This is a genomic window from Fructilactobacillus sp. X7R9C1 (genome assembly GCF_059901005.1).
In genome coordinates this window covers 1-57671 of sequence record NZ_JBWXVG010000006.1, presented here as the reverse complement: position 1 = coordinate 57671, position 57671 = coordinate 1, and the positions used below count along the sequence as shown (strand labels likewise).

The window sequence follows — 57671 nt, the reverse complement described above, 5'->3', positions numbered from 1 at the left end:
GAAAATGGGACTCACGTGAAGTGAATCCCTTTTTTTAATAAAAAAGAACCGAAGCAATTACTCCGGTTCTTCCCTGGCTTATTAATCTCTTATTCTATTTTTCAACTTGATTGTTGGTCGTAACTTGACCATCAATCATTTCACCGTCATCTTTTAACTGTAAGAAGTTATTCTTGAAATCAAGTTTTAGACCTGGTCCGAAGAAAGTCATATCATTCTTGCTGGTTAAAACGTCAGCACCTTGATTGTTTTCAAGTTTAACATCATAGTCTGATGGTGCTTTTGAAACACCAACAACTTGAAAGGCATCTCCAACGGTGCAGGCACCACCAGCACCTTCAGAGAAGTTATTTGATCCGTCATTTGCGGCCAACAGGTATGCGTTAGCACCTGCTAATCTTTTCTTCATGTAGGCCATTGCGTCATCAGTAATTGTTAGTTTCATATTTATAACCTCCTATAAGTGATTCAGAAATGAACCTCTTCAAATCTTCACTATTTATGATAGCAGGAATTCACCATAACGCAAGTAAAATGTACACAACTTAATTTTAAAGGGTCAATCAGTTCTTTCCCCTTTATATTAGTCTCTTAATGGGTTATTATAGTGTCAGAAACAAGTCCAATCCGCTTAACAGGATTAGAAATGTAGAGGTGTATATTATATGGTTATGTATAAAGATCTTGAAGGCAAGACGGCCGTAATCACTGGAGGAGACTCAGGGATTGGTGCTGCCATTGCTGAACGTTTGGGTCAAGAACACATGAACGTGGTTATTAACTACCACAAAAACGAAGATGCAGCTAACCAAGTTGTTGAAATCGTTGAAAAAAACGGTGGCCACGCCGTTACTAAGCAAGGCGACATTGGCGATGATGCTGGTGCTGAATCATTAGTACAAGCCGCCGTTGATTCCTTTGGTGATTTGGACGTTTGGTTCAACAACGCTGGGATGGAAAAGAAGACCCCTACAAACGAAGTTACCCTTGAAGAATGGGAAGCAGTCGTTAACGTTGATTTGACTGGTACTTTCTTGGGTACTAAAGCTGCTTTAAACTACTTCTTAAAGCACAACAAGAAGGGTAGTATCGTTCAAACTTCATCAGTTCACCAACAAATTCCATGGCCGACATTTGCAAGTTACGCTGCAAGTAAGGGTGGCGTTAAATTATTCACCGAAACTGCCGCAATGGAATTTGCTCAACAAAACATTCGAATTAACTCGATTTGTCCTGGTGCCATTAACACCCCAATCAACGCCAAGAAGTTTGCTAATCCTAAGACTTACGAATCAACTGTTAACATGGTTCCAATGCACCGGATTGGTAAACCTTCCGAAGTTGCAGCTGCTGCCGTTTGGTTAGCTTCTGACCAAGCTAGCTACGTTACTGGAATCTCACTTTACGTTGATGGTGGAATGACATTATACCCATCATTTCAAAATGGTAACGGTTAAAATTACCAACCAAAAAGACTACGAATTCAAATTCGTAGTCTTTTTTTGGTCTAAAATACCTTTAAAATTCTTTTGATTAACTCATTAATTCCGTGCCATCCAAACAAGACGCATGCGACAACTAATCCAACTCCTTCAAAAAAGAGGACCAATCGTTCTCTTTGATCCAGGATAAAATATGCAGCAATTACCCCGATTACAAGTAAACACGCAACTGTTAGTCTGATTTTGGCTTTGATTGGTCCTCATCTCCTCAGAATTCCTGTTTTAATTTTACCAATCATTTCACTAAATTCAACTACTTAAAATACTGCTGAGAAAAGTTGACGACTTTTTGCGTATACGTATCTGGATCCTGACTCCGACCTTCAATATGTCCAGCACCCTTAATGATCCAGATTTGTTTTGGACCAGCATCGTTCTTGTAGTTCTCATAGGCATTTTTAACGGGGACAAACTTGTCAACGTCACCGTGAATGATAAACAACGGAATCTGGTTGTGCTTCAGGGTCTTCTTTGTGTTCCCATCATTCATGTTATACTTCGCAAACATTCGTACATAGAGATTAACGGTCGGAACCAGTGGAAAACTCGGAATGTTAAATAGCCGCTTCAATTGGCCACCCAACTCCCCTTCGACACTGGCATAACCACTGTCTTCAATCGCAAACTTCACGTTACTTGGCATTTTTGGTAAAGAGTACATGACGGCCGAAGCTCCCATACTCGTGCCAAACAGACCTAATTCACCGTCGGGGTGGTTATAATTGAGCACTCGAGCCCACTTTTCTAGGTTAGTAGCGTCTTTGACACCGTAACCAATGTACTTACCACCACTGCCGCCAAACGACTGGTTATCCGGTGCAAGAACATTATAACCGGCATCATGAAAGATTTTTATAAAGGATTCCATCTCTTCACTATTACTACCGTACCCGTGAACGACAATCATCGTCTTGTTGGTTGGTTTTTCCGATGGGACGTATCTAGCAACTAGATTGGTCCCATCACTCGCCTTTTCGTGTAGAACCTGTGCGTGATTATCACTAAACCACTCGGTATCGGGCGTCCCAGCATTTTCGTTGTACAAGCTGGCTAGTCCCGTCTTCCCAAAGGCAAAGTTAAACAGGAGATAGCCAACCGCCAAATCAAGGATGATTGCGAAAATGACAAAGAAGAAAGCCGTCACTCCAGTCCATTTCAGTATTCTTTTCATTGGCCTTGCTCCTTTCTAATTGATTTTCACTTTTAAAAATGATTTTAATAAGTCTATGTACTATCTTAGTGGAGGTCAGACACAATGACACAAAAAAGGTTTAGTTTAGTGAAAAATTAATGAAAATAAAATACACCTATGAAAATTAATAAGTGTATTTGTGCTTGTATAAGGATAAAATTATTAATTAGTTAATATGTTTATTTATTAGAATTGCTATCTGAACCTTGCTGGCTCGAATCCTGCTTCTCAGAATCTGGGGTAACGTCCTTCCAATCACCCTTAGCTCCATCATCGTTAATCAAGTTCGTCTTAAGCGTACTAATGTTAGTAAATACCTGCCACATGATAATGGCCATTACAATGTGTGAAATCCATCCCACAATTGGAATGACTGCGATTATTGACAAGACAATCCCAACGATAAATCTTGGTTTGATGTTATTCATCTCAGCCTTAACTTTACCATCACTGAGTGAGCTCACCATCTGCGAACTGATGATGAAACAAGTAATGTAGAGACCTAATAGCACCAGTAGTGGAACCCAAAGCATGCTAACAATGATGATCCCGCCAAGAATTGGGAACAACAAAACCGTTTCAATAATTGAAATTACTAGGGTTAGAACATACAAGAAGTCTAACTTTTGAACAATATCTGATTTCTTCATAAATTCCTCCAATTAAATCTTTTCTATATTATTATTTTACCCTAAAATCGAATTCATTTGGGGAAATTAATCGTGATACAATTGGTGTAATTGCTTAATGGAGATGAACAACTTGCCGAAACGCACACACCACATTGATTTTTCAGACATTCGATACGTTCTCTTTGCAACCATTATTGGAACGTTGACGGGTGCCGTAATTGCGTCCTTTCGTTACCTAATCCAGGTCGCTTTAAAGTGGTCGCTTACAATTTATCATGGACTTGACCACAATCTCAATCTTCTGTGGTTGGTAATTCCCACTTTCTTACTCATCTCAATCGTGACCGGTCTTATCATGAAGGGCGATCCTGACGTTAAAGGCTCCGGGATTCCACAGGTTGAAGCTCAACTTGCGGGCAACATTGAAACTAATTGGGTCTCTGTCTTATGGCGGAAATTTGTCACTGGTGTCCTAACCGTTGGAACCGGAATTTTCGTTGGACGAGAAGGACCCTCCGTTCAGTTAGGTGGTGCCATTGGTCAAGGAATTGCCCAGGGATTTAAAGAAGACGGTTCTGAGCGGCGATTGATGATTGCGACCGGAGCAGCCTCTGGACTGTCGGCCACCTTTAGTGCACCACTGGCGGGGACGTTCTTCGTCATGGAGGGCGTTTATCGCAATTTCTCCCCTGCCGTCTGGCTTTCGTCACTCACGGGGTCAATCTGTGCAAACTTTGTTTCCTTAAAAGTTTTCGGCTTAAAACCCATTCTGCCCATTTTCTACAGTCACATTTTTCAACTGCAGAACTACTGGCAACTGATTATCCTAGGTATTATTCTGGGTGTCCTAGGCTACGTCTATAACCTAGGTCTACTGGACCTGCCAAAGTGGTTCGCTAAGATTAAAATTATTCCATGGTACTTTATGTGTGCGATTCCGATTTTACTAGTTATTCCCGTTGGAATGTTCTTTCCGACCACCATCGGAAGTGGTAGTCGGGTCATCATGACCGTTGCTACCCACAACGTGCCCTTAACCGCCATCTTTGTCTTCTTAATCGTCCGGTTTGTCTTCGGATTAATTACGTATGGTGCTGGAATTCCAGGTGGCTTCTTCATGCCAGTCTTAGCCGTTGGATCACTGATTGGTGCCGCTTACGGTGGCTTTATGTCACAGACTGGACTACTTGGTTCCGGGTACGTCAATAACTTGCTGATTTTCGGGATGGCCGGATACTTTGCGGCCGTTAGTAAGGCGCCTTTCACCTCCATCATGTTAATCACCGAACTGGTCGGTAACACCAAGAACTTCATGGCGTTAGCGCTCGTGGTCCTTATCTCGTACGTCGTGGTCGACATGCTGGGTGGCCAACCAATCTATCAAGCCTTAGCGGAACGATTGACAGCCATTAAGACGTATTTCAACGCTGACAGCAAGACGGACAAGATTCAGGTCCCGGTCTACGAATTCAGTTCAATTGAAAACAAATTAGTCAAAAACATCCACTGGCCGAACCACTCCATTCTAATCACGATTAGTCGGGGTAATCTCCACATCATCCCCAATGGAAACACCCAGATTAAAGCCGGTGACACGCTGATCGTTCTCGCTCATCGAGACAACATCGGACCAGTTAAGAAGCAGCTGGTGAAAATGGCGATGGAAATTGACGAATAAAAAGACATGCATTACATAAATATGTAATGCATGTCTTTTATTACTTAGTTTTAACTTCTTCAGGTTCAATAGCTTTTAAATCAGTTGTATCAATTTCTTTTAACACAAGACGTCCCTCAAGAATCATTTTATGAAGTATATTTCGTCCCTTTTGAGTTCCTGTTGATTCACCATAAGTGTTTATAAGTTTATATACTTCTTCAAAATAATTAGATTTAATTTCATCTTCTTTACGTTCATCATAAATTGAATAACAAAATACTAATTTAATTGAACTATTATAAATATCATAATGATCAAAAATTGTTTGAAAATATGAATAATCAGCAGGAGCTAATGAATGCCCATAAAAATAAATATTTTCAGGATCATCTGGCAAAATCGGTTCTTTATTATTCGTAGATCTAGTCATGATCCGATATGTTTTACTGAATTTATAAAAATCGTCGTCATTTCTTATTAAGTTAGCATCAACTCCAATAATCGGTTGTGATGTATCTCCATGGATATTATCCACCGTTGAATCTTCAGAAAATGGATTTGTATAATTAAAATCTAAAATATTAAATTTTCTATTATGTGAAATATTTTTCTCTATTCTTTTTAATAAACTTATTGCTTTCTGTTTATATGGCTCATTTTCGATAGATTCAATATATTTTCCTAAATTTTTTTCAAATTGATTTAATTGATCAAAAATAAAGTCTATAAATTTCTTATCTGAATAAGAATCAATTTGATAATTAAAAGTCATTACTATAATAAACAACATTACCAAAGATTTATCTTTATAACTACTGCTTAATTCTGAAACTAGCTTTTGATCTTTCTTTTCATACTTTTCTTTATCAAATGCAAATCCGTATGACATTGAATCATATAAATTATCTTTCAAAACTTTCAAATGCTGCATCACTAAAATTAAATAATTACAATTGCTATTGTTATTGATAAGATTATATAAATTCGTTTCCACATCAGACCAATTATTATTTAATATCTCATTAGTTAAAAAATATACATCAAAAAGTGATATTTTACTATTTTTTATTTTATTTTCACCAAGTAATGGATAATCTGCATAAGGAATTACTTTTTTATTGGCATATAAACCGTAAATAAATTGAATCATAGGAACATCTAAAAACTTATTATGGTGCGACTTATTTTTCTCTGTTAGAATTGTACTTTTTAAATTATTAACATAATCCTCAGTACTAATTTTTTCTCCTTCCTCTTTTTCAATTAAAGTTTGTTTCTCAATCCAATTAAAATAATCATTAAAACTACTCTTCAACCCACAAGCTAAATCAAATCCATTCCCAATAATTAATAAATCCTTTGGTTTATCTCCATACATTACTATACTTTCACTCCTATCATAATGTGATCATTATAACTTAATTTCATTTAAAACTATAATTTGATTTAGAATATAATAACCAAAACACAAGCGTTGAAAACGATTACATAACCTGCTAACCTTAAATTAAGAGTTGTAACTACAAGGTATATTTATGAAAGTTGGTGCACACATGGAAAAGAACGTTTTAGGAATCGACCTCGGCACGGGATCGGTCAAAGTCACTGCTGTCAACAAGCTTGGTGACATTGTGGGACAAGAATCAACGGAGTATCCGAATCCGCATCCCAAACCAGGTTGGAGTGAACAAAATCCCAATGACTGGGTGAATGGTACGATTGCGGCCATCAGAAAACTAGTCAATGATGACAATGTTGATCCAGAGTCCATTAGTGGAGCTAGTTTCTCAGGTCAAATGCATGGACTAGTCTTGTTGGACAAAGATAATCAGGTCATAAGACCAGCTATCTTGTGGAACGACACTAGAACCACTAAACAACGCAAAGAGATTGAGGATAAACTGGGCAAACGATTCGTTGAAATCACCGGTAATCAACCACTGGAGGGTTTTACCATTACAAAACTCCTTTGGGTCAAAGAAAACGAACCGGAGAACTGGGCGAAAGTAAAAACCTTCCTCCTACCAAAGGACTACCTGCGCTTCAAGATGACTGATAACATCGCGGTCGACTTCTCTGACGCCACCGGAACCACCCTCTTAGACATTCACGATAACAAGTGGAGCCTTGAAATCTGTAAGGCCTTAGGTATTCCCGAGAAAATCCTCCCGCCACTAATTCAGTCCATTGACTACGCTGGAAACGTCATTCCCGACTTCGCCGATCAAGCCGATATGTCAACCATTACCAAGGTCTATGGTGGAGCCGCCGACAACTCCGCTGGCGCGGTTGGAGCGGGCATCATGTCACCCAATAACGCGCTAGTCAGTGTCGGAACCTCGGGCGTAGTCCTACATCACGAGGTCGATCTCTCAACCGACTATGGTGGCCGCCTGCAAATGGAAGACCATTCCATTCCTGATACCTACTATTCAATGGGTGTCACGCTGGCCGCGGGTGATTCATTAACATGGTACAAGAACACTTTCGTCAAGGACGAAGACTTTACCGAGATGACTAATGAAGCCGGTAAATCTCCGATTGGAGCCAACGGTCTCTTATTCACTCCGTACATTGCTGGGGAACGAATGCCTCACGCTGATTCGCAAATTCGCGGGAGCTTCATTGGAATTGACCGCACCCAGGTCCGACGCGACTTCACTAGAGCCGTGATGGAAGGGATCACCTTTAGTCTCAATGATATCCTTACCATTTACGCCGAAATGGGTGCGACCATTGATCACGTGACCTCAATTGGTGGCGGCGCTAAAAGTTCCGTCTGGACCCAAATGCAGGCGGACATCTTCGACAAACCCGTCATCACCCTCGCAAACGAACAGGGACCTGGCATTGGAGCGGCCATGATTGCGGCTGTCGGACTTGGTTGGTTCACCGGCTTTCCCGCCTGTGCCGATCAGTTCATCAAGTTCGGTAAGACCTACGAACCAATTGCCGCTAACGCTGATAAATACGCTAAGATTTTTAAAATCTATCAACAAATTTATCCCCAAACGAAAAAAATTAGTCATGAATTACAGGATTTACGTTAATTCAAACCCCAAAATAAAAGGAGGTAGCCTAGGCTGCGTCCTTTTTACTAGTGAAACGAGTTTTAATTAATCCGATCAGAGCCGGAAGTAACGTAATCAAGATAATTGATAAAATCACGGCCGAAAAGTGTTCCTTAACGAACGGAATGTTGCCAAAGAAGTATCCGCCACCACAACATAGTGCGACCCATGCCACACATGCGGTAATGTCATACTTCACGAACTTTTGGTAACTGTAGTCACTGCTGGCAGCGACGAACGGAACAAACGTCCGCACAATCGGCATAAACCGACCAAGTAGGATGGCCCATGAACCATACTTATCAAAGAACTGATGAGCTTTCTCAAAATCCTTGGGCTTAATGAACCGGCTCAAATGCCTATTGTCAGTAATGGCTAGGCCAACTTTTCTTCCCAAGAAGAAATCCAGTGAGTCCCCCAAGGCGGACGCCAGAAAGAACAAAATTACAAAAATCCAGATGTTTAAATCATTGGTGCTAGCAGCGGCCAAGGCTGCGGCCGCAAACAAAAGTGAATCACCCGGCAGAAATGGCATGATCACGGCGCCGGTTTCGATGAAGATAACCGCAAACAGGATCAGATAGGTCCAATTGCCAAACATGTTGACGAGTGTGACTAGGTGGTGGTCAATGTGAAGCACAAAATCGACTAAAAAACTCATATAATTAATCCCCACTTAAATTTAGTTATTTTATAATTTTACCAAAATGCCGCTAGTAAGGATAGCCACGGAGCACCCATCAGCTTCTATTTAAACTAAAATTAATGAATATCAAAAAGACGACTGAACTATCTGAAAGTTCAATCATCTTTTAATTTTTCCAAATTTAATTACAATTTCGGTTGAATCAGTAAGATGACCCCGATGACTGCTACTACCAAGATGGCAATCGCAAAGTAGCGTTCGTACTTACCAAAGATTGGTTGACCAGGTGCGTACTGTTTTCTCGCGTACATAAACAGTGGGATTCCCAAAGCGTAGATCACGAAGGCAATCGTCAGGTATTCCAGTCCGGCGGCGTAGCCCATGAAGATGGTTCCTAAAATTGCAAGCGCTGAAACCAAATAGGCACTCTTTCTAGAAACGGATAGCTTGTGCCCTTCAGGATTGAAAGTTTTCTCATTGCGACTAATCTTGAACAGGTACATCATCGAAATCAGGTACGGTGGCACCGTCATCGTTCCCACGATCGTCAGCGTGAAATTGAAGGCGCGACCAGCAAAATGGGTAAAGATAATGATTAATTGAATAACGATAACCGTCATGAACAACGAGTGAATCGGAACGTTGTTCTTGCCCATCTTTCTAAAGAACTTCGGGAAGGTCCCATCCATAGAGGCTGCTCGTGGCATCTCGGAAAGTACCAAGACCCACGTCAACCAACTGGATAAGACGGCCACAATGACACCAAAGGTGATGATTAAGCGTCCCAGTGGTCCCAAAACAATCTGCATCAAGGCCCCAGTTGACGGACTTTGCAGGTTCGCTAATTGACCGTAACTGCGTAAGCCTAGTGGCAAAATTGACACCAGCGCGTACAGTACCAAACAAATCAAGAAACCGTATTTAGTGGCCTGCCGCACGTCCTTTTGACTCTTAGCGTTACTTGACAGAACCACGGCTCCTTCAACCCCAGAAAAGACCCACATTGTGGTCATCATGGCATTTCGGACTTGGGAAAACAAACTCCCCATGGCCTTGTCATTAACCTTTGGTAACGTCTGAGACGCAAACATGTTAGTGGAAAAAGCGTGCCAGTTGAAGACCACAATCATCGTAATAATGAAGATGGCCACAATCGTCAGCATGCAGATCGTCCCAAAGATATCGACGTGGCTGGTAACCCGGATTCCCTTTAAAATTAGGTAGGTCATCAGCCATAACACGATGGTGCCACCAATAATTGAGATCCAGTTATTGCCACCGGTAAACGTTCCAGGCCAGAAGGCATTTAACGTTGACATCAGTAAGACCGAGTACGCAGCGACGGCGAATGACTGACAGATCCAGTACCCCCAACTTACAAAGAAGGCGGTAAAGTTGCCAAAGCCAGCGTGGGCATAATGATACAAACCAGTGGTGTACTGCGGTCGAACCTCTGACAGGGTCATAAACGAACGCACAATAAACCAGATAATTAATCCCGATAGCACCCAAGCGATGATTTGGGCAATTGCTCCGGCATGGAGCGCCATGTTTTGCGGTAAATCATAGATTCCACCACCAACCATCGCTGATAGTACAAATGCGGTCAAACCAATGGTTCCGACCTTTTCTTTTTTACTACTCAAATCCTCACTTCTTTCATCTTGAATTAAAAGAAAAAGGCGATATTATTCGCCCTCCTCTTGATAATTAATCCATTCGCATAATGTTTTTACTATTTAATTTCTTGGCTTCTTTAATCTGACTCTTCATGCTTCGACTCTGAAAGTTGACTTCAACGGAATTCCCGTCGTTACGCAAGTCTTCAGCGGTTTTTAGGGCCTTATCAAGAATCTGATTCTTAACGTCAGCTTCCTTATCTTTCACGTCGGTCGCAATGAAGTAGTCAATCGAATCACTGTCATCGTTAGAGTTCACGATGGTTGCCAACCGTTCCTCACCAAAGGCAAAGCCAACGCCTCCGGTATTTTCAGGTCCCCCGAACTCTTCCACCATGTGATTGTATCGGCCACCGGCACAGATCGTGGTGTAATCGTCTCCGAAGCTCGGATCCTTGGCCATGATTTCAAACACCGTATCAGTGTAGTAATCAAGTCCGCGAACCAGTCGATCATCAACGGTGTATGGAATGTCTAAAGCATCAAGGGCCGATAAAACATCATTAAAGTATTGTTTGGATTCATCCGTTAAACTGTCTTCTAATTTCGGAGCGTCAGCAACTAATTGTTGGTCCCCCTTGTCCTTACTGTCCAAAATCCGGAGTGGATTCTGTTTTAAGCGCCGTTTGGAGTCTTCACTTAATTGGTCCTCATACTTTGAGAAGTAAGCTACTAGGACGTCATGGTAACGTTTCCGACTCTCTTCGTCACCCAACGTGTTGATTTCAACCTTTAAATCGTTGATATCCACGCCCTTGAAGATGTCTAGGGCTAACGCAATCGTTTCAGCATCAATCTGGGGACTGGTAGCTCCGATTGATTCACACCCAATCTGATGAAATTCCCGATTATGAGTGGCCCCCGGACGTTCGTATCTAAACATCGCTCCCATGTAGAAAACCTTAACGGGCTTGGGATGTTCTGGTCCAAAGAGTTTATTTTCAACGAAGGAACGGACTACTCCAGCGGTTCCCTCTGGTCGTAGTGAGATGTCTCGTCCACTTTTATCCTGGAAACTGTACATTTGCTTGGTGACGATATCCGAACTATCACCAGAAGTTCTGGTAAAGACGGGGGTTTTCTCAACTAGCGGAGTGCGCATTTCATGAAAGTCGTATCGAGCGAAAACGTCCCGCGCCGTATCTTCGATTCGTTGCCAAACACTGGTCTCATCAGGCAAAATGTCTGACATCCCTCGCACTTTCTTAAATTTGTCATCCATAATATTCCCATCTTTCTATTAATTGTTTAATTAAAATTCTGTCAAATAGATATACGTAGATTTTACCATTATTGAATTACTCTGTCTTGTCCGTCTTTATAAATCAGTCAAGCGCCAACTACATATGATTAAAGTTAACCAAAGAAAAATTGTTCGAGTTGTCATTGATGTTGCAACGTTTTTTATGGTATTCTATTAACAATTTATATAAAACTGAACAATAGGAGGAGTACGATGAAGGATTGGAATTATAAATTCGGGAAACAAGGATTAACATTTGATGATGTTCTCTTAATTCCTGCAGCAAGTGACGTGTTACCAAACCAAGTTGACTTAAGAACAACCTTAGGTAAGAACTTAAAGTTAAACTTACCCGTTCTAAGCGCAAGTATGGACACTGTCACAGAGGCACCTTTAGCGATTGCGATGGCTCAAAACGGTGGACTCGGCGTAGTTCACAAAAACATGAGCGCCAAAAAGCAAGCAGCTGAAGTTAAAACGGTTAAAAATGCTGAAGTTACCGGTGCCAACGCTGCAGTTGATGACAATGGTCATTTATTAGTAGCGGGGGCCGTTGGGGTAACTAACGATACCTTCGATCGAACTCAATTATTATTTGATGCCGGGGCAGACGCCGTCATCATCGATACCGCCCACGGTCATTCCAAGGGTGTATTAGAAAAAATCGCTGAAATCAGAAACAAGTTCCCAGACAAAACTTTGATTGCCGGAAACATTGCGACCGGTGCTGGTGCCAAAGCTCTCTTTGACGCTGGTGTTGACATTGCCAAAGTCGGCATTGGCCCCGGTTCAATTTGTACCACCCGCATCGTGGCCGGTGTGGGAGTTCCCCAAATTACCGCTGCCTTCGATGCCGCCCAAGTTGCCGCCGATTACGGCAAGCAAATCATCGTTGACGGTGGGATGCAGTACACCGGAGACATCGTTAAGGCGCTCGCAGCGGGCGGAAGTGCCGTCATGCTAGGAAGTATGCTGGCAGGTACAACGGAGGCCCCTGGAGACGTTTATACGGGTGCTGACGGCAAGAAGTACAAAGCATACCGTGGCATGGGCTCACTGGCAGCCATGGAAAATGGTTCTTCTGACCGATACTTTCAAGGCAAGGTCAAAGAAGAAAAGAAACTCGTTCCAGAAGGAATTGAGGGTCAAACCCCTTACAAGGGTGACGTCTCAACCGTGCTGTTCCAGATTGCGGGTGGCCTTCGTTCTGGAATGGGTTACACCGGCTCTCATACCATTTCCGACTTAATTAATAACGCTCAATTTGTTAGAATTACTAATGCAGGACTACGCGAATCACATCCCCACGATGTGCAAATCACCAAATCCGCACCAAACTATTCAATCGATAAATAGGAGGAATTTGATGGCAACTGGTACAAAAAAACGTGATTATGATGAGATTTTAGTTCTCGACTTTGGGAGTCAATACAACCAATTAATCACCCGTCGCATTCGTGACATGGGCGTTTATTCAGAACTAAAACCACACACTATCACTGCCAAAGAAATAAAAGCGATCGCCCCTAAGGGCATCATCTTTTCTGGCGGTCCCAACAGTGTCAACGGCAAAGACGCTTTAGACGTCGACCCCGAGATTTTAAACATGGGCATTCCGATTCTGGGAATCTGTTACGGCATGCAACTATTGGCCCACGATTTAAAGGGTGGTCAGACCACCACTGCTGACGACAGTCAGTACGGTCCTGCAGAAATCAAGGTCACAAGTAATGATTCTGGTACTTTTAAGGGACTAGACTCCGATCAAACCGTTTTAATGAGTCACGGAGACTTTGTGACCAAAGTGCCAGATGGTTTCAAAGTAACTGCCACTAGTGAACAGTGTGCCATTTCTGCCATGGAAGACCCTGACAAAGACATCTATGCCGTCCAATTTCATCCCGAAGTTAACCTCACAAAACAGGGGAACCAAATGCTGCACAACTTCGTCTTTGATATTGCCCACGCTAAGGATAACTGGTCAATGGACGACTTCATTGAAGATGCCATTACAAACATCAAGGAAGAAGTTGGCGACAAACGTGTCTTACTGGGTCTCTCTGGCGGAGTTGATTCCAGTGTGGTCGCCGTTCTCTTACACCGGGCAATTGGGGACCAACTCATCTCCGTCTTCGTTGACCACGGTCTGTTGCGAAAGAATGAAGCCCAACAGGTCTTACACACTTTGGGCGATGAATTTGGCTTAAACATTGACTTTGTCGATGCTAGTGACGAATTCTTATCCAAACTAAAGGGCGTCACCGATCCCGAAAAGAAACGTAAAATCATCGGGAAAGAATTCGTCGACACCTTCTCAAAGGAAGCCCGCAAATTCAAGGACGTTGATTTCTTGGCCCAGGGAACCTTGTACACCGATGTGATTGAATCCGGAACGGATACTGCGCAAACGATTAAGTCCCACCATAACGTTGGTGGACTACCTAAAGACCTCAAGTTCAAGTTAATTGAACCATTAAACAAACTCTTCAAGGATGAGGTCAGAGAAATCGGTGAAAAACTGGGAATGCCAGACGAGATGGTTTGGCGGCAACCCTTCCCTGGTCCCGGTCTTGCTATCCGAATTATCGGTGACGTAACTCCTGAACGATTAAAGAAGGTGCGTGATTCTGACGCCATTCTGCGTGACGAGTTCAAAAAGGCCGGTCTGGACAAGAAGGTTTGGCAGTATTTCACTGCCCTTCCTGGGATTCGGACCGTTGGTGTCATGGGTGATGAACGAACCTATGACGAGGCCATCAACATTCGTGCCGTTAATTCCGTTGATGGGATGACCGCTGAATTTGCGGAAATTCCGTGGGACGTCTTGAGTAAGGTCTCATCACGAATCGTCGATGAAGTTCCCGGGATTAACCGCGTACTCTACGATATTACCGGGAAGCCACCGGCAACCATTGAGTATCAATAAAAATAAATATACAAAAAAGATCCTCACTAAAAGTGAGGATCTTTTTTACTGATTACGGTCTCAACACCGCATACGCCTTGCCAATGAAGTCTTCAATTGCTTGAGAATCTGGCAATACAAATGAAACTTTCGGATAAAATGCAAAATTAGTCAAAATATCAAAGTGCCATTCATAGACATCACTCGTCGTTCCATTGGTGGTCGTACTAGCACCTCCGACCGCAAAGTTAATATTTTTAATTTGTAGTGGGATTGCTCCACCAACCGTGCCAGAGTTAGAAGTGGTCTGCGAACCAGTATGAACCCGTTCACGGCTGACTTCTTTGATGTTATCTTTGTTACAGATTACTAGCAGGTCTTTATCCAATTCAAAATACATAAATCCCTTATCGTAATAAATAATGGCCTGATTATCAGTTTTAAAGCTACGCCAAAAACTGTCATTCAATCCTAATTGATCCACTAAATTATTAATCAATTTATCCATATATTGATAGTAATAATCCAAATAAGTCTTTCTAGCATTGGCTAAGTTTTTTCTAACCATGTTAGGAAAAAGCCCTTTTTTACGCATCAAAAAAGCTAGAATCCAGAACAGAATTCCCAAACCATCTGCCACCAAAAAGAAGAAACCTAAAACAATCATTATCCATTTAGCGAAGTTTAAAAGCACCAGGTAAGTGCCATCTTGTGATTCAGTTTGCACATAATTCTTGGTGATTTCCTCGCCCTTTTCAGAATGCGCAAAATCTGGAAGTCCGGTGAATTCAAATAACTTGTATTTGCCGGGTATTTTTATTTTATTGTTCATTTCTCTCTTCCTTAGTTGCTAGTCCGTCCATAAACCACCGTGTGATTGTTATTACTGGTCCAAACCACAATCATATCAGTGTCATTGGTTTTGCCGTTAGACGTATAGGAAGTTGTGGTTCCCTTTGGAAAGAAACTGACCGACCAATTAATTGGAGTATCTTCGTCTTGAAGTGAAGCAACTAACGAACCGTTATTTTCCTTATAAGTTAATGAATGTGACCCACTATTGTCGGTTAACGAATTAGCGTTCATCTTGATGTCACTGTTTGAAATTTCATCTTTAGTAACACTCAAGTTGTCCGTTCCACCAGGTTGAACAGTTGGACCTTGAGTACCAGAGCCACCCACATTATTTTCAATGTGACCGACTTCTTTCCACTGGCCGGCAATGCTACTGTAATCACCGGACTGTATCTGACTAAGGTTCATTGCCGCCACTTTAGGAGCTGCGGTCTTAGTATCAGACTTGCTGGTAGTTGCCTTTTTAGGCGCACTCTCTTGCTTGTGTTTAACCACGCTGGAAGAACTCGACGATTCCTTTTTAGGACTGTCATTTTTAGAAGCGCCACATCCAGCAAGGGTTAGAACACTCAAGGCGGCAATGCCCATTAACATAACTTTTTTAGTTTTCATCTTTTATATACGTCTCCCCCGAAACTTTAATTGATTTTTTATTGTTGAAAAGTCTTCCAGTTCCAGTAGTGCCATCATTTTCAGAAAACTTAATCTTATTCCCATCAATAGTGTAGGTTCCAGTTCGACCATTTTGTTCAGTAAAATTGGTCCCTTTAAACGTAAATCGCGGTCTAACTTTAACAGCCAAATTACTATTACGATCCGTATAAGTCCCACTAAGTTGAGGTATATGAGTTCTATAAGAAGAATAGATGGCAAATCCGATCATTCCAACTAATAACAATGCCGAAATAATCCAAACTAACTTGATTTCATTTGTTTTCTCATTAAGTTTTTCAGAAGTAGTACCACTACTGGTCGAATTGGCTAACCGATAACCACAGTTAGGACAAAAGTCAGCATCACCACTAATCGGCTTACCACAATTGGGACAAAATCTTTTATCATTATTCATCTTTGGTATATTGAACTCCCATCAACTTGAATGACTTTCTATCATGCGTTATTTGTCCAGCCGTTTTAGCTTTGTGTTTCCCATTTTCTTCGGTCAACTTAATTTGGTTGTCCTTAATTTCATAGGAACCTTTTTTACCACCCATTTGAGTAAAGTAATTCCCTTTAAACGTAAAACTCGGCTTCATTTTGGCCGGTACACTTTTACCATCAGCAGAATATGTGCCATCAATATGATTTCGATAATTGGTATAAACTCCAATTCCAAGTAACAGCAGCACTAAAATCGACATCACAATCCAAGTCAACCAACTGTGATGATTAGCTTGTTTTTTATCATTTTTCATCTTTGGTATATTTCATCCCCATCACATCTAACGACTTCCGATTATCAGATAACTTCCCCTCAACCGTACTGTTTTTTCCATTATTCTTTTCGGTCAACTCAATATTATTACCATCAATCTTATAAGTTCCCTTTTTGCCGTCATCTTCAGTAAAACCATTGCCCTTAAAGGTAACTCTACTTTTTACGTTCGTAATTAATAGATTAGTATTATGCGTATAAGTTCCACTAAGATGAGTTCGTTGATCGTGGTAGATTCCAAATCCAACACCAAATATCACGACAACCACAGCAACGATGGCAGCAATACTAACCCAACTAGCTTTAATCTCGTGCCCCGTTTTTTGACTCATCTTTTTAGAAACATTTTCAAAGGCATGATTAACTGACTGAGAAGCATTCTGAAAGGTATGTTCTCCCTTAGTTTGATTCCCCTGATTATTGGAATTAGTCGGACCCATCAGTTTACGTCCACAGTGCGGACAAAAGTCAGGGTCACCCTCAATGGGTTTGCCACAATACGGGCAAAAATGATTGTGATTTTCCATAATATTTTTAAACTCCCAAAATTGTAGTATTTTTTTGTTGAAAATTAATTATTGAAATTATGATTCAGAAACTGCCAATGTGAATGATGCGTGGACTTTACCATTTACAACATTAACGGAAACATTTTGTAAGTTTAATGCCGTGATAAAACTCAAGGAATTTTGGATCAATGATGCATTACTGTTATCCCACAACAAATCAGCTAACTGTTGATCGGATGTAATCATGGATACATCTCCATCGACACTACCGTTAATAGATAAATGGCCAGCATTTGGATTTGGATCAACTTGTGGCTTGCCAAATGAAGCTACCTTAGCTTGTAAGGCCGCTCTGACACCCGCTTCATCAGGAGTGAAAGCTGGTTTTGGTGTATTGCTTCCATTATTTGTTGAGCCACCGTTGTTAGACGGATTAGTAGGCGTAGTTGAACCACCATTGCCGTTACTTCCACTACCGTTGTTGTTAGCAGGTGGAGTCACTTGGCCGCCGTTGTTAGTGTTTCCAGCGTTATTAGATGGATTGGATGGAGTTGTGCTTCCACCATTGCTGGTCGAACCACCATTACTTGTAGAACCTCCGTTTTGTGACGGGGTAGTTGAACCACCATTATTAGTTGATGGAACTGGAGTAGTGTTTCCGCCCTTTGACGGTGCTACCTGCCCACTGTTATTTGAGGGAGTAGTTTGATTGCCATTGCTGGTACTTCCGCCATTTTGTGATGGTGTTACTGAACCACCGTTGTAAGTTGGAGTGGTCGAAGTACTTTGACTTGTTCCGTTATTCTTTTGTGATTGAGTTGAAACTTGGGTGTTAGAGCCCGTCTTACCAGCCACTTTTTCACTAGCTGCTGTTACGTTACCAGTGGTCTTTTTAGTATTTGCAGCAGGAGTTTGAGCAGTTGCTGCTGAATTTTGGCCCTTAACTCCGGCTTTCTGACTAGCTCCGACAACTGGTTGAGCTTGGACGTTTCCAGCACCATTTTGGAGGTTGTTCCAACCGGCATAAATGCTTTCGCCAGGTTTACGGGAGTTCACTGGAATCACAATCTTTGAACCAGCGTAAATCAGGTTAGCATTTTGTAAATGGTTGGCATCGGCAATGTCTTTAACGGTACTGTTGTACTCTTGAGCGTAACCAGATACCGTATCACCCCATTGAATGGTAATAACCTTTTTGTTACTAATTTTTGATGAACTAACTTGGTTGTCAGTCGTCGTGGTTGAGGCATTCGTTGAAGCGGTGTTAGCTGTTACAAATACTCCTAGTGCTAATGAACTAAGTAATAGGTCCTTTAAGAACGTTCTTTTTATTAAATTCCATCGTTAATCTTCCTTTCAAAACCAGTTTCTAAACAGCAAAGTAACTCTTGAATTAACGCGCTTATTCAAATACAACAGGGAACTACGCTATCCCATTAACTTTTCATCATCTACCTTCACCTTAAAATTAGAATCGTTAATCAACATAAAACATCCCCCTTTTGTATTTCCCACTCCGTTTTAGAAAAAATTACAAAAAGGCACGAGTGGCTTTATTAAAAATTAACAATTTGTTTTATTATTTACAAACTCCCAATTTTTGAACAAGGTGTCTAAGTATTGTCATAATCGGCTTTTAGGGTTGAACATTCGTCATAAAAGTGATTATCATTTAGACATAATGTATATTATTTAACAATAATATTCTTAACTAAATCTTAATATTTGAGGAGTCGGTACCGTGATTGCTTTAAACACGAAACACTTAATTGCACAAGCATTTCTAGAGTTATCTGTCACAAAGCCACTTTATGAAATCAGAATCACCGATGTAATCCAAAAGGCAGACTTGTCTAGAGGAACTTTCTATAATAATTTCAATAGTATCGACGACATCTTGGTTTATATCGAACGTGAAGTAGATAATCCTATTATCAGTGGCCTAAAGGCCATGGCTACCCCCCCCAGCAATACCGAGCGTTCTCCATTTGAGTTGATTGCCGATTATTTACTACCTGCCTTATACGATAAAAGAGAGATTTTAAAAATTCTCTATAATCCCAATCTACGTGGTCATTGGACTGAATTTTTAAAAAAGCGTTACAAGGAATGGGCAATGAAAAATATTTTTAACAAATCATCATCAAACAACAAAAATATTTCTACCAATCTTTCATGTGAATTTTGCGTCAATATGTATCTCTCAATCATTGAAATCTGGATGACTCAACCTATCCCGGAAGACCCAGAGCATTTTAAAGTGACCTTTCTTTTCTTTGTGAATACCCCGATAACCTTAATGATTTAAAAAGGTAAGTAGCTTATGACTAAAAAAGAGCTATTTCCACTAAAATTGGAAATGGTTCTTTTGATGATTGTACTAGTTACCCCCCTATTTTGATGTATACTTATCCTTGGATTTTATGTCAAAATACATAACGAGGATGGTTATTATGAATATCAAGAAAATCGTTCTTTCACTTCTAGTCGGTACTACCATGTTTGCCGGTGGACTGTTTGTAACCCATCCAAACGTGGTCCACGCTAACTCAAATGTAGCGGCAGGTACTGCGGAAGGTCAAGTTGTCGTCCAGTACGTCAATGCTTTAACTGGTCAACCAATTCGTGCCAGTAAAGTTATCTATGGTGCTCCTAACAGTATGCTTGACCTATCAAACGACGTTCCAAACATTCCCGGCTACGTTGCCGGAAGCAACCGAGCTGATAACGGTGGTAACACCTATCCAGCTGCTGGTCAGTCAATGACGGTCACCATTGCGTACCAACCACTCAATAAGCCACAGCAAAGTGGGAATTATCAAGGTGGAAACGCAACATCTCCTTCAAACGGCACGACCACAAACGGACAGAATAACGGTTCAAGTGGCGGAAACGCAGCGATAAATAAAAACGGTAATTCTCAAGCAAATAATAACCAAGGACAAACCGTTAACAGTAACGAACCTAATCAAGCAAATAAATCTAAGCAACAAAATAAAGAACAAGCTACTAAAAATCGTAACAATCAAAATAAAACCAAAGACCAGCAAAAGCAGAAGAATAAGCATCATAATGACAAGAACCAAAAGACTAAAAGAGACAAGCGGAACCACAAATCAACCAAGAAAGATCACACTGGATGGATGATCAGTGGTATTATTGTCATTCTAATTGTCGGAATTGGAGCTTTTGTCTGGTATCGCGTAAGAAAAGCACATCATTTTAGACACTAAGTTAACTTAATCAATTGTAGGTGAAAAGACTGTCAAATAATGTTGTTTGACAGTCTTTTTAAGTCGGAATTAGTAAGCATTGAATTAGTAGGGAATTTTAATAATGGAAACAAATATGGCAAAAAATCGTTTTATCACTGGCTTCACAGGACTTAGAGCACTAGCAGTTATTTGTGTTATTCTCTACCATCTCAATCAAAATATCTTTAGTGGTGGCTACTTAGGTGTTCCAGTATTTTTGACTCTTTCAGGATACCTAATTACCGACCATTTAATTAACGAATATGAATCAACTGGACATTTTCGGTATGGTCACTTCTGGTACAAAAGATTAAAACGTTTATACCCAACCTTAATCGTGATGTTATTTGCTACAGCAACTTATATCACATTATTTCAACGAAATTTACTGGCCAATTTGTGGCAAAGTGTCGTTACCAATTTAACGTACGTCTATAACTGGTATGAAATTGCTAATGGACAATCATACTTTCAAAATTTTGCTGGGTCTGAATCGCCCTTTACCCACTTGTGGACCCTTGCGATTGAAGGTCAATTCTACCTATTCTGGCCTTTAATTGTCGTTTTGTTGCTGTATCTTTTCAACAGAAACAAACACGGTTTTTTAAACAAGAAGAGCATTTTCTTTGTTGCTATTGGCTTATCCGTTTTATCAGCAATCCTGATGGCAATCTTATTTAAGCCTGGCACTGATCCAAGCCGAGTTTACTACGGGACCGATACCCGGATGTTCTCAATCTTACTTGGAGCTGCCTTAGCAATTGTGTGGCCCAGTAATCGAATCGTTAGAAACTCCGATCAAGGCCAAAGGACCTTCTTTGACGTCGTTGGACTAATCGGTGTCATTGGAATGGTATGGTTGATATTTACGGTAGGAGCTCAATCCACATTTTTGTATCATGGTGGAATGGTACTGTTCTCACTATTTACCGTTCTGATTATGTGGGCCATTCTCTCAAACATTAGTCATTGGAACTGGCTGATGACCAATCCCGTTTTTGATTGGATTGGTTCCAGAAGTTATGAAATTTATGTCTATCAGCTGCCTGTCTTTATCCTTTTCGAGGATAAATTCAAAAATGTTGCCAATCATCAGTTGTTATATGCCATTATTGAAGTTCTATTGATTATTGGTATTTCCGAGATATCGTATCGCTTTGTTGAAGTTCCATTTGGCAAATATGACTACAAAATCCTTTTTAGTAAACTAATTGAATTCATGAGTCACACCAAAATACGTGAAATCATTCTCAGTGTACTTGCAATAATCGGTGGAATTGGTATTCTTCAATCCACTACCATTAATCCTAAACAGGCTAATCACACTCAGCTTGCCAATAAAATTCAAAAGAACGCCAAAACCGAAAAAGAAAATAACAAAAATCTCGCTAAAGAAATCAAGAGTGGTAAAAAGGTTAAACGATCTACCAAAGACCAAAGCCAATTAGAAAAAAATGGCTTAACTGCTGCACAGGTAAAAGAAGCTCAAAATCTGTCCGGAACTGCAGTGGGTGACTCAGTTATGTTAGCTGGTCATGACGATTTACAGAAGATTTTCCCGCGTTTCTACATTGATGCCCAAGTTTCACGCCAACCAGCCGCTGCCGTCCCTGATATTAAAAGTTTAGCCAATCAAGGACTACTAGGCAAAAACGTTGTCATTGGACTGGGGACAAACGGTAACATTTCACCGGAAACGATGAAACAAATTATGGAGATTGCTGGTCCTAAGCGTCACGTTTTCTGGATTAACGTCCACATTCCAACTGAAACTTGGCAAAATTCAGTGAATGCCATGCTGAAAGACTCGCAAAAGAAGTATAAAAACTTGTACATCATTGATTGGAATGATTATATCAATAAGCATCCGAACTGGTTATACTCCGATCAAGCCCATCCAAATAATCAAGGAGCCCCAAAATACGCAACTTTTGTGGCTCAAAATGTTTTAAAGAACGCTATAAAATAAATATAACTAAAAAAGGAACTCCCAAATCTTTCGACTTGGGAGTTCCTTTTTTGGATACCTAACGTTAGAGTGTCTTACATATAATGTGACTTATTAGTTTTCGACTTATTTCGTTAGATACCACTATTCAGTAGAACTACGTAATCGTGACTTAATTTGCTTCTGACTACTTTCGTTTCTTCTTTTGCATACCAGCACCATTGACTAACCCGTCAATTCGCTCAAATGTCTCGCAGATTCCACCTGTTACTGGGAGTGTTATTGGCCGTGAAACCTGCTTAAGCAATGCATTTCCCACCACCCCGCGCAAACCGAAAAAACTCCAACAATCGCTACCAAACTAATCAGTGACAGCAATCCTACTATTAAAACAATCAGGCCATAAATGCCCAATTGTCGGTGATTGATATACATCTTCCACAAGTATTAATTCCGAAATGGCCCACCCGAAAATTAACTCATTTGATATTAAAGAAACCGCCAGGATCTTTTTATCATTATGTGTTTAATATTTATTTATGTTTATATCCCTCAATACTTGTGGCCTGACATGTATACATACGACAATCTAAGTTGTTGTTATTAGTTATTTTTGATTAATATGAAATACTTTTCTCACATTCAAAATTCCCGCAAACGAAACTTGATTTATCTTTAATTATAGAGATGAAACCACCTTCTCAATCTTTAATTCCACAAGTTATTTCATAAATAACGGCCTTTTATGGCGTAAAAATCTGATTAATTAAGTGGTTAAGCGTTTGCGCAAATTGTTTAAATTAAGTTGATCAATTACAGCTAAAGTCACTCAAACTTCTTGACCCCTTCTACAAGCGATACATGTTATTCAAACTGTAAACAATCCCACTAATCTTTAAGAACGGTTAAAAATAATGGTCCCGTTGCCTGTCATACCAACACTTCAATTGATTTCATGTTTATTTTTTAAAATAAACATGTTTCTTATTAATCCTCATACAGGCATGCTCGGTTAACCGTTTTCTCAATTTTATAACAACAATAACATTAATTTCAATCTTAATTGAGATCGTTTTGCTTTTTATAATTTTATTAGATATGATAATTCCATGCAGTTAGCAGTTATGAAATAAAATTTGAGGAAATGAGAAATGAACAAAAAACGAGTCACCATTAGAGAAGTTGCCAAACACGCCAAAGTTTCAACGGCCACCGTGTCACGGTTCTTAAACAACCATCTGAACTCAATGTCCAAGAACACGGCAAATCGCATTAAGCGATCAATCAAACACCTCGGGTACGTTCCTAACTCAATGGCACGTGGCTTAAGCCGCCAAAATGACAGTGGGAGCATCATTGCGGTAGGAGTGTCAGACATCGAGGATCCCTTTTCAATCAGGATGTTTGAAGGAATCCAGGACCAACTGTCCATTTACAAGTACATCCCCTTGCTGATTAATTCCGCTAGTAAGTACAAAAACGAACGCGACCTCTTTCTAGCCTTAGATACCAGCCTCATCAGGGGCGCCATCATTCATCCGGTCAACAGCCACATCAAGGACATTGCCGAACTTTTAAAACCGCGTTTCCCCGTTATTTTGACCGATAAATCCATTAACGATGGCTTTTTTTATAACATCGTCATCAACAACTTTGCGATTTCTCAGAAAGCCGCCGCCTACTTTAAAAACAACCTGGGGCTTTCCAAGTTAATCTTGGTTACTAACGCTGAAAGCGAGATGAAGGTCGTCAGAGAGCGTGTTGCTGGGATTAAATACGTCTATGCCGAACCTGATATTACAATCGTCAAGCCCGGTTATTCCAAAACGTCACTTCATCGTGCCTATCATGAAATCGTTCGCCAATTAAAAAAGCAACCCAACAGTCTGATTTTCTGCCTAACGGAAAAGTGGTTGTTAAGCTTTTTGCCCCGGTTGTTGCGTAACAACATTATTGACCGCGACAAGATTCCAAACATCACTGGTTTTGTGAGTTCCAACATCGTTAACCTAATTCAGCCAAAAACGAAGTGTATCAGGACAGACGCATACACCATGGGAAAATACGCCGCGCAACTCATGTACGACATCTTAAACAAAAAAGTGGACCCAAGTAAAAAACGCTACATGGTCCACGCCAAATTTGAATAATATCTGTAACCGACTAAGTCCATGCTTAGCCGGTTTTTGTCTAATAAATAAAAAGTGCCACTTCTGAGAAGCAGCATTTTTTGGAGTTTGAAGCTATGTGTGCTCCAGAAGTAGGAAGCATTGTGAAAGTATCTTTTTTGGAGCGACTAAAGAATAACACGGCCAAATGCCTTACCAGATGTCGTTTAAAACCCACTCAAAGTAATAATGAAAGATTTACTGCCAAAACGCCACCCATCACGTTTAGTTAATCGTTTACGAAATTTATCTTAGGCCTAATTTTGGCTCAAAAAAACTTTAGACCAGCGCCAAGCTCATCCGTGCCAATCACTTCCGCTATCCTAACTCTTGTTTAATGATTATTTCAAAATCATAATTAGTCTCTTTTTATTATTTTGGTGATATACTCCTTTCATCGACTAGTTGAGAAACATTTTTATCGGACTCCCTAACTAATATAGATACTTTTTAAACCTCGATAACTCACAAGCGTCAGGCATCCAAAAACTAATATACTGTCAACTTAACTAGCCGAATCTTCCTAATTGCTCTGACTTCTTCAGCGAAGCCAGGGTTTTTTCTTTTGGATTTTTGGTAATACTTAGATTATTCTATTTAAGGGAGGAAATTAAATGATAAATTGGTTTGATTTATTCTTTATGATTGGTACTTTGTTGTTAACAGTACTTCTAATTTTACTAGTTATCTTAGTACTATACTTGTGTATCCGCTTAGGAATAAAACTAAATAGGTTCTTAAATAGAGCGAAAGAGAATCATGGAAAAAAACATTAAATTATTAGTCACTAGTGTTATGCCCTTAGCTTCTGAATCAAAACTAGCAAATTATTTATAAATATAATTTGCTAGTTTTTTTGTTTATTTAAAATACTCTTCAGCGAACGCCCTGGTCTTATTAACGTAGACCTGTCCCTCTTTGTTCAAAGAATCGGCGTGTGTCGCGTGGTTCACAATCCACAATTTCTTAGGACCGTGGTCGTTTTTATAATTGATATAGGCGTCTTTAACAGGAACAAACTTATCGGCATTGCCATGAATGATGAATAGTGGAATTTGATTATGCGCTAACGTCTGCTTCGTGTCGGCATCGTAGAAGTCGTACTTGGCAAAAACATCACCGTAGATGCGGGCAATGGGCAGAATTGGGAAGGTCGGCAGGTGAAACAACGTTCCCAGTTCATATTTCAACTCATCATAGATACTGTTATAACCACAGTCGGTAATCGCAAAGTCAACGTTGTGCGGGACCTTTGGCAGGGTAAAGAGAACGGCAGCCGCTCCCATACTGACACCAAACATGCCAAGTCTTCCATTCGATATTTTCTGGTTAATCATGTTCATCCAGGTCACAATGTCAGACCGATCTTTCCATCCATAACCAGCATATTCCCCCTGACTGCGCCCAAATGATTCGTCATCGGGTGCGAGAACATTATAACCATCGTCATGAAACATTCTAATGTAGTTATTCATCTTGTGCCCAGTACTTCCGTAACCGTGGATTACGATCACGGTCTTATTCGTCGCTTGCTTAGCTGGTAAGTAGTAAGCCGTGAGTTTTAGGCCACCCTTGTTCGTTTGGTGCCAAATCTGGGGCTTTTGTTCTTTAATCCAAGTGGTGTTAACCTTTTCGCCGACCTGCGTACTGTATCCACCCCGTTTAAACGCGAAGTTAAACAGGAAGTAGGTTCCCACAAAGATTAAAATAATCACGGTAATTACGATGGCAATCGTAACTTTGTGCCAACGCTTCAGCTTTCCTTTTTTCATAATTTCGCTCCTTTTTGCAACACTTGCCATTATACGGGCAGAGCGATTCAAATCATGATTAATTTTTAAGCGTCGCGTGGTACCGGTAACTAGCCAGCTTCAGACGAGTTACAGATTAATTTGAATGTCATTATATTAATCACAAATCGTTTTAGTTTGCTTCAAGCTAACTTTCAACTAAAATGTAAGATATAACTAACTAATAATAAGTAGGGAGTAATTAAATTGAAAACAAGTCCAATAACTAAAATGCTTGGAATTAAGTATCCAATCATTCAGGCGTCACTCAACTGGCTAACTGACGCTAAGTTTGTCGCCGCGGTCTCAAATGCTGGTGGTCTCGGGACGTTTGGCCCAAACGCTGGCAAGACTAGTCCCACTCAAGATGCCACTGAAACGCTGAAAAGGCAGATTAAAGAAGCCAAACAGCTCACCGACAATCCCTTTGCCGTCAACATGATTGTCGGAAGTGAAGATGAGTTTGACTACCCAGATAAGACCTTTAGAGCTGCTTTTGACGCTGGGGTTAACATCTTCATCATTTCTGGTGTCATCAATCCAAAACTTTTTAAAGAAATCAAGGATTCAGGGAGTACCTTAATCTTTCGCGAACTTAATCCGTCCGTTAAGGGCGCTCAAAGAGCCGAAGAATTAGGCGTCGACATCTTGATTGCCACTGGTTACGACGAAGGTGGCATCATTCCAACGACCGGCCTTGGAACGTTTACCACTATTCCGCGCATTGTGGATGCCGTCTCCATTCCCGTCGTTGGCGCTGGTGGCATCACGGACGTTCGTGGTGTACGCGCTGCCCTTGCCCTTGGAGCACAAGGAGTCTACGTAGGAACTCGGTTCATTGTGACTGACGAAAACCGGACTTCAGCCGCTGCCAAACAAAAAATCATCGACTCGACGGTTGATGACGTAGTACTAGTCTCTTCTAACCAACGTTCAATCAAGAATCCGCTAGCTGATAAGTGGGCCAAGGAGTTTCAAAATGGCGTCAAAGACACCTATGAACAAACCCGCAAGGCCGGTGGCGTTCGTCCTGCCATGCTTGACGGCAAACTTGATGACGGTGTGATTTCCACTGACGTTGGTATCAACAACATTCACGACGTCAAGAGTGTTCAAGGTGTGGTGGATGAAATGATGCAGGATTTTCAAAAATAAATCTTAATAAAAAGCTTCAAGTGGCGTGTCTATCAGCCATTTGAAGCTTTTTTATTCTGCTTTGCCAATTCTTAATGTGATAAGATGTTTCCTATGTGATAAATTACATAAATTCTTACAAAGGAACGTTCAATTTGAAAACCATTAAGAAAATTCTCAACCTTTTTAATACCAGAATGGGCTTCTTTTTCCTGTTAGTGATCCTGTTCTGGTTCAAAACCGTATACGCTTACTACCACGTCTTTTACCTCATTCCAGCGAGCCGCATGCAGCACATCATCTTACTGATAAATCCGCTGGCTGCGATTATCATCACGCTAAGTCTGGCGTTGTATTTCAAGCCCGCGAAGCTCTTTTATCCCTTTATCATCTTCATTGACTTCTTAAACACCGTCTTACTGTACATAAACATCGTCTACTTCCGGGGTTTTCTGGGCTTTATGACCGCCGACACGATGACAACCGGTCATTCCAACTTAAACGGTGGGTTAATTACCAGTGCGACCGCCCTTATCAACAAATGGGACGCCTTATACTGGCTTGATTTAATCGTGATTATCCTGTTACTTGTATTTCGTGTTATTAAAATCGACAAAAAGCCTTTGAAGCTTAGGTTTAGCTTACTAACCACCCTGGTCGGAATTATCTTTTTGTTTCTCAACCTTTTTCTTACTCACATCGATAATCCCAACCTGTTCGCTCAGTCAAGTACGCAAAGCAAGCAGAATGACATCGTGAAATACATCGGAATCGACAACTACACCGTCTATGACTGGACCAAGTCCATTCAGACCAACATCGCGCGTTCGACCGCTAAGAAATCAGATCTAAATGACATTTTAGGCTTTACAAAAAAACACTATGCTGCCCCGAATCCCGAAATGTACGGGAAAGCTCGCGGTAAAAACGTGATTGTCATTCACCTAGAAAGTTTTCAACAGTTCTTGATCGACAAAAAGGTTAATGGCAAGGAGGTAACGCCTTTTCTGAATAAAATTTACCATAGTCAGTCAACTGACTCATTTGATAACTTCTATCACCAAGTCGGGCAGGGACGAACGGCCGATGCCGAAAACATGCTTGAAACCAGCACGTACGGACTTCCTGAGGGCTCCTTGTTCTCTCAGTACGGAAACGACAATACCTTTCAGGCGGCTCCCGCTATTTTGAAACAGCAGCAAAACTACACGTCCGCCGTTTTCCATGGTAACGACGCCAATTTCTACAACCGTAACAACACCTACAAACGGCTTGGCTTTCAATATTTCTTTAGTTCCAAGGACTACAACATGAAGGGCGATCGGACCGAAGGCATGGGCTTAAAGGACAAGTATCTGTTTCAAGATTCCAACAAGTACTTAGAGAACCTTCAACAACCCTTCTACGTCAAGTACTTGACGGTCACCAATCATCTCCCGTACGTTCTGGACCAAAAAGACCAAAAACAGATGCACTTTAAGACCACCAACACTGACAATCCCGAGGTCAATAACTACTTTGTAACCGCCCACTACCTCGACCAGTCCGTCAAAGAATTTTACGACTACCTGCATCAGACGGGACTCGACAAGAACTCAATGATTATCATCTACGGTGACCACTATGGTTTGATGGACCAAGATGAACGGAGTTTGGCACCGCTTTTAGGCGTCAAACCAAACGACTGGAATGCTTTTGATCACAGCCAAATCCAGAAGGTTCCATTTATGATTAACATTCCAGGAAATACTGGTGGGAAAATCCACCACACGTACGGCGGTGAGATCGACGTGCTACCAACGGTTCTCCATCTTCTCGGAATTAATTCCAAGCCATACGTTCAGTTTGGAACCGACCTCTTCTCCAAGCAACACGATCAGGTAGTCGCCTTTAGAAACCGTGACTGGGTCTCACCCAAGTACACCTCCGCAAACGGCACGGTTTACGATAATAAGACCAAACGACCAATTCATCCGGATAAGCAGCAACAATCCCAGATTAACCAAAATCAGAATAAGGTTAACACTGAACTGGAACTGTCGGACAAGTTAAACAAGGATAACCTATTGCGTTTCTATCATCCCAAGGGCTTTAAGCCAGTTAATCCAAAAGATTACCACTACAACCATGAATTGAACCGGGAAAAACAACTTGAGAAACAGTTGGGCCAAAAGTCAACGAGTTTAGCTTCCCTGGACAAATAAAAATAGCATTTAACTCACATGAGTTAGGTGCTATTTTAGTCTTTTATTTATTTAATACCTGTGAAATGGCCGTTGCCATCCGTTTAATTCCTTCATCGATCTCATCGTCATTCATGTTAGAAAAGTTTAAGCGGAAGGTCCCTGGTTTCACCTTACCCGCGTAAAAGGAGGACCCAGGAACAAACACCACGTTGTTTTTTAAACAAGTCTGATACAGTTCCTCCGTGTTCACTCCGGGAACTTCAACCCAGATGAACATTCCACCTTCAGGATGACTATGGCGCACGTTCTTTGGGAAGTACTTATCAATGCGGTCCATCATCAGATTAGCCCGATGCTCGTAGGTATCGGTAATCTTCTTGATGTGGTCGTTAATATCCACGTCATCTAAGTACTGGGACACGATGTACTGGGTTAAGTTATCCGTATGTAAATCGGCATTTTGTTTAAACAGGATGAACTTGTCCATAAAGTTTAATGGTGCATCAATCCACCCCAGACGAAGTCCCGGTGCTAGAATCTTGGAAAAAGAACTCAGATAGATTACCCCACCGTCGTGGTCAAAGTGTTTGAGTGGTGGTAAGTACTTCCCTGCGTAACGAATGGCACCGTATGGGTCGTCTTCCAGAATTGGAATCCCAGCCTTTTTACCAATCTGAACTAACTTCTTCCGCCGCTCTTCCGTCATGGTCCGTCCGGTTGGATTCTGGAAATTGGGAATCGTGTAGATAAACTTGGCCTGCGGGTATTTTTTGATTAACCGTTCTAAGGCATCTGTCTCCATCCCGTCCTCGTCCATGGGAATGCCAACGATTTTGGCACCATAGGACTTAAAAACGTCGATGGCTGAGAGGTAGGTTGGATCCTCGGTCAAAACCACATCACCAGGATTAATCAACATCCTGGAAACAATGTCAATAGCCTGTTCCGACCCCGTCACGATGCCAACGTTAGCAACCGTTGTATTAACGTGGCGTTCTTTCATAATGGCCACAATCTGCCGTCTTAATTTTTCGTAACCAAGCGACTGCGAGTACTGCAAAACCGTTTGCCCATACTGTTCAAAAACCTGGTTTGCGGCCTTTTGGATCTCTGAAACCGGGAATAACTCCGGAGCTGGCATTCCACCACCTAATGAAATCACCTTGGGATCAGAAGCCGCTTTAAAAAGATCTGAAGTTACCGTACTAACATGAGCTGGCACACCGCTTGCGTATCTAAATTCCATTTTAATCGCCTCACCGTACTAAACATTTGGTAGTTATTATTTAAAAGTTCACTGTAATTAAAGCATTACACTATTAGTATAGTACATTCAGCTTAAATGCGTCGCTATCACGTATCTAAATGACCTAATACGTGCGGTGTCTCAAACCTTAGATTCGTTGCGATTTTTCACCCAATCATTTTCGTCATGGCCTACGCCGTTAATGACAATTCCATTGGTAATGACCCGTTCCAGCCGAAATCCAGCACGTTTTGCAACAGCATTACTCCGCTTATTATCAACGGCCACTTTAACATGGATCTGATTCAACTGATAATCACGAAAACCTAAGCCAATCATGAAGTTAAGCGCCCGGTAAATGATTCCCTTCTCGGTAAATTGGTTACCCAGCCAATAGCCAATCTCCGTGCTTTTTTGGTCATGATCAAACGAATTAAAACTGATCATCCCAGCAATTTGATCCTGATAAATCATTAATAAGTTGACTGACTTTCCTAACCGATAATGGGTTAAAGTTTGCTGTAAAAATTGCTGCTCCTGGGCAACTGATTTCATCGCATCAGCCCACGGCAACCACATTGAAACGGTGGCACGTGACCCCTTTACTAACTGATAGACCAATTTTGCGTCTTCTGGCTGGTCAGGAAGACGCAACTCAATCTCTTTATCAACCCGGTAGGTTCTCATTTCATCACTTCCCTACTTTCCGGCCTTTGAAATTGAGCCGTTTAAATCGTCGTATTCATTCTGACTCAGTTGGCCGGTCTGCATGGCAACTCGCAAGCGGTCCACTTCTTTTCCGTGGTCAACGTTTGTGAGGTAATTACTTTCACCACGAATCGTATGGTCGTATTTGGCAGCCGTCAGCTTTCGTTTTAAAATGGACTGCGTAAAATCGTAGACACGACCATATCTGATGTGATGATAATCAAATTGGCACTGATTAATCTGAAACTTCAAGGCACCATCTGGAACGCCGCTTACAAACGTCATCTTTTCAATCATGGCTTGAGAATAGTGGCTGTCTGAGAAAGTACCAGCCACGTTTCTAAAAATCATCAATTCGTTCCCGGTGGTGACCAAGACGGTCGTCTCGGAATCTTCCTGATTAACCAGTAAGCTTCTGACCCGTTTTCTTGCCAAATGGTCCGTTAAATATTGGTCAAACTCTGAGCCAATCACCGCTTTTAATCCATGAAACTGATTTAAACCAATCCGCATTTGCGTATCCCTTCTATCCATACTTTTCTGTCACGCCTTTAACCACAAGGAGATCGTCATGAAAATCGAAGAACAACTCTTTACTAATCTAAAACCTGATATTTCTAAATTGATTCGGTTTGGTTTTAGGAAACAAAATCACGTCTTAACGTACACCACTCACCTCCCACAAACCAACTTTTCGGTCACCATTACCGTTAAGCAAAATGGCGAAGTCAGTGGAAAGGTAATCGACGATGATTATCACGCCGAATATACGAACTTCCGGGTCGCTAATCCAGAGGGTGGCTTTGCCAGCACCATCAAGCAGAGATACACTGCCATCTTAAAAAACATTGCGCAGCAATGTTTTGACTACGCCCCAGTTAAAACGGGAACGAAGTGGCTCATCCCTGCCAATCCGAAATACTTTGACTTAGAAAAAGACTTCGCCCAAAACGGCACCATCATGTGGAAACAAACCACTCACATTCACGTTGGTGACCTAGTTTACATCTACGTGACGGCACCAGTTGCCGCCATCACGTATAAATGTGTGGCCATCAAGGTGAATCAACCGCACTACTACCACGATGAAAACATCACCATGCACTACGTTATGTTACTTCATTTACTTAGCAGATTTAATCCCAATGAATTTAACGTGGCCGTCCTAAAGAAGCATGGGGTCAAAGCCGTCAGAGGTCCGCGCCACGTTCCTCAATCTTTAAGTCGGATTCTCAAATAACCGCAACATTAATACTGAATATTTTGGTCTGCGACAATTGACTGGTAATTCATCTTTTCAAGCCATTTTGGTAAACTCAGGTTCTCCATGATGTTCATGTCAACGTCTGGAGTCAAAATCGAACCGCCAGGAACCGCATCAACTGGAATCGAAAAGTAGGGTCCAACGGTAATCGCGTTACCAATCTCACCCGGTTTCATCATGACGTGGGCAAAGCCAATCCACGAACTGGCAAACGAAGTGCCCGCATCTTGACCACACTGGGCAATCGAACGCGCGATGGCTTCTCTTCTTCTGGCCAAGAATTCGCCGAGGTCGTCCTCGTTGGGAGTGTTCCAGGTTCCAGCATCCTCAATGAACATGGAGGAATTATGAACGGGATCCTTCGCAATTGAAATGGCAATGGCGGACCAAACGCCGTAACTTTCACCCGGTTTTAGCGGGCGGTCTTCGATTGGTCGTTCGGCAGTCACGCCCTTGTTAGCACAAATAATGAAACTCCCCGGAGCTGGATAGTGCCGACGATTGTCAGCCGTTCCAAAGAATTCTACCAGCGAATCCTGCAGTGGTTTCCCATCGTAAATTGGTAGTTTCGAACCATCCCACTGGGTCACCTTAAACAACGGTTGTGCCCGATCGACTTCTGGATTTCTCAGGAGATCATATCCCAGAATGTGACCCTGAACGCCCGTGAAGCTGGAGGCCGTCATCATGTTAATCTGGCCGATGTAGGCGTTCTTACACTCGGCTCGGTCGTAAGATACGATTCCATCCAAGACGCCATCGTCCGTCTTTTCACGGGTCCCGGCGTCAACTTTTAGGCCAGTAACATAGCCAGTCCCGAGATTTCCTGGCTCCATGTAACCCCGTGAATATTTTTGATAGGGACTAATCGCAATGCGGTCAATCCCCTCTTGATTTAAAATTTTGTCAATTTTAGCCATTTTTTGCCTCCTATAAGCGGAAAATTTATTTTGCTTTTGAGACTACGTTCATAATCGCCTAACTCAAAATCACTTGCAAGGAACATCACTTATTAATGCCCAAATGACGGTACTAAAACGATTTTATCTCCCTTTCTTATCAATCAATAAATATTTTATTAAAATTTCCTCATAAAAAGAGTGACACAATGTCAGCATTAGCGTTAAAATAATGTTAAGATTTACACAATAATAGGTGTGTATTGAAAGGAGATCCTAATAATGAAAAAAGTCTTAATACTAGGCGGTGGATTCGCTGGATTAAGGGCTTGCAAGCTTTTAGCTAAGAGTAAGGCCAATCTAGACATTACCTTGGTTAATAAAAATGCTTATCATTATGACTCGACCGGCCTCTACAAGGTCGCATCAGGAGATGAAGCACCAGAACGACTCATGTTTAGAATTACCGACATGATCAATCCTAAGATTCATTTCATAGAGGATGAAGTTATTAAAGTAAATGGTAAAGATAACACGGTCCAAACGAAAAACAACGGTGATTTAAGTTACGACTACCTGTTCAATGCGCTTGGATTTGAACCCGAAACGTTTGGCACCCCGGGTGCGGACGAGTTTGGGCTTCAGATCAGTGACATTGATAACTCAGTCGCTGACTACAAGAAGATCCAAACTACCCTGGATGCCTACGATGAGTTTAAGGATGCTAAGCTCTTGAACATCGTGGTTGTCGGTGGTGGTTTTACTGGCATCGAACTTTTAGGGGATCTCGTGCACATGGTGCCAAAATGGGCCAAAAAGTATGGTTTCAAAAAAGAAGAGTTCAAAATTACCTGTATCGCTCCGGGCTTTTTGCCAATGTTTAACAAAAAACTCGGTGACTACGCGCAACACTTCCTTGAAAAGAAAGGCGTTAAGTTCATCATGGGTGACACGGTGTCAAAGATTACGGCAGATGGTGCTTACTATGGTAAAGATGATAAATTCATCCCATCTCACTTAGTCTTCTGGACCGCTGGAGTAAAGGGATCTGACGTTATTCCCGATTCACAGTATCCAAACGAGAAACGAAACCGGGTCGCCGTTAACACGAACATGAGCTTAGACGACTTTCCTAACCAGTACATCATTGGTGACGTCTCAGCCGTTAAAGATGACAAGTCCGGTCGGATGTTTCCAACGACTGGTCAAATTTCCATCTACGAAGCGGACGTTGCCGTTAATGATTTCTTAAACAAACTAAATGGTAAACCCGCCATTAAGTTCGACTACAAATCAATGGGAACCGTTTGTTCACTTGGCCCATACAGTGGAATTGCCGAAATTTACATGTTCGGCATGACCTTTAAGTTAAAGGGATGGATTGTCCCAATCTTTAAGAACATGATCTTCAAAAAGAACGGACTTGAACTCGGAAACATTCGGACCATGTTAGAAAGTTAAATTGATTTAAGGAGGAACTATTCACAATGCTTAATTTAGGTTTAAGTGTTTTGCCGCTAGCGCGGATTCAGTTCGCTGAAACCACGATTTTCCATTTCTTCTTCGTCCCAATGTCAATTGGATTGGCATTGATCGTTGCAATCATGGAAACCTTCTATGCGGTGACCAAAAAACCAGTCTATAAGACGATGACAAGATTCTGGAGTAAGATTTTCTTACTTAGTTTCGCGGTCGGAGTTGTAACTGGTTTGATTCAAGAATTCCAGTTCGGGATGAACTGGTCTGATTACTCAAGATTTATGGGTGACATCTTCGGAGCGCCGTTAGCCATTGAAGCTCTGTTGGCCTTCTTCTTGGAATCAACGTTTATCGGAGTTTGGATGTTCACCTGGGACAAATTAAAACCTGCTTGGCACGCCCTAATGATTTGGTTGGTCTTCTTTGGTTCAGCCATTTCAGCACTTTGGATTCTATCAGCCAACAGTTTCATGCAACATCCCGTTGGTTACCGGATTGACCCTAAGACCGGGCACGCTTTAATGACTAGTTTTAGCGCCATCCTGACCAACCAACAACTCTGGTACGAATTTCCCCACGTGATCTTCGGAGCCTGTGTTACCGGTGGTTTCATCGTCGCTGGTGCATCGGCTTGGATGATCTTTAGAAAGAAGTGGCCCGACTTCTTCAGAAAATCAATGCGAATTGGTTTAGTCGTTGGTTTGATTGCTGTCTGCGGTAGCTTCCTTAGTGGAGACCAACAGATGCTTTACTTAAGCCATCAACAACCAATGAAATTCGCCGCCGCTGAAGGTGAATTTGAAAACGTTAAAAGTCCAGCTGCTTGGACGGCCGTTGAATTCGCTCATACTAACGAACACCGTGCTAGTTTCAAGATTGAGATCCCATACATGATGGACATCTTGACCTACCACAAGCTAAGTGGATCGGTTACTGGTATGAATGAAACTAATGCAAAATTACACAAGAAGTGGAATAGTCAGTTTGGCAAAGATATGAACTACTACCCACCAGTAAACACTTTGTTCTACTCATTTAGAATCATGGTATTTGGTGCAATGACACTAGCTTTCTTAGCCATTTGTGGTCTTTGGTTCTCAAGGAAAAAGAAGAATACGATTGGGAAGCAGTGGTGGTTGACGCTACTGCTGACGGTTGGAACATTTGGACCGTTCATTATTAACACCTGTGGTTGGCTGGTTACCGAAAGAGGTCGTGACCCATGGGTTGTCTACGGATTACTGCCAATTGCCAAGGCGGTTTCGCCAAGTACGACGGCGGCTTCCGTGCTCTTTACCATTATTATTTACTTCTTCTTATTTGCCACTTTGGGTGTCTTCATGTTTATTTACGCACGAAAATCACTTTACAAGGGGCCTGAAGGTGTCGGCGATCACGAGAGCTACGATACCGAAGATCCATTTTCAAAGGAGGCTTTTGAGAAATGAGTTTATTACAACTTTTATGGTATTTCTTAATCGGATTACTGTTCGCACTGTTCTTAATTCTCGATGGAGCTGATTTTGGGGCCGGAATGTCAACAAGACTTCTGGCTAGTAATTACGACGAAGCAGCTTTGGTACTTCGAACGATTGGACCCCACTGGAGTGGAAACGAAGTCTTCTTGGTTGCCGCTGGTGGTTCAATGTTTGCGGCGATGCCAATGTGGTACGCCTCGTTGTTCTCCGGATTCTATCTCCTGCTATTCTTTATCCTGGTGGCCTTGATTTTTCGGGGAGTCTCGTTTGAATTCTCAGAAAACGCGGAAACCAAAAAGGGCCGAAACCGATGGATGTGGGCCAACTTCTTCGGAAGTGTCTTCATCCCCTTCCTGTTCGGAATGCTCTTTACCGACATGATTCAAAGTTTGCCAATGGATGGTCAGGGTAACATCTACGTCACCTTCTTCGACGTTGTTAACCCACTTTCAATTCTTGGTGGAATCACGGTAACTGCTTTATGTCTCTACCAAGGCCTTCACTACATTTCCTTGCACACGGCGGGCTTAATTCGATACCACGCCTCAGCAATGGCATCCAACCTGTACTGGTTGGCTTACCCAGTGGAGATCCTAGTTGTGATTGCCTTATATTTCCAAACTAACTTTTTCGAGACACATTTGGTCTCAACTGTAGTAGTATTAGCATTAATCGTTGCTACAACTATTTGGGGTCAAATTGCTAGTGGCTCTGGTCATGAAGTACAAGCTTATCTTGCAAGTACCAGTACCCTCGCCTTACTAGTAATCCTGATCTTTATTGGTTTATTCCCTAACGTATTGGGTGCCAATGATCCAGTTCACACGATTTCAATCGCAAACGCTTCTTCATCACCATATACGTTAGTTGTAATGACCATCGTGGCATGTATCCTCCTACCGCTCATCGCGATCTACTTTACCTGGAGTTACGTCTCACAATGGCATCGCATTTCGCTTAAAGATATGGAAGATGCCAATTCTGGATATTAAAAATTAAGGATTGATAAAACATGTTTGATAAACAACTTCTATCAATTCCTGGGGTCAAAAAATTAATTGCCAAGCTAAGTATTCTAGCAGTCGTTCAATCGGTCGCTATCATTCTAGAAGCCCTTTTTCTCTCACAGGCAATGGTGCTTACTTGGGAACAAAAAAAGATAGCAGCGTTAACCATACCTGTGCTATCTTTTTTTGTTACTTTCGCATTAAGATACCTGATCACAAGAATTGAAAATCAAATTACCGATAAATTTGCCAGTCAGGCTAGTAGTCAGTTAAAAGAACAACTCCTACAAAAAGAATTCGAACTAGGACCAGCCATGGTCTCAAACATCGGATCAGGTCACATGGTAACCCTAGCACTTGAAGGGATTGATAAGGTCGAAAACTACCTTAACCTCATCTTGCAGAAGACCATTAACCTGGCGATCATTCCATGGATCATCCTTTTGTACTGTTTCTTCGTTAACTGGCTCTCAGCGGTCGTGATGCTACTGGTCTTTCCGGTAATCATCTTGTTCATGATTATTCTAGGACTCGCCGCTCAGGCTAAATCTGACCGACAGTATTCTGGCTTTAAAGAGATGTCCAATAATTTCATCGACAGCATGCGGGGACTTAAGACCCTCAAACTCTTTGGCCTCAGTAAATCCTACGGAGATAACATCTATCGGGTTAGTGAAAATTACCGAAAGAGCACGATGAGCGTGTTAAGGGTCGCTTTACTATCGACGTTTGCCCTCGACTTCTTTACGACCATGTCAATTGCCATCGTGGCCGTCTTATTAGGTGTGAAATTAATTAATGGAACGGTGACCTTGCTTCCAGCCCTAATCATCCTAATTCTCTGCCCGGACTACTTCCTACCGGTCAGAGATTACGGAAATGACTACCATGCCACTTTGGACGGCAAAAATGCCCTGATTGACATTAACAAGATTCTGGATTTACCAAGTCCAACCAGCAAAATTAAACTAACCAACTTTCACAACTGGACTAAGGACAGTACCTTAAAGGTCAGTGACTTAAACTTCAGTTACGACCAAAAGGAGGACAATATCGCTGATGCCAATTTCAATCTGAACGGATTCGTTAACATCGGAATCGTGGGTCGGTCTGGTTCAGGGAAGTCCACGCTTTTAAACCTCCTTGGAGGCTGGCTGTCTCCAACCAACGAAAACGGTCATCTACCATTCAACGTTGACGGTCAAGCAATTGACAGTCTCGCTCAATCGGAATGGCAGAAGCACATCAGTTACATCCCCCAAGATCCATACATCTTTGCCGGAAGCATTGCCCAAAACGTCGCCTTTTATAAACCCGATGCTAAGGCTTACGCCATTAACTCGGCCATCGAAAAAGCGGGACTATCCAAGTTTGTTGCCAGTCTCCCAGATAAGGCGAACACCAAGATTGGTGAAGGTGGGAGAGGCATTAGTGGTGGTCAGGCCCAACGGATTGCCCTGGCCCGAACCTTGCTTGATACCGATCGAACCATTCTCCTGTTAGATGAACCAACCGCCCATCTGGACATTGAAACCGAATATCAACTAAAACAAACCATGGTTCCGATCTTCAAAAACCACCTCGTCATCTTTGCGACCCACAGACTTCATTGGATGAACGAAATGGACTACATTCTAGTCATGGAAGACGGCAAAATCGTTGAACAAGGAACTCAAACTGAATTATCCAACCAAAACGGAGCCTACAAGCAATTGATTAGTGAGATTCGAGGTGGAAACAATGCGTAAACTACTTAAAAACGATACGTGGATTAAACCATACCTGACCAAGTACAAGGTCCTGTTATTCTGGGTCTTCTTTCTCGGCGTCTTGACCTTTGGGTGTGGGATTGGATTGATGTTCGTTGCCGGCTACTTAATTAGTCGTTCGGCCACTCATCCCTACAACATCCTGATCGTTTACGTCCCGGTCATCTTAACGCGGGCCTTCGGAATTGGCCGACCGGTCTTTAAGTACTTAGAGCGACTAAACAGTCATAACTGGGTCTTAAAGGTAACGTCCGCCCTTCGAAAACGGCTCTACACTACCCTGGAATCATCCGCCCTTTTTTTGAGTGAGAAATTTCAGACCGGTGATTTACTAGGCGTCCTAGCCGACGACATTGACCACCTTGAAAACCTGTACCTGAGAACCATATTTCCAACCCTTGTGGCCTACATCACGGGTATCATCATCATTGTGGCCTTAGGCATCATTAGTTGGCCCTACGCCATCTTCATGTTCGTTGCGTTTACCATCATTTTGTTCTTTGTCCCACTTGCCTCTGAGGCCATGCGGGGGGCTTCTAAGGAATACCAGAAGTCGCTTCTCCACCAGTCTTATGAAAATCTGACGGATTCAACCCTTGGAATCGCGGACTGGATGATTTCTGGACGAGAAAAGGGCTTTCTTAATCATGTCAGAAAAAACGACCCGAAGATTGCCAAGTCTAACGATCAGACCCACTTATTTGAGTGGAATCGTGAATTTCTCATTAAAGTGGTCTTCGCAATCGTCATCATCGGGACCCTGCTTTGGTCTAACCTGTACTTCAAGGGGTCACAGGAACTCGTTAACTACGCGGCCGCCTTCGTCATGGGAATCTTTCCGTTGATGGACGCCTTCGTCCCGGTCTCTCAAGCCTTAGAAGAGTGGCCAATGTACAGTGATTCGGTGGTCCACTTGAATCAACTTTCAGACGAAGAGAGGAAACCGTACGTCTCAGACGAAAAGCTGCCCGCCCCATCTGACTTTAATTCCATTAAACTCGATCACGTGACTTTTCACTACCAAGATGATCCAAGTGACATCATCAAAGACGTCTCGTTTAAGATTGATAAACACCACAAGTTAGCAATCATCGGACCCAGCGGAGTTGGAAAGACGACCCTCTTGCAGCTTTTAACCGGAGCACTTACGCCAACGACTGGACACGTCTTAATCAACAACATCGACGCCTACAAGTTTGAGTCTGACAGCTATAAATGGTTCAGTGTGCTGGATCAGAGTCCGTTTCTATTTGACACGTCGGTCTTAAACAACGTCCGAATCGGAAACGAAACCGCTACTGACGAAGACGTCAAAAGGGCCATCAAGGCCGTAGGATTGTCTGATTACATTGAATCACTACCAGACGGCTATGAAACGAACGTCAAGGAAAACGGAATCAGATTCTCTGGCGGACAACGGCAACGAATTGCGCTCGCCCGCATCCTCTTGCAGGACAATCCAATTGTCCTACTAGATGAACCCACGGTGGGACTGGACCCGATTACCGAAAATAACCTGATTAACACCATCAGTCGAGTTTTAAAAGACAAAACCATGATTTGGGTTACCCATCACCTTCAGGGCTTAGACGAAATGAATGAGGTCATCTTCCTTGAAAACGGCGTCATCAAGATGGAAGGAAACCCGCAAGCATTGTATAAAAATAACGCCCGTTATCGTAGATTGTACGCAATGGACGTTGGGAAATAATTATTCGGTTATTTAGAATACTGAAACAATTCCGAAATGATGGTTTTAAGGACAGCGGTACTCTCAGATTGTGGTAATTGCGCAATTAGGTCAAAAGCGTCGTCTAAATACTGAGTATAAATCTGACGCGCCGCTTGCATTCCGCCACTGTCACTCACAATTTTAGCAATTTCTTTTAGATCAGCTTTTTTAAGCTGGTCTTTTTTTAGGATTTTTTTTAACTTTGGACCGTCAGCGGTCTTGAAAGTCTCAATGACGGGCAAGGTATACACGCCCTCACTGGCATCGTGCAGGGTGGGCTTTTCGGTTTCAACGTCTGGCTCAAAGTCCAGGAGGTCGTCTCGAATCTGAAACGCCATCCCAAAGTTCAAACCAATCTGCTCAGCAATCTGGACGGTGTTATTGTCAGCCATTGAAAGGATGGCACCCTCCCCCATTGCCACTTTGAAGAGTTCCGCCGTCTTTCCCTGAATTGAATCAAAGTAGTCCTGTTCACTTCGGTCTAAATCATACTTACTTTCGTCTTGAGCCAACTCGCCAAACAAGACGTCCTTCATGCTTTCAACGTTGTAACGCAAATTATCAAAACTTGGGGCATAGTCCAAAAGCATTTCAAAGTATTTCGTGAACAGGTAATCACCCAGGTAGATCGCTTCGCGCTGGCCAAATTGAGCGTTTAACGTATCTTCCCCCCGTCTTAGGTCCGATTGGTCAATGACGTCATCGTGGACCAAAGAAGCCAAATGAATGACCTCAATTGAAGCGGCGGCCTGGAGGAGTTTCTCTCGCTCAACTGCTTCCGTGCCAAAGTTACCCGCGATTAACAGGAGCGCCGCCCTTAGCATCTTGCCGTTTCCGTTAATTAGTTCTTCGATTCCCCGTTTAAACTCGGCCTCAGGAACCTGAATCTCTTTACTTATGAGTGATTGAACTTGAACCAGTTCAGATTCAATTTCAGGAAATTTATTCCAAATGGTTGTTTTCATGTCTTTTCCTTTTTTATGGTAACCTTACGATATTTTCATGGTACTATAATAACAGCATTATCCTTAATAATAATAACATTAACAATGACTTTCGGAGGCAAAACAATGAAGTGGAAATACTTTTATCAACTAACCGAGATGTACACCACCCCAGTCGACGTCTTAATCCTACTGTTCTGTGCCAGCTTTTCGTACTACTTTTACGGTTCCTTTAACTGGCTGTATGCCACCTGGGCCTTCTTCATCGTGTTCTTGATGCATCTGTTTTTAAACCTACATAACAACCTGGAAGACTACGAACACGCAACCGACGTGACCGACTACAAACACGCCACCAGTATCATTGGTAAGTACCACCTAAGTACCCGGATGATCTGGAAATGGGTCGTAATAATGGGGATAATTGTCGCCGTCCTTGGACTCACGCTCGCATACTTGACTGGATGGCCCACGTTAATCATTGGCATCATCGGCTTTGGCCTCGGATTAGCCTACTCGGCGGGTCCAAGACCAGTGGACTCCACCCCATTTTGTGAACTCGCAACCGGAATGCTAATCATGTTTTTTGACCCGCTGGTTTACGTCTATCTAGGAAGCATTAATCGCTTTCGCTTCTCCTGGGACAGTATCGTTGACGTCTTCTTGGTCACCATGTTCCTGTTTGTGCTTGCCTACATCACCCAACTCGCTAACAATACCTGTGACCTAAGAGAAGACATCGGAAATCACCGTTACACCCTGGTGTATTACATCGGACCATCAGACGCAATTAAATTATTTACAATTGTTTTCTGGTTGACAATCTTAATCATACCAATTTTATCCTTCTTTGGATACGTCCCAATCATTTCAAATTTAATTATTTTGGCTTATCCGCTGGCCTGGAAGAAAGTTAAAGTTTTTCAAACCAACCAGAACAAGCAAGAAGTCTATCATCAAATCGTTGGTGGGGTGACAATGTTAATGGGGTTGTATATCATTACTTACATGATCGGAACCATCATCAAAATCTTTCTTTAATTCATTTACACTGGAGGTAAATCATGACCTGGAAGTATTTTTATCAACTAACTGAGATTTACACAACACCGCTGGACGTGACCTGGCTCATCCTTGCGGCTAGTTTTTCTTATTATTACTACGGCTCGTTTAACTGGCTGTACGCCATCTGTGCCTTCGTGATTGTCATCGCCCTGCATCTCTTTTTAAACATGCAGAATAACCTCGAAGACTACGAACACGCCACCGACAAGACGGACTACAAGCACAGTACGAGCACCATCGGGAGTAATCATCTGAGTCTCACGATGATTCGCCACTGGTTATACGGTTTTGCGGCTTTTATTATCATCGCCGGTTTGATCCTGAGTTACTTTACCGGATGGCCTACCTTAGTGATCGGTGTAATTGGTTTTCTATTGGGACTGGCGTACTCGGCAGGACCAAAGCCCTTAGACGCCACCCCATTCTGTGAGTTAGCGGTCGCCACGTTAATTCCGTTCTTTGTTCCGCTGATTTACATGTACATGGGAAGCATCCACCGATGGAACTTCACCCTTATGAGTGTGCTGGACGCCTTTTTGGTGACACTATTACCGTTTATCCTCTTCTTTATCATCCAACTCGCAAACGACACGTGTGACCTCGAACAAGACATTGGAAATAACCGTCATACACTAGTCGACTACATCGGGAAAAAGAACGCCATTAAGGTGTTTGACTTGGTCTACTGGCTCTCAATCATCGTAATTCCGATTCTTTCTTTGGCAGTCGGCATCGTTCCTTACTTTGCCCTACTGACCATTCTAATTTATCCCTACGTTTGGACCAAAGTCAAAGTGTTCAAATTCAATCAAAACAAGGGGGAAATTTATAACGTCATCGTTAAAAACGTTTCACTGATCGTCATGTTGTACATTTTGACGTACATGATTGGTACCATTATCATCTACCTATTTAAATAAACCAAAAGCACTTCTTTAAATAAACTAAAAGCACTTCTTTAAATAAACTAAAAGCACTTCTTTAAATAAACTAAAAGCACTTCAGAATTTTCTGAAGTGCTTTTTTAGATCTAAAACTAATGATGATTACTAACGTACCACGCTAGTTGATTCAGTAATTTATTTTGGTACTCATCATACAGACTTCTCAAGGGATGCAGATGATCCACCTTGACAATCCACGGCTTATCGAAGTTTGTGTAGTGCACAATGACGGGATGATCCAACGCCTCAATTTGAGAACGTTGCCCGTCCGTCGTCTCACTTTTGCGGTACTTGCCTTTAATAAGGTTACTTTGCACGTTGTACTTGGAGGGTAATGCCTGCCAATCACCGTTAAAAATGGCATTTAAGGCGTCCTGATCCTGAAACCGTAACATTTCTGGATGGTCATTCGCAAGTCGCCGTGCTTTTTGTGAAATACCGGCGCTACGCCATTTCTTGGTATCAATTAGTAACAGGCCGGCGTTAAAGTAATGGCCAGTTTTCTCACTGATTCCCATCTCACGTAAGCGGTCCAAATAACCAGCATTTTCAACGGCGCCAATTACTTTCCCATTTAGATCAGCGTGATAAAGTTCATCAATGTTTCCCACACAAATCATATCAGCGTCAAGATAGAGAATCCTGGGACGGTCAATTTCTTCTGGAATATCAATGCGATAGTAAGTATTGCGTTTGATGATGCTGTTTGGGGCGTCCGTGTTGGCCTTCTGGTAGCGATCCTCGTGGGGCTTTAAAAATTTCACCGTTCGACAATTTCTAAAAAGTTTCGGGAGGGTAGCAATTAAGTTCTGATTTTTGGGATTTAGATGATCGTTGACGACAAAAAACTCAAAGTCAGCGTCAGGATTGTTTAAAAGGATGGAAGTGTAATTAATCGCCAGCGGCAGTGCCATGTTGTTGTCAGTGGTGGACGCAATCGTCAGTGGATGAGCCACTTCAATTGGTTTTTTCACTAGGCCCAGTCTCCGTTACGAAAGACGGGAACGACCGTCCCATCAGCTTTAACACCGTCGATGTTCATGTCGTCAGAACCCATCATGAAATCAACGTGTTCTTGACTGCTATTTAAGCCAGCCTGGTCTTGTTCTTCCGGACTCATCTCGGTCCCTCCAACAACACTGAATGGATAAGCAGCGCCCAGGGCCATGTGATCACTGGCATTTTCGTCGTACAGGGTGTTGTAGAAGATAATGCCCGATTGTGAAATTGGACTGGGATCCGGCACCAGTGAAACTTCTCCGAGCGAACGAACTCCCGGATCTGTGGCAAGGAGGTGGTCAAGTGTCTTTTGCCCCTTCTTGGCGGTAGCCTTTACGACCTGTCCGTCCTTAAAAGTGAACTCCATGTCTTCAATCAAAGTGCCAGAATAGCTTAACGGCTTCGTCGAAGTGACGTGACCGTTAATGCGGCGTTTGTCAGGAGCGGTGAAGACCTCTTCGGTCGGCATGTTGGGCATGAACTTAATGCCATCAACACTGGTACTGCCAGCCCCTACCCAGACGTGGTGCTTGGGCAATCCGACCTCCATGTCAGTTCGTGGGGAATGGTACTGCAGTGTGTCAAACTGTTCCTCATTTAACCAAGCTGCCTTTTCTTGGAGTTGGTCCTTGTGGTCCTTCCAAGCCTGAATGGGGTCGTCGTTATCAACTCGAGCGGTTTTGAAAATCTCGCGCCACAACTTATCAACGGATTCGTCATCCGGCAAGTCAGGAAAAACCTGTTTCGCCCAGGCTGTGTCAGCGGCACCCACGACCGTCCAGGTTAAGTCGTTATTCTGCGTAGCAACCCGGACCGCGTTCGTGGCCTTCCCCATGGCCGCCGTGTTTTTGGCCACTCGTTTGGGATCGATTTTGGCAAAAGCAGCCGGGTCCTCCGACAAAACTGAGATCCGAGCGGCATGCTTATCAACGATGTAGTTGGCCTCATCAATCATGTATTGGGGAATGTTTTCCAACCGGTCGTCACTGGCATGTTCTAAAAATTGTTGCGACACAAAGGTGTCGTCCCACTTAACCATCACATCGGCGGCCCCAGCTTTATAGGCTTCTTTCACAATCATGTGGGCCAAGTCCTGGTGATGATCAGAGATATACAGAACGACCGTCTGGCCCGGTTGGACGTTTACTCCGACCTTGACAATCAATTCCGCATACTTTTTTAAATTACGATCTAATTCTTCCTTCTTCATGTAATCATCCCTTCTTCTCTCGTTGCATCCATTCTATTGATTTTTATTTTCAATTACAATTAATAAGTGTAACGCTTTGCAATCAAAATTTAACTTACGGAATGTAAGTCCGAAACCACGGCTTTTCAACTTATCTGACTTCACAATTTCTCAGAAAGGGACTGGAGCAAGCGCGTGATACCGTGCTAAAATGGATGATATTACTTAACGAAACGGGAGGGATCGACGTGTCAAAAGCTGCCAAACGAGCAATTTTCATCCTGATTATTGCGAATTTTATCATTTGTTTAGGGATGAGTCTGGTAATTCCAGTCGAACCCTTCATTAAAAACGAATATCATCTAACCACCGCTCAGATGGGAACCATGACTTCACTATACGCCTTAGCTCAGTTCATCGGATCGCCGTTTGTGGGCCGGATTTCAGACAAGATTGGACGAGCACCAATTCTGGCTGGAGGTCTAATCCTTTATTCCGTCTCGGAAATGATGTTTGCGGCATCTAACACGCTGCTGTTATTCGATATTTCCCGACTAATTGGTGGAATTTCAGCCGCCATGGTGGTGCCAACGTCCATGGCAATGGCCGCTGACCTGTCGTCTTCAGAACAACGGGCCAAGGTCATTGGCCTGCTCTCAGCCGCTTTTAGTGGTGGTTTAATCATCGGTCCCGGGATTGGTGGTGCACTCGCCAAGTTTGGGTACAAGACGCCGTTCTGGTTTGCGGGCGTCCTTGGCATCATCGCCGTCATCTTCTTTGTCATAGGACTTCCCAAGCACATCAAACAGACCAATCAAAAAAATCCCGTCATGGAGGAAGTCCACATCACCGAAAAGGGCCTGAAGTCCATCTTAAACGGGACCATGATTGCCCTTTTTGCCATGATTTTAATCTCATCATTTGGCCTGCAGGGCTTTGAAAGTATCTACACGATCTACGTGAACCAGGTCTTTCACTTTACCCTTGATAACATTGCTGTCGTCCTAATCATCAACGGGATGATTTCTCTCGTCCTTCAGGTCGTCTTCTTCGATCGCTTAGTCCGAATGCGCGGTGAACTCGGTCTCATCCGCGACTGTTTCGTTCTTAGTTCCATCTGTATCGTCTGGATTCTGTTTGCTCACAGCAAAATCGAAGTCATCATTGCCACCCTAGTGGTCTTTTGTGCCTTTGACGTGCTCAGACCTGCCATTACAACACTTCTAACTCGTTTTGGCAAGAATAACCAGGGATTAATCAACGGCTTAAACATGTCACTAACCAGTGTTGGTAACATCATCGGACCCATCTTTTCCGGGGTTCTAATGGACATTAACCCGCACTATCCCTACACGATTGTCGCCATTATTTTACTGTTTTCGGCGTTCATAACATTTGTAGTTCGTTACGAAATGCGTCACACTAAGGGCGTCAAAAGTGATGAATAGAAACGGAGGAATTGCATATGGCAAAAAAAGTACTAATCTTAGGTGCCGCGGGACAAATTCCTAGCATCGTAATTCAAAAATTATTAAAGGACACCGACGTTGACATGACCCTACTAGCGCGTAACGCTAAAAGTCGGTTAACTGTCAGTGACCCCAAACGAGAAACTGTCGTTGACGGCGACATCAATGATAATGAAACCCTGACAAGCGTCATGAAGGGCCAAGACATCGTCTTTTCGGATGTTCCCCACGCTGAGGCAATGAGTTCCGTTATCAAGTCCATGGACCAGGCAGACGTTAAACGTTTAATCGTCGCTGGTCTCCTGGACGTTGACGATACGGTCGTTGGACCATTTAAGAAGTGGAACAACGAGATGATTGGCAGTACCTACGCCGATCCCAAGAAAGCCTATAAGGAACTGCTTGATTCCGACATTGACTACACCTACTTGAAGATGACCTGGCTTTATAACGACAAGAACAACGAAAAATACGAAGTTATTCCCGCTGGTAAACCGTTTAAGGGTGCGCAAGTCACCCGGGAAGCCATTGCCAAGTTAATCATCAGCATCATCGAAGACCCAAGTAAATACCAACGTGAAGACATTGGCGTGGTTGAGCCTGGTACGGAGAATCTGTCAAAACCTTCATTTTATTAAAAGTTAAACAATATAAATACCTTTAGATGGATTTTATCAATCCGATCTAAAGGTATTTTTCGTTATTTATAAAAAATATTAATCAAAAACTTTTTCTCTGAAAAATTATGTACCCTAACACTAAAAATGTGAGTGACCATCCCAATGTTCCAATCATTAATTGACCATTGCTCAAAAGAGTTGTTAAATGATAAGTTCCGTAGTTATAGTATTGATTAGTCAAGTTCAGCATATTAAAGGGATTCCATTTTAATATATTAGAAAATGAATTACTTTTATCTACTAAATTGCCTGAGACGAATTGACCAATCAAAACGATGAGAATATTAGTTGTAATAACTACCGCATTTGAATTAATAATGCACGATGCAATAAATACCAAACTAATTATCAATAAAGATGCAACCAAATCCACTAAATTAAAAATAATCATATTTATAATTAACGGACTGTGATATTGATATAAATCTAACCAATTTATTGACAAAGAAGTAAACGGAACTAACTGGAAAATAAAAAAGCAAATTATTGAAAATAAATGTAATATTATCGCATAACTACATGCAATCAGTACTTTAGCAAAATAAACGTCAGCTTTTTGCGGAGCTTTATAAAGGATCGTTAAAATCGCATTATTCTGATACTCCATCGTAAAAAGTGTCGAACAGACAATGATTAACACTAGTGGAATAATCTGATTTGAATCGTCATTTGTCATAGCTAACAAATTATTTTGTTGATTACCAGAAGCCATCTTAACAATGACCGTATAAACGGGAATTAAAAATGGTGCAATATAAACAATTTTTCGGTGAATACTTTTATAAAATTCCTGATGTAAACAACGTAGCATAACTAGATCCCCTCCATTTTAAATCCGTTGATGCTTAAAAATAAAATACCCAACAACAAAAAATCCTAGTCCATAAATAAGCGTGCCTATTATTAACTGAACATTACTTAAATTTGAAAATAGGAAGTACTTTTTATTAGATAATTGATTAATTACATAAATCATATTCAACGGATTCCATTTTATAAAATTGACTGAAGTCGGGATGCTTTTCATGATGGCGGTTGAGATATTCGATCCTAAAAACACGATTAATAGTCCCATTGCAATTACAAACGATTCATTTTGGGTTAAACAAATAAGAAGAAAAGTAAGTGCAATCACAAAAATCATATACAATAGATAACCAATGATATTCAATAAGAGGGAAATTAAAACAGTATGTTGATCATTAACAAGCGAAAACCAGGAAAATTCTTGATTAGCTAAAAAGAATGTAAATATCAACGTCACAAAGGAACCAAGTCCTAATAAAGTTATTCCATAAAACATCACAATCATAAACTTAGATAAATAAATCTTGAATTTATTAGATGTTTTATAAAACAGAGTACTAATAGTATGATTACGGTATTCAATGGCAATAAAATCAGACGCAATCGCAATTAAAATCACGATGGACCATTGGCCCATACCGAAGCCTTGTGTAACCACTAAATTGTCATTATTTCCCGTTATGGCACTGTAAAGCATTAAAACAAACAAAATCGCAATTCCATATAAGGGTAATCTTTGGTGAACAAATTTATAAAATTCATGTCGTAAACTGGCAATCATTCTATTGAACCCCCTCTTTCTCCAGAATTTGGACTACAATCTTTTCCAAATTACCATTATCAGGAGTCAACTCTTCAAGATAAATACTATTATCAGCCAGAATTTCTTGAATTTTATCCAAATTGCTTCGATTAATTACATAAAAATCACTTTCATCAATAAAATCAACTTTGAATTTCTTTAAGATATCTTTTGTCTTATTCATATTTCGTGTAATTAATCGGTATTTTTGATCATTAGTTTCAAAAATTTCTTGTAATGACTTACTTAAAATTATTTTGCCATTTTTTAAAATTAAAATATCCGTCATGACTTTCTGTAATTCTGATAATATATGACTAGAAATTAAAAAGGCAGTCCCATTTTGGGCATATTCCCTAATGATCTTTCTAACACTAATGGTAGCTTCAATATCTAAACCGTTCATTGGCTCATCCAAAATAACTAAATCAGGCTTATTTAATAAAGCAATTGCAATCCCCAATTTTTGTTTCATTCCAATAGAATAATTTTTAGATTTTTGGTCAATGTATGAATTCATCTGTAATAACGAAACAATATGATGCATATCTGTTGAATCTTTACTATATAGTTTAAGGTTCTCCATCCCTGTTAAAAATGGATAAATAGCTGGATTTTCAACCAACGCTCCCACTTTTTTCAGTGCAATATGGTTAGTAGTGGTGACACTTTGACCATTTAAGGAAACTGACCCCTTAAACTTTAGAAGACCTAAAATTGTTTTCATAATCGTACTTTTACCGGCTCCATTAGGACCGATTAAACCTACAATTTCACCAGATTTAACTTCAAATGAAACATTTTTCAAAACATGATTTTTCCCAAAAGAAATACTAATATCTTTTACTGAAAGCATACCAATTCCTCTCTATAAACTTAACTATGGAACATTTCTGCTACGGTAAACACAAATCCAGATACTAAAATCAAAATTAAAACAATCCACCAATATCTAGCTAAGAATTCCCACACATTATTAATCGGATGATATCTTTCGTTAACGTTTTGAGGAGAATTGTATCCATTTTGATTAGATGAATTTTTATCTGGTTTATTACCAAATAACAACACCTCTACTGGAATTTGAAAAATTTTGGCAATTTTCTCAATTGTATTTAAATTTGGAGTAGTTTCACCAAGTTCCCATTTCGAAACTGTTTGACGGGTCACATATAAATCATTTGCCAACTCTTCTTGAGAAATTCCCTTTTCTTTTCGTAATTTTTGTAATTGCTGAGCAAAAATAATTTTCATTTATGTACTCCTTTAAGTTTTATTAATTTAAATATAACGTAGACAGAAAAATAATAAAGCACTCCTTTATAAGGAATAGCACTTCTAAGGTGGAATTATGTTAATTAATGTTTGCATAGTTAGGTGCATAACTGTTCCCAAATCACACACTATCAACGTGCAGTTAGCTGTTTTTTATTTTCACCATTCCTCACAAACTACGTTATAATTGACCATGTAATAGCTTTAAATAAAGGGAGCGTTTTATATGTTTAATGAAAAAGAAAGGGGTTTTGATGGATGGGCCCTAATTGCGGGAATTATCTTTGTTGCCGCTGGACTCTTTGTCTTCATCAAGCCATTTGCCACACTGCAGGCACTAGCCGTTATTTTAGGAATCGTGGCACTCTGCATTGGCCTGTACCACTTGGTGCTTCATCATCAACTGCAAAAGAACTTTGATGTTTCGGGATACTTGATTATCATCAATGGAATTATCGATATCATCATTGGTCTGATCCTGTTATTCAGCCGATCATTTGGCTTCTACCTCATCGCCATCGCCTTTGCGATCTGGTTCATCGTTGACTCTGGTCTAAGCATCTACTCGGTAACCAAAGCACAACAGAAGTCAGCCAAACGTTACTACTGGTTAATCGTAACGGCCGGCATCATCGGAATCATCATTGGAATTATCCTATTGTTTACCCCATACCTTTCAAACGCCGTTGTTATTATCTTCATCGGGATCTACTTCATCGTTGAAGGAATTAAGTTATTGGTAATGGCATTTTAAATTAGGGATTAATTAAAAAGGATTCACATGAAAAATAATGATAAAAAAATCCAACATTTTTGGAATAATCTGTTGAGTAAAAATACGGCTCAAAAAACTAAAACTAATGATATGGGTCAAATTATTATCGATCCCGATTCAGATGACCAATCACTAATTGATTGGTATCTCAAAGGTTAAGCAAACCAAAAATGGCTTCACGTACCCAAATACGTGAAGCCATTTTCTCTTGTCAATTTTATTTAAATTAATGAGTTGCCCAGAAGCAGCATGATAAACACAAGCACGAGGTCCAAGTAAACGAAGCTACTTACGACCTGCCACTTGCCCATCGTGTAACTCGACCAAATCGAATTAATGATAATAAACACCAGTTCAATGTAAATCACCAGGGCAATCAAACTACCGCCGACCATCGTGAAACCACCAATGACGGAATGCGGACCAAGGTGAAGGTGAAACGGTCCAAATTTCAGCCAAAAAACCACGACCGCTGACTGAATGACCAACAGGACGCTCAACACCACGTTAATCCAGAACATGATGCTGTTTTTAATGAGTAAGGGTTCTAACTGCCGATGAATCAAGAAGTAGCCGATTGCCGTCAAAATCACCATCACTAACAGGGTAATTCCAATAATCTCGAGATTAGCACTCAAAAGTTGCTTATGACTCTCGGTCACGATATTAATCTTGCGTCCCGTCCACGTGATGATGTCGCATCCCAAGAGGAACACCATCCAGTAGATCAACATCATCCAAAACTTAGGATACAGACTAATCGGGTGATAAATCATGAAGGCATAAACGGCGGTAAAGAACAGCACAGCTAACACAAAGTACGGTCGATTCATTACGGAAGCGGCTGCTCCACAAATCAAGGTCGAAGCCGCGAGCCACGACCACTGATAACCCTTCCCCTTTGACTCAAAGAAAGCCATTGGAACCGCCATAAAAATGAAGATTAGACCAATCTCAGCCGACAGGTGAAAAGCTTCATAATAAAGTAAGTCTAAAATGACGAAAGCATACGCTACGAATTCCAGCGATAACGTTTTGAATTGACGCGTCTTGACAAGTTTTTTTAACATGAAATTCCCCTTTATTAGTTCTTCTGGTATCTATTTTACACCCAATTAAACTCAATTTTCTAAATGTTTGTACTATCGTGAGCGTTTGGGTATGATGAAATTGAGCCCAGGAGGTTAATAAAATGGAAGACATTGATATTGATGAACTCAATCCCACCACGATGGTGGAATACTTTGAAAATGAACGGAAAAATAAATTCGACGTTGGTTACATTTTAAAACATAACGACAAGTATGCGCTGATGAGGACCATTGACCTCGAAGGTCGTCTTGATAACTACGAATTAATCGATCTGACGAAAGAAGTTCCGGTTTTTAACACGGGAACTCCGTACTTAAAACAGATGATCGAGTATCGGACCCTTGCGACCGAATATGGGCTTAAGGATACACCACAAATTAAAACAATTGAAGACCTTCCTTTTAAGAATCCACTTCAGGAGGTCCTTGATTATCTGTCACGGAGTGAAGTGAATTTTGAAGTCGTCACAATTAACAAGAAGAACCAGAAAAAAGACCGCATCGGCTACATGAAAAATCGAGAACCGTCCAATTTCTCACTGATTTCACGAGCCGTTGACGATCCGTTTGACCCCATTTTAAATGAGGAACACAAGATCAAACTCAAAAAGATCGAGATTGTGTGTTTCAATTCATGGGAGCTCATCTTTTTGACTGATCTAATCAAAAATGATTAGGAGGAGATTTATGTCCAAGTCAACTAAGATTATTATTGCCATCGCTGTTGTACTTGTAATCGTACTACTCGTCTGCATGGCGTTAGTACTGTTAATTCCCGGTCCAATTGGTGAAATTTCAAACGCAGTTTAAGGTTCAAATTAAAAAGGTGATCACGCGATTCGATCGTGTGGTCACCCTTTTCGTTAATAACAGTATTTAAAATCATTCTAGAACCAAACTAATCCTGCCGCTCCTTAAGCTTCCCCCGAAAATCAGACAACTGATGGTAGCCCTTGTGAAGCATGATATCTGTCAGTTCAGAATCCAAACGTGAAAAGATTTCATGGCCTTCCTTTAAAAGGGCCGTTCCGACCTCAACCACATCAGCACCACACAGGATTAACTCAAAGGCATCCTTTCCAGTACGAACGCCACCAGTTCCGATAATCTTGATTTCTGACTTCAAACGCTTTCTGAAAGCTCGTACATTAGCTAACGCCACGGGCTTGACGTATGAACCACCGATTCCGCCAAAACCACCCTTGGGGGAAATGACTGCTGATTCGGTGTCAGCGTCCACAATTAAGCCGTTACCAACACTGTTAATGGTGTTGATGTAGGTCAAGGGATACTGGTTCAAAATCTTACTTATGGCGTCGTATTGTTGTAGGTCAAAATACGGTGGTAACTTGAGGCCCAGTGGCTTGGTGTAAAAACTAAAAATGGCTTCCATGGCCGCGTGAACGGCCGCAAAATCGTAACCAATCTGAGGCTTGCCAATCACATTTGGACACGACAAGTTAAGCTCACAGAGACCAGTAAAGCTACTGTCTTGAATTTTTCTTAGAGCCGTGATGTTGTCACCAAGGGAGGTTCCCGAGATTGATAAATCGATTGGCTTATCAATCTGATTCTGTTCAATGTAATCAAGATAGTATGCCAGTCCCTTGTTTGGCAGTCCCATGGAATTGATACTGCCAAATTCTGTTTCAGCGTAGCGCGGCTTGAGATTTCCTTTACGTGGCTCTAACGTGGCACTCTTGGTCGTCACGCCACCAGCTTCGGATTTCAGGATTTGATTCATCTCTTCGGCGGTTTCGTCAAAGACTCCAGCGGCATTTAAAAAGGGATGGGCAAACGTTTCGTTACCGATCTGTGTTGCAATTGAAATGTGATCCATTGTAAATAACTCCTTTGGTATATAAAAAGTCACAACTACTTGTGGGCATTCAGAGAAGTTCCCATTTGTCATAGTTGCGACCGCGATTAGTTTAATTAGGATGAATAATCTTTTGGATTCTCTGAACCAATTAAAGATTGATTGTCATTATCATAACGACCCCCACCCTCAATTGTCAACTTAGAAAACCTGCCTAAAAAATAATTGACTTTCTACGTCAATTTAGTTAGAGTATTTATCAAATAAATCGAGACTACTTTAATTCAATCCAGAGAGATTGAAAAGTTAACTGGTTATGTCAAAAAATGGGCGTGCTACGTTAATTTGTAGTAGGCCCTTTATTTATGCAATTCAACCAAGTGAAAATCTAGGAGGATCAAATGGCATATTCATACAAGCATGACTTAGTGACGGTCTCTGACATGGACGAGAAACAAGTTTTACATAAGATTAAATTGGCGCAACTCTTCAAAGAGGGCAAGTCGGTGCACCTAAACCGCCCCACCTACGCAATGAACCTCTTCTTTGAGAACAGTACCAGAACGCACACCAGCTTTGAGATGGCGGAACGCAGACTCGGAATCCAGGTCCTTCAGTTTAACGCCAACACTAGTTCAGTCACCAAGGGTGAGACCCTCTCCGACACCATCAAAACGCTTCAGGCGATTGGCGTTGACATCGCGGTGATTCGGCATCCCGAAAACGAGTACTACCGACAACTACTGGACGACAACCTGAAAATCAGCGTCGTTAACGGTGGTGACGGAAGCGGTCAACACCCGTCGCAATCACTGCTTGATATGATGACCATCTACCAGGAATTTGGCACCTTCAAGGATTTAAACGTCGGCATCATTGGCGATTTAAACCACTCCAGAGTGGCCCGTTCCAACATGGAACTTTTAACTAAACTCGGAGCGCACGTGTCGTTTGCGGGTCCCGACCAGTGGTACGACCCGCAATTTGAGGAGTACGGTAAGCATTTAACCGTTGACGAACTGGCCCACAAATCCGACATCGTGATGTTACTCAGGGTGCAAAAGGAACGCCTCGGAAAAGAACTGGCGAACTTTGACGCCACCAGTTACCACGAACAATTTGGCTTAACTAAGGAGCGCTACCAAACGATGAAGGATAACGCCATCATCATGCACCCCGCTCCCGTCAACCGGGGAATTGAGATTGATTCCGACCTCGTCGAAGCCGACAAGTCCCGAATCTTTAAACAGATGACGAATGGGATGTACATGCGCATGGCCATTTTGACCGACGTCCTCGTTAATAAGGGCATTGTGAATAAAGCAGATATTGAGGGAATTGACGAACGATGAAAATTTTAATTCAAAACGGGCAACTTTTTCAAAATCAAGCGCTCAAACGGTGTGATTTACTGTTAGATGATGGTGTTATTAAACAAATTAAACCTCAAATTGAGCCAACGCAAACCGACAGGGTCATTGACGCCATGAATAAGGTGGTACTGCCCGGTTTGGTGGACGTGCACGTTCACTTCAGAGACCCCGGTCAAACGGAAAAGGAAACCGTAAAAACCGGTAGTGAAGCGTCCGCTCACGGTGGTTACACGACCGTTTGTGCCATGCCAAACGTCATGCCCGTCCCCAATACTCCTGATAAACTAAAATCAATGATTGAACATAACCTGCAACAGGGCGTTGTCAACGTGAAACAGTTCGCCCCCGTCACTTACAACGAACGTGGTGACCAACTCGTAAACTTTGCCGAGATGAAACAGGCTGGAGCCGTGGCCTTCAGTAACGATGGGATTGGGATTCAGAGCGCCCAGACCATGTACAAGGCCATGAAAAAGATCGCTCAAACTGGATTGCCTCTGGCTGCCCACGTCGAAGACCGCTCGTTAATGAACGGCGGCGTCATTAATGAAGGATTAGCAGCTCAAAAACTTGGCCTAAAGGGCGTTCCTGAAGTGACGGAAACCAGCCAACTAGCTCGCGACCTCGAACTAGCACGCGCTAGTGGCATTCATTACCACGTCTGTCACGTCTCAACAGCGCGCAGTGTGGAACTGATTCGACGAGCTAAAGCGGATGACGTCAACGTCACCGCCGAGGTCTCTCCCCATCACCTGCTATTAGACGATTCCATGATTACCAGTGACGACCCCATGTACAAGATGAATCCGCCACTGAGAACCAAAAAAGACCGGCAAGCGTTACTAGATGGACTATTGGATGGCACCATTGACATGATTGCGACCGACCACGCTCCCCACACTGTCTCTGACAAAGGGCATTCCTTTAACGATTCAGCTTTCGGGATTACCGGCATCGAAACGGCCTTTCCACTGCTGTACACCAGACTGGTTGAAACTGGGCGAGTCACTCTCAGTCAATTGATGGAATGGATGAGTAGCAAGCCAAC

Annotated in this window: 54 protein-coding genes; 27 read left to right on the top strand and 27 right to left on the bottom strand. The window is 41.8% G+C overall.

Features of this window, described 5'->3' with window-relative positions:
* Window positions 1-94: 94 nt before the first annotated feature.
* The gene (locus AC6UD0_RS05305; RefSeq protein WP_500693299.1) at window positions 95-445 is read right to left on the bottom strand and encodes an iron-sulfur cluster biosynthesis family protein; all 351 of its coding nucleotides are present in this window, start codon (window positions 443-445) and stop codon (window positions 95-97) included.
* Window positions 446-671: 226 nt separating this feature from the next.
* Between AC6UD0_RS05305 and AC6UD0_RS05300 the strand changes: the two genes are divergently transcribed.
* Window positions 672-1457 carry a glucose 1-dehydrogenase gene (locus AC6UD0_RS05300; protein WP_500693605.1) on the top strand — a complete coding sequence of 262 codons (786 nt, stop codon included), beginning with the start codon at window positions 672-674 and terminating at the stop codon, window positions 1455-1457.
* 298 nt (window positions 1458-1755) lie between these two features.
* Here AC6UD0_RS05300 and AC6UD0_RS05295 read toward each other — a convergent pair whose 3' ends face one another.
* Complete coding sequence (locus AC6UD0_RS05295) at window positions 1756-2673, bottom strand: alpha/beta hydrolase (RefSeq protein ID WP_500708361.1); 918 nt, start codon at window positions 2671-2673, stop codon at window positions 1756-1758.
* A gap of 200 nt (window positions 2674-2873) precedes the next feature.
* Complete coding sequence (locus AC6UD0_RS05290; protein WP_500707638.1) at window positions 2874-3344, bottom strand: hypothetical protein; 471 nt, start codon at window positions 3342-3344, stop codon at window positions 2874-2876.
* A gap of 112 nt (window positions 3345-3456) precedes the next feature.
* On the opposite strand from AC6UD0_RS05290, the gene AC6UD0_RS05285 reads away from it, so the two are divergent.
* On the top strand, window positions 3457-5004 hold the full coding sequence (locus tag AC6UD0_RS05285; RefSeq protein ID WP_500708359.1) for a ClC family H(+)/Cl(-) exchange transporter: 1548 nt from the start codon (window positions 3457-3459) through the stop codon (window positions 5002-5004).
* A gap of 40 nt (window positions 5005-5044) precedes the next feature.
* Here AC6UD0_RS05285 and AC6UD0_RS05280 read toward each other — a convergent pair whose 3' ends face one another.
* Entirely contained in the window at window positions 5045-6364 is a 1320-nt protein-coding gene (locus AC6UD0_RS05280; protein WP_500708358.1) for an AbiH family protein, read from the bottom strand.
* Between the two features lie 175 nt (window positions 6365-6539).
* Here AC6UD0_RS05280 and xylB point away from each other — a divergent pair, with 175 nt between their 5' ends.
* Window positions 6540-8036, top strand: coding sequence for a xylulokinase (gene xylB / locus AC6UD0_RS05275; RefSeq protein WP_500708385.1), 1497 nt, complete (start codon window positions 6540-6542; stop codon window positions 8034-8036).
* A 28-nt stretch (window positions 8037-8064) separates the two neighbouring features.
* Here the strand turns inward: xylB and AC6UD0_RS05270 are convergent, their stop codons facing one another.
* The 3 genes from AC6UD0_RS05270 to hisS all read right to left on the bottom strand — a co-directional run bounded on the left by AC6UD0_RS05270 (window position 8065) and on the right by hisS (window position 11604).
* A complete protein-coding gene (locus AC6UD0_RS05270) occupies window positions 8065-8718 on the bottom strand; it encodes a VTT domain-containing protein (protein WP_500706165.1) in 654 nt (217 codons plus the stop codon).
* A gap of 170 nt (window positions 8719-8888) precedes the next feature.
* Window positions 8889-10349 carry an amino acid permease gene (locus tag AC6UD0_RS05265; protein WP_500708357.1) on the bottom strand — a complete coding sequence of 487 codons (1461 nt, stop codon included), beginning with the start codon at window positions 10347-10349 and terminating at the stop codon, window positions 8889-8891.
* 64 nt (window positions 10350-10413) lie between these two features.
* On the bottom strand, window positions 10414-11604 hold the full coding sequence (gene hisS, locus AC6UD0_RS05260; protein ID WP_500696356.1) for a histidine--tRNA ligase: 1191 nt from the start codon (window positions 11602-11604) through the stop codon (window positions 10414-10416).
* 234 nt (window positions 11605-11838) lie between these two features.
* Here hisS and guaB point away from each other — a divergent pair, with 234 nt between their 5' ends.
* Window positions 11839-12981, top strand: coding sequence for an IMP dehydrogenase (guaB, locus tag AC6UD0_RS05255; RefSeq protein WP_500693290.1), 1143 nt, complete (start codon window positions 11839-11841; stop codon window positions 12979-12981).
* Window positions 12982-12991: 10 nt separating this feature from the next.
* Complete coding sequence (guaA, locus tag AC6UD0_RS05250; protein ID WP_500708355.1) at window positions 12992-14551, top strand: glutamine-hydrolyzing GMP synthase; 1560 nt, start codon at window positions 12992-12994, stop codon at window positions 14549-14551.
* A 52-nt stretch (window positions 14552-14603) separates the two neighbouring features.
* Here the strand turns inward: guaA and AC6UD0_RS05245 are convergent, their stop codons facing one another.
* From AC6UD0_RS05245 to AC6UD0_RS05220, 6 genes are read right to left on the bottom strand one after another with little or no spacing between them, the layout of a single operon-like run.
* A complete protein-coding gene (locus tag AC6UD0_RS05245; RefSeq protein ID WP_500708354.1) occupies window positions 14604-15362 on the bottom strand; it encodes a hypothetical protein in 759 nt (252 codons plus the stop codon).
* An 11-nt stretch (window positions 15363-15373) separates the two neighbouring features.
* Window positions 15374-15997, bottom strand: a complete 624-nt coding sequence (locus AC6UD0_RS05240; RefSeq protein WP_500708352.1) for a hypothetical protein — start codon at window positions 15995-15997, stop codon at window positions 15374-15376.
* The gene (locus AC6UD0_RS05235; RefSeq protein WP_500708351.1) at window positions 15987-16454 is read right to left on the bottom strand and encodes a zinc-ribbon domain-containing protein; all 468 of its coding nucleotides are present in this window, start codon (window positions 16452-16454) and stop codon (window positions 15987-15989) included. Before AC6UD0_RS05235 ends, AC6UD0_RS05240 begins: the two co-directional genes overlap by 11 nt.
* Window positions 16447-16800, bottom strand: a complete 354-nt coding sequence (locus AC6UD0_RS05230) for a hypothetical protein (RefSeq protein WP_500708350.1) — start codon at window positions 16798-16800, stop codon at window positions 16447-16449. The genes AC6UD0_RS05235 and AC6UD0_RS05230 overlap by 8 nt, the downstream gene beginning before the upstream one ends.
* Window positions 16790-17347: a hypothetical protein gene (locus tag AC6UD0_RS05225; protein WP_500707646.1), complete on the bottom strand. Its 558-nt coding sequence runs from the start codon at window positions 17345-17347 to the stop codon at window positions 16790-16792. The genes AC6UD0_RS05230 and AC6UD0_RS05225 overlap by 11 nt, the downstream gene beginning before the upstream one ends.
* Before the next feature lie 57 nt (window positions 17348-17404).
* Window positions 17405-18385, bottom strand: a complete 981-nt coding sequence (locus AC6UD0_RS05220; RefSeq protein ID WP_500708348.1) for a hypothetical protein — start codon at window positions 18383-18385, stop codon at window positions 17405-17407.
* 685 nt (window positions 18386-19070) lie between these two features.
* Between AC6UD0_RS05220 and AC6UD0_RS05215 the strand changes: the two genes are divergently transcribed.
* From AC6UD0_RS05215 to AC6UD0_RS05200, 4 genes are all read left to right on the top strand, one after another.
* Window positions 19071-19637: a TetR/AcrR family transcriptional regulator gene (locus AC6UD0_RS05215; RefSeq protein ID WP_500708346.1), complete on the top strand. Its 567-nt coding sequence runs from the start codon at window positions 19071-19073 to the stop codon at window positions 19635-19637.
* Between the two features lie 145 nt (window positions 19638-19782).
* Window positions 19783-20562: a hypothetical protein gene (locus AC6UD0_RS05210; RefSeq protein ID WP_500708345.1), complete on the top strand. Its 780-nt coding sequence runs from the start codon at window positions 19783-19785 to the stop codon at window positions 20560-20562.
* 115 nt (window positions 20563-20677) lie between these two features.
* Window positions 20678-22552, top strand: coding sequence for an acyltransferase family protein (locus AC6UD0_RS05205; RefSeq protein WP_500708344.1), 1875 nt, complete (start codon window positions 20678-20680; stop codon window positions 22550-22552).
* A 1130-nt stretch (window positions 22553-23682) separates the two neighbouring features.
* A complete protein-coding gene (locus AC6UD0_RS05200; RefSeq protein WP_500708341.1) occupies window positions 23683-24681 on the top strand; it encodes a LacI family DNA-binding transcriptional regulator in 999 nt (332 codons plus the stop codon).
* 878 nt (window positions 24682-25559) lie between these two features.
* Here AC6UD0_RS05200 and AC6UD0_RS05195 read toward each other — a convergent pair.
* The gene (locus AC6UD0_RS05195; RefSeq protein WP_500708338.1) at window positions 25560-26471 is read right to left on the bottom strand and encodes an alpha/beta hydrolase; all 912 of its coding nucleotides are present in this window, start codon (window positions 26469-26471) and stop codon (window positions 25560-25562) included.
* A gap of 225 nt (window positions 26472-26696) precedes the next feature.
* Between AC6UD0_RS05195 and AC6UD0_RS05190 the strand changes: the two genes are divergently transcribed.
* Both AC6UD0_RS05190 and AC6UD0_RS05185 read left to right on the top strand, forming a co-directional pair.
* The gene (locus AC6UD0_RS05190; protein WP_500708337.1) at window positions 26697-27644 is read left to right on the top strand and encodes an NAD(P)H-dependent flavin oxidoreductase; all 948 of its coding nucleotides are present in this window, start codon (window positions 26697-26699) and stop codon (window positions 27642-27644) included.
* 134 nt (window positions 27645-27778) lie between these two features.
* Complete coding sequence (locus tag AC6UD0_RS05185) at window positions 27779-29827, top strand: LTA synthase family protein (RefSeq protein WP_500708336.1); 2049 nt, start codon at window positions 27779-27781, stop codon at window positions 29825-29827.
* A 43-nt stretch (window positions 29828-29870) separates the two neighbouring features.
* Here AC6UD0_RS05185 and AC6UD0_RS05180 read toward each other — a convergent pair whose 3' ends face one another.
* From AC6UD0_RS05180 to hdcB, 3 genes are all read right to left on the bottom strand, one after another.
* Window positions 29871-31055: an aminotransferase-like domain-containing protein gene (locus tag AC6UD0_RS05180; protein WP_500708334.1), complete on the bottom strand. Its 1185-nt coding sequence runs from the start codon at window positions 31053-31055 to the stop codon at window positions 29871-29873.
* Between the two features lie 141 nt (window positions 31056-31196).
* Entirely contained in the window at window positions 31197-31742 is a 546-nt protein-coding gene (locus tag AC6UD0_RS05175) for a GNAT family N-acetyltransferase (protein ID WP_500708333.1), read from the bottom strand.
* A gap of 12 nt (window positions 31743-31754) precedes the next feature.
* Complete coding sequence (hdcB, locus tag AC6UD0_RS05170) at window positions 31755-32276, bottom strand: histidine decarboxylase maturation protein HdcB (protein WP_500693279.1); 522 nt, start codon at window positions 32274-32276, stop codon at window positions 31755-31757.
* 58 nt (window positions 32277-32334) lie between these two features.
* On the opposite strand from hdcB, the gene AC6UD0_RS05165 reads away from it, so the two are divergent.
* Window positions 32335-33003, top strand: a complete 669-nt coding sequence (locus AC6UD0_RS05165) for an MmcQ protein (protein WP_500693278.1) — start codon at window positions 32335-32337, stop codon at window positions 33001-33003.
* 8 nt (window positions 33004-33011) lie between these two features.
* Here the strand turns inward: AC6UD0_RS05165 and hdcA are convergent, their stop codons facing one another.
* Window positions 33012-33947 carry a histidine decarboxylase, pyruvoyl type gene (gene hdcA, locus AC6UD0_RS05160; RefSeq protein WP_500693277.1) on the bottom strand — a complete coding sequence of 312 codons (936 nt, stop codon included), beginning with the start codon at window positions 33945-33947 and terminating at the stop codon, window positions 33012-33014.
* 261 nt (window positions 33948-34208) lie between these two features.
* On the opposite strand from hdcA, the gene AC6UD0_RS05155 reads away from it, so the two are divergent.
* Genes AC6UD0_RS05155 through cydC form a run of 5 tightly spaced genes read left to right on the top strand, consistent with a single transcriptional unit; the run spans window position 34209 to window position 41370 of the window.
* Window positions 34209-35387, top strand: coding sequence for an NAD(P)/FAD-dependent oxidoreductase (locus AC6UD0_RS05155; protein WP_500696342.1), 1179 nt, complete (start codon window positions 34209-34211; stop codon window positions 35385-35387).
* Between the two features lie 26 nt (window positions 35388-35413).
* Complete coding sequence (locus tag AC6UD0_RS05150) at window positions 35414-36853, top strand: cytochrome ubiquinol oxidase subunit I (protein ID WP_500693275.1); 1440 nt, start codon at window positions 35414-35416, stop codon at window positions 36851-36853.
* The gene (cydB, locus tag AC6UD0_RS05145) at window positions 36850-37875 is read left to right on the top strand and encodes a cytochrome d ubiquinol oxidase subunit II (protein ID WP_500693274.1); all 1026 of its coding nucleotides are present in this window, start codon (window positions 36850-36852) and stop codon (window positions 37873-37875) included. Before AC6UD0_RS05150 ends, cydB begins: the two co-directional genes overlap by 4 nt.
* 20 nt (window positions 37876-37895) lie before the next feature.
* Window positions 37896-39638 carry a thiol reductant ABC exporter subunit CydD gene (gene cydD, locus AC6UD0_RS05140; RefSeq protein WP_500708332.1) on the top strand — a complete coding sequence of 581 codons (1743 nt, stop codon included), beginning with the start codon at window positions 37896-37898 and terminating at the stop codon, window positions 39636-39638.
* The gene (gene cydC / locus AC6UD0_RS05135; protein WP_500695480.1) at window positions 39631-41370 is read left to right on the top strand and encodes a thiol reductant ABC exporter subunit CydC; all 1740 of its coding nucleotides are present in this window, start codon (window positions 39631-39633) and stop codon (window positions 41368-41370) included. Before cydD ends, cydC begins: the two co-directional genes overlap by 8 nt.
* Before the next feature lie 8 nt (window positions 41371-41378).
* Here the strand turns inward: cydC and AC6UD0_RS05130 are convergent, their stop codons facing one another.
* Window positions 41379-42356 carry a polyprenyl synthetase family protein gene (locus AC6UD0_RS05130; RefSeq protein WP_500693271.1) on the bottom strand — a complete coding sequence of 326 codons (978 nt, stop codon included), beginning with the start codon at window positions 42354-42356 and terminating at the stop codon, window positions 41379-41381.
* Between the two features lie 105 nt (window positions 42357-42461).
* Between AC6UD0_RS05130 and AC6UD0_RS05125 the strand changes: the two genes are divergently transcribed.
* Together AC6UD0_RS05125 and AC6UD0_RS05120 are read left to right on the top strand one after the other, a co-directional pair.
* A complete protein-coding gene (locus tag AC6UD0_RS05125) occupies window positions 42462-43376 on the top strand; it encodes a prenyltransferase (RefSeq protein ID WP_500707663.1) in 915 nt (304 codons plus the stop codon).
* A gap of 23 nt (window positions 43377-43399) precedes the next feature.
* Entirely contained in the window at window positions 43400-44320 is a 921-nt protein-coding gene (locus tag AC6UD0_RS05120) for a prenyltransferase (protein ID WP_500693269.1), read from the top strand.
* Window positions 44321-44436: 116 nt separating this feature from the next.
* Here AC6UD0_RS05120 and AC6UD0_RS05115 read toward each other — a convergent pair whose 3' ends face one another.
* Both AC6UD0_RS05115 and AC6UD0_RS05110 read right to left on the bottom strand, forming a co-directional pair.
* A complete protein-coding gene (locus AC6UD0_RS05115) occupies window positions 44437-45318 on the bottom strand; it encodes a glycosyltransferase family 8 protein (RefSeq protein ID WP_500693268.1) in 882 nt (293 codons plus the stop codon).
* Window positions 45318-46553, bottom strand: a complete 1236-nt coding sequence (locus AC6UD0_RS05110; RefSeq protein WP_500708329.1) for an aminopeptidase — start codon at window positions 46551-46553, stop codon at window positions 45318-45320. The genes AC6UD0_RS05115 and AC6UD0_RS05110 overlap by 1 nt, the downstream gene beginning before the upstream one ends.
* Before the next feature lie 227 nt (window positions 46554-46780).
* Between AC6UD0_RS05110 and AC6UD0_RS05105 the strand changes: the two genes are divergently transcribed.
* Both AC6UD0_RS05105 and AC6UD0_RS05100 read left to right on the top strand, forming a co-directional pair.
* A complete protein-coding gene (locus tag AC6UD0_RS05105) occupies window positions 46781-47980 on the top strand; it encodes an MFS transporter (protein ID WP_500693266.1) in 1200 nt (399 codons plus the stop codon).
* A gap of 17 nt (window positions 47981-47997) precedes the next feature.
* A complete protein-coding gene (locus AC6UD0_RS05100; RefSeq protein WP_500693265.1) occupies window positions 47998-48639 on the top strand; it encodes an NAD(P)H-binding protein in 642 nt (213 codons plus the stop codon).
* An 82-nt stretch (window positions 48640-48721) separates the two neighbouring features.
* Here the strand turns inward: AC6UD0_RS05100 and AC6UD0_RS05095 are convergent, their stop codons facing one another.
* Genes AC6UD0_RS05095 through AC6UD0_RS05080 form a run of 4 tightly spaced genes read right to left on the bottom strand, consistent with a single transcriptional unit; the run spans window position 48722 to window position 51544 of the window.
* Window positions 48722-49492: an ABC transporter permease gene (locus tag AC6UD0_RS05095; protein ID WP_500693264.1), complete on the bottom strand. Its 771-nt coding sequence runs from the start codon at window positions 49490-49492 to the stop codon at window positions 48722-48724.
* An 18-nt stretch (window positions 49493-49510) separates the two neighbouring features.
* Window positions 49511-50269, bottom strand: coding sequence for an ABC transporter permease (locus AC6UD0_RS05090; RefSeq protein ID WP_500693263.1), 759 nt, complete (start codon window positions 50267-50269; stop codon window positions 49511-49513).
* 1 nt (window position 50270) lies between these two features.
* Complete coding sequence (locus AC6UD0_RS05085) at window positions 50271-51146, bottom strand: ABC transporter ATP-binding protein (RefSeq protein ID WP_500693262.1); 876 nt, start codon at window positions 51144-51146, stop codon at window positions 50271-50273.
* Window positions 51147-51166: 20 nt separating this feature from the next.
* A complete protein-coding gene (locus AC6UD0_RS05080) occupies window positions 51167-51544 on the bottom strand; it encodes a helix-turn-helix transcriptional regulator (protein WP_500693261.1) in 378 nt (125 codons plus the stop codon).
* A gap of 247 nt (window positions 51545-51791) precedes the next feature.
* Here AC6UD0_RS05080 and AC6UD0_RS05075 point away from each other — a divergent pair, with 247 nt between their 5' ends.
* Both AC6UD0_RS05075 and AC6UD0_RS05070 read left to right on the top strand, forming a co-directional pair.
* Entirely contained in the window at window positions 51792-52319 is a 528-nt protein-coding gene (locus tag AC6UD0_RS05075; protein WP_500693260.1) for a DUF308 domain-containing protein, read from the top strand.
* A gap of 27 nt (window positions 52320-52346) precedes the next feature.
* Window positions 52347-52499: a hypothetical protein gene (locus AC6UD0_RS05070; protein WP_500693259.1), complete on the top strand. Its 153-nt coding sequence runs from the start codon at window positions 52347-52349 to the stop codon at window positions 52497-52499.
* A 62-nt stretch (window positions 52500-52561) separates the two neighbouring features.
* Here AC6UD0_RS05070 and AC6UD0_RS05065 read toward each other — a convergent pair whose 3' ends face one another.
* A complete protein-coding gene (locus AC6UD0_RS05065) occupies window positions 52562-53410 on the bottom strand; it encodes a hypothetical protein (protein WP_500708328.1) in 849 nt (282 codons plus the stop codon).
* A 122-nt stretch (window positions 53411-53532) separates the two neighbouring features.
* Here AC6UD0_RS05065 and AC6UD0_RS05060 point away from each other — a divergent pair, with 122 nt between their 5' ends.
* Window positions 53533-54108, top strand: coding sequence for a hypothetical protein (locus tag AC6UD0_RS05060; protein WP_500693257.1), 576 nt, complete (start codon window positions 53533-53535; stop codon window positions 54106-54108).
* Between the two features lie 10 nt (window positions 54109-54118).
* On the top strand, window positions 54119-54241 hold the full coding sequence (locus AC6UD0_RS05055) for a hypothetical protein (RefSeq protein ID WP_500693256.1): 123 nt from the start codon (window positions 54119-54121) through the stop codon (window positions 54239-54241).
* Window positions 54242-54329: 88 nt separating this feature from the next.
* Here AC6UD0_RS05055 and AC6UD0_RS05050 read toward each other — a convergent pair whose 3' ends face one another.
* Window positions 54330-55271, bottom strand: coding sequence for a dihydroorotate oxidase (locus AC6UD0_RS05050; RefSeq protein ID WP_500708327.1), 942 nt, complete (start codon window positions 55269-55271; stop codon window positions 54330-54332).
* Between the two features lie 380 nt (window positions 55272-55651).
* Here AC6UD0_RS05050 and AC6UD0_RS05045 point away from each other — a divergent pair, with 380 nt between their 5' ends.
* Window positions 55652-56602, top strand: a complete 951-nt coding sequence (locus tag AC6UD0_RS05045; protein WP_500693254.1) for an aspartate carbamoyltransferase catalytic subunit — start codon at window positions 55652-55654, stop codon at window positions 56600-56602.
* The coding region (locus tag AC6UD0_RS05040; protein ID WP_500708325.1) for a dihydroorotase at window positions 56599-57671 on the top strand (1073 nt) is incomplete at its 3' end. The genes AC6UD0_RS05045 and AC6UD0_RS05040, both read left to right, overlap by 4 nt.

Excerpts from the sequence above, each read along its gene's own strand:
- AC6UD0_RS05305 (WP_500693299.1), bottom strand. The coding sequence starts at position 445 with ATGAAACTAACAATTACTGATGACGCAATGGCCTACATGAAGAAAAGA.
- AC6UD0_RS05090 (WP_500693263.1), bottom strand. The coding sequence starts at position 50,269 with ATGATTGCCAGTTTACGACATGAATTTTATAAATTTGTTCACCAAAGA.
- AC6UD0_RS05235 (WP_500708351.1), bottom strand. The coding sequence starts at position 16,454 with ATGAATAATGATAAAAGATTTTGTCCCAATTGTGGTAAGCCGATTAGT.
- AC6UD0_RS05205 (WP_500708344.1), top strand. The coding sequence starts at position 20,678 with ATGGCAAAAAATCGTTTTATCACTGGCTTCACAGGACTTAGAGCACTA.
- AC6UD0_RS05300 (WP_500693605.1), top strand. The coding sequence starts at position 672 with ATGTATAAAGATCTTGAAGGCAAGACGGCCGTAATCACTGGAGGAGAC.
- AC6UD0_RS05070 (WP_500693259.1), top strand. The coding sequence starts at position 52,347 with ATGAAAAATAATGATAAAAAAATCCAACATTTTTGGAATAATCTGTTG.
- AC6UD0_RS05110 (WP_500708329.1), bottom strand. The coding sequence starts at position 46,553 with ATGAAGAAGGAAGAATTAGATCGTAATTTAAAAAAGTATGCGGAATTG.
- guaB (WP_500693290.1), top strand. The coding sequence starts at position 11,839 with ATGAAGGATTGGAATTATAAATTCGGGAAACAAGGATTAACATTTGAT.
- AC6UD0_RS05280 (WP_500708358.1), bottom strand. The coding sequence starts at position 6,364 with ATGTATGGAGATAAACCAAAGGATTTATTAATTATTGGGAATGGATTT.
- AC6UD0_RS05080 (WP_500693261.1), bottom strand. The coding sequence starts at position 51,544 with ATGAAAATTATTTTTGCTCAGCAATTACAAAAATTACGAAAAGAAAAG.
- AC6UD0_RS05100 (WP_500693265.1), top strand. The coding sequence starts at position 47,998 with ATGGCAAAAAAAGTACTAATCTTAGGTGCCGCGGGACAAATTCCTAGC.
- AC6UD0_RS05065 (WP_500708328.1), bottom strand. The coding sequence starts at position 53,410 with ATGTTAAAAAAACTTGTCAAGACGCGTCAATTCAAAACGTTATCGCTG.
- hdcB (WP_500693279.1), bottom strand. The coding sequence starts at position 32,276 with ATGCGGATTGGTTTAAATCAGTTTCATGGATTAAAAGCGGTGATTGGC.
- AC6UD0_RS05180 (WP_500708334.1), bottom strand. The coding sequence starts at position 31,055 with ATGGAATTTAGATACGCAAGCGGTGTGCCAGCTCATGTTAGTACGGTA.
- AC6UD0_RS05095 (WP_500693264.1), bottom strand. The coding sequence starts at position 49,492 with ATGCTACGTTGTTTACATCAGGAATTTTATAAAAGTATTCACCGAAAA.
- AC6UD0_RS05245 (WP_500708354.1), bottom strand. The coding sequence starts at position 15,362 with ATGAACAATAAAATAAAAATACCCGGCAAATACAAGTTATTTGAATTC.
- AC6UD0_RS05155 (WP_500696342.1), top strand. The coding sequence starts at position 34,209 with ATGAAAAAAGTCTTAATACTAGGCGGTGGATTCGCTGGATTAAGGGCT.
- cydB (WP_500693274.1), top strand. The coding sequence starts at position 36,850 with ATGAGTTTATTACAACTTTTATGGTATTTCTTAATCGGATTACTGTTC.
- AC6UD0_RS05200 (WP_500708341.1), top strand. The coding sequence starts at position 23,683 with ATGAACAAAAAACGAGTCACCATTAGAGAAGTTGCCAAACACGCCAAA.
- AC6UD0_RS05230 (WP_500708350.1), bottom strand. The coding sequence starts at position 16,800 with ATGAAAAATGATAAAAAACAAGCTAATCATCACAGTTGGTTGACTTGG.
- xylB (WP_500708385.1), top strand. The coding sequence starts at position 6,540 with ATGGAAAAGAACGTTTTAGGAATCGACCTCGGCACGGGATCGGTCAAA.
- AC6UD0_RS05075 (WP_500693260.1), top strand. The coding sequence starts at position 51,792 with ATGTTTAATGAAAAAGAAAGGGGTTTTGATGGATGGGCCCTAATTGCG.
- AC6UD0_RS05045 (WP_500693254.1), top strand. The coding sequence starts at position 55,652 with ATGGCATATTCATACAAGCATGACTTAGTGACGGTCTCTGACATGGAC.
- AC6UD0_RS05290 (WP_500707638.1), bottom strand. The coding sequence starts at position 3,344 with ATGAAGAAATCAGATATTGTTCAAAAGTTAGACTTCTTGTATGTTCTA.
- AC6UD0_RS05195 (WP_500708338.1), bottom strand. The coding sequence starts at position 26,471 with ATGAAAAAAGGAAAGCTGAAGCGTTGGCACAAAGTTACGATTGCCATC.
- cydD (WP_500708332.1), top strand. The coding sequence starts at position 37,896 with ATGTTTGATAAACAACTTCTATCAATTCCTGGGGTCAAAAAATTAATT.
- AC6UD0_RS05060 (WP_500693257.1), top strand. The coding sequence starts at position 53,533 with ATGGAAGACATTGATATTGATGAACTCAATCCCACCACGATGGTGGAA.
- AC6UD0_RS05125 (WP_500707663.1), top strand. The coding sequence starts at position 42,462 with ATGAAGTGGAAATACTTTTATCAACTAACCGAGATGTACACCACCCCA.
- AC6UD0_RS05295 (WP_500708361.1), bottom strand. The coding sequence starts at position 2,673 with ATGAAAAGAATACTGAAATGGACTGGAGTGACGGCTTTCTTCTTTGTC.
- AC6UD0_RS05270 (WP_500706165.1), bottom strand. The coding sequence starts at position 8,718 with ATGAGTTTTTTAGTCGATTTTGTGCTTCACATTGACCACCACCTAGTC.
- hdcA (WP_500693277.1), bottom strand. The coding sequence starts at position 33,947 with ATGGCTAAAATTGACAAAATTTTAAATCAAGAGGGGATTGACCGCATT.
- cydC (WP_500695480.1), top strand. The coding sequence starts at position 39,631 with ATGCGTAAACTACTTAAAAACGATACGTGGATTAAACCATACCTGACC.
- AC6UD0_RS05240 (WP_500708352.1), bottom strand. The coding sequence starts at position 15,997 with ATGAAAACTAAAAAAGTTATGTTAATGGGCATTGCCGCCTTGAGTGTT.
- AC6UD0_RS05165 (WP_500693278.1), top strand. The coding sequence starts at position 32,335 with ATGAAAATCGAAGAACAACTCTTTACTAATCTAAAACCTGATATTTCT.
- AC6UD0_RS05130 (WP_500693271.1), bottom strand. The coding sequence starts at position 42,356 with ATGAAAACAACCATTTGGAATAAATTTCCTGAAATTGAATCTGAACTG.
- AC6UD0_RS05055 (WP_500693256.1), top strand. The coding sequence starts at position 54,119 with ATGTCCAAGTCAACTAAGATTATTATTGCCATCGCTGTTGTACTTGTA.
- AC6UD0_RS05085 (WP_500693262.1), bottom strand. The coding sequence starts at position 51,146 with ATGCTTTCAGTAAAAGATATTAGTATTTCTTTTGGGAAAAATCATGTT.
- AC6UD0_RS05050 (WP_500708327.1), bottom strand. The coding sequence starts at position 55,271 with ATGGATCACATTTCAATTGCAACACAGATCGGTAACGAAACGTTTGCC.
- hisS (WP_500696356.1), bottom strand. The coding sequence starts at position 11,604 with ATGGATGACAAATTTAAGAAAGTGCGAGGGATGTCAGACATTTTGCCT.
- guaA (WP_500708355.1), top strand. The coding sequence starts at position 12,992 with ATGGCAACTGGTACAAAAAAACGTGATTATGATGAGATTTTAGTTCTC.
- AC6UD0_RS05210 (WP_500708345.1), top strand. The coding sequence starts at position 19,783 with ATGAATATCAAGAAAATCGTTCTTTCACTTCTAGTCGGTACTACCATG.
- AC6UD0_RS05175 (WP_500708333.1), bottom strand. The coding sequence starts at position 31,742 with ATGAGAACCTACCGGGTTGATAAAGAGATTGAGTTGCGTCTTCCTGAC.
- AC6UD0_RS05150 (WP_500693275.1), top strand. The coding sequence starts at position 35,414 with ATGCTTAATTTAGGTTTAAGTGTTTTGCCGCTAGCGCGGATTCAGTTC.
- AC6UD0_RS05225 (WP_500707646.1), bottom strand. The coding sequence starts at position 17,347 with ATGGAAAATCACAATCATTTTTGCCCGTATTGTGGCAAACCCATTGAG.
- AC6UD0_RS05120 (WP_500693269.1), top strand. The coding sequence starts at position 43,400 with ATGACCTGGAAGTATTTTTATCAACTAACTGAGATTTACACAACACCG.